Here is a 57,671-nt window from a genome sequence, read left to right as displayed (position 1 = left end):
CACTGATCAATGGCATGGCAAGGCGTAAGATCGCCAAAACCGGTAACGAGCCAGCGGTGACCAAGCGCCAGCAGAAGGTACGCATCGACGGTCGGGTCGCGCTCATCGACACCCCCGGCGTGCTATGGCCCAAGATTGAAGACCAGGCCAGCGCCTACCGTCTCGCCGCCAGTGGCGCGATTCGTGATACCGCGATTGAATACACCGACGTGGCGATCATCACCAGCGCGGAACTGGCGAGACGTTACCCGGATGCACTGACCGCCCGCTACAAGCTCAAGACGTTGCCCCGCTACGCGCCATCCAGCACCGATGAGGTCGATGCTGACGGCCCGCAAAAGCCTGATTTTCTGGCGATCGCAGGCTTTGACGGCCAGGCCATTCTCAAGGAAATAGCAGGCAAGCGTGGCGGACTGCGCCCCGGCGGCACGGTTGACCTGCACCGGGGCGCTGAAGTCTTGCTGCACGAACTGCGTGACGGCAAGCTGGGAAGGCTGACACTGGAAACCCCCGACGATATTCCACCGCCGCCGGTGCACAGCGACGAAGACAGCACCTCCCATTCCGACGCATAATGAGGCATCGACCGGCAATGCCGCGCGGCCACTGGACACTTTTTGGAAATCAAGGCTCATGGACACCCCCCAACCTCAAGAATCCCCCACGCTTAAAAAATCCCACAAGCTGAGTAACGTCTGCTACGACATTCGCGGCCCGGTGCTCGACCATGCCAAGCGGCTGGAAGAAGAAGGCCAGCGAATTCTCAAGCTCAATATCGGCAATCCTGCGCCGTTTGGCTTTGAGGCACCCGAAGAAATTCTTCAGGACGTCATGCGCAACCTGCCCACCGCTCAGGGTTACTGCGACTCCAAGGGGCTCTACTCGGCACGCAAGGCAATCATGCAGGAATGCCAGCGCAAGCAGATTCCCGGCGTCGGCATTGAGGACATTTACATTGGTAATGGCGTTTCCGAGCTGATCGTCATGGCCATGCAAGCACTCCTCAACGACGGCGACGAACTGCTGATCCCCGCCCCGGATTACCCGCTGTGGACCGCCGCGGCGCACCTTTCCGGGGGTCATGGGGTGCATTACATGTGCGACGAGCAGGCGGACTGGGCGCCGGACATGGCCGATATTCGCGCCAAGATCACCAGTCGCACCCGCGCGATTGTGCTGATCAACCCCAACAACCCTACCGGCGCGGTCTATCCGCCCGCCGTGGTGCGTGAAGTGCTGGATATCGCCAAGCAGCACAATCTGGTGGTGTTCTCCGATGAGATCTACGACAAGATTCTCTACGACGGTGTCGAACACACCGCCACCGGTGCGTTGGCAGATGACGATCAACTGGTCATCACCATGAACGGACTGTCGAAAAGCTACCGCTGCGCCGGGTTTCGCTCGGGCTGGATGACCATTTCAGGCACACTGGCCAAGCTCCACGCCCAGGATTTCATTCAGGGGCTGACCATGTTGGCCTCGATGCGTCTGTGCGCCAACGTGCCTGCCCAGCACGCCATTCAAACGGCCTTGGGCGGCTACCAGTCGATCAATGATCTCATCCTGCCTGGCGGACGTTTGTTGGCCCAGCGCGATATCACCGTGGAAAAACTCAATGCCATCCCTGGGGTATCGTGCGTAACACCCAAAGGGGCGCTGTATGCGTTTCCACGCCTAGATCCCAAGGTGTTCAACATCAAGGACGACCAGCAGATGGTGCTTGATCTGCTGCTGCAAGAGAAGATCCTGCTGGTACAGGGCACAGCGTTCAACTGGCCAGAGCCTGACCATGTTCGCATTGTCACGCTGCCATGGGCTGATCAGCTGGGCGATGCCCTGGACCGCTTTGCAAACTTCCTCGCCCGCTATCGGCAGTAAAAGATACGATATTTGGCGTGAGTACTTGAAACCCGGGCACACTGCACGTATCTAATCAAACCAGTACGGCTCGACAGCAATCGTTCTGCTCAACGCCGCCAAACTCAAGACGGTTATATCCTAGGGAGAATCCGCCACATGATGCGCATTTTGCTGTTTTTAGGTACCAACATAGCGGTGTTGTTGGTCGCCAGCCTGACATTACGACTGCTTGGGGTGGAAAGCTACCTCAACGCCCAGGGCATCAACTTCACCGGCTTGCTGATTTTCTGCTTTATCTTCGGCATGGCGGGGTCAATGATCTCGCTGTTCATCTCAAAGTGGATGGCCAAGCGCAGTACCGGTACGGTGATTATTGAAAACCCGTCGAACGACACTGAAAGGTGGCTGGTCGACACCGTCGCCGAACTGGCCCGCGAGGCTGGCATCAAGACGCCCGAAGTGGGTATCTTCCCGGCACAACAGTCCAATGCCTTCGCGACGGGCTGGAAAAAAGACGACGCCCTGGTAGCGGTTTCCGCCGGGCTTTTAAATCGCATGCGCCCGGATGAAGTCCGCGCTGTGCTGGCCCATGAGATCGGTCACGTTGCCAACGGCGACATGGTCACTCTGGCCCTGATTCAGGGGGTCGTGAATACCTTTGTAATGTTCTTTGCCCGCGTCGTGGCCCATCTCATCGACGGCTTCCTGAAAAGTCGCAGCGATGGTGAGGGCGGCCTGGGCTTTATGGGCTATTTCGCTGTCGTGATGGTCGCTGAAATCATCTTCGGTATCGCGGCCTCGGCCATCGTGGCGTGGTTCTCGCGCTTTCGCGAATACCGTGCCGACGAAGCAGGCGCACGCCTCGCAGGAACCAGCGCCATGGTCAATGCCTTGGCCCGCCTGAAAGGCGAAACCGAAATGCCCGACCAGATGCCCGATACCCTGCGTGCCATGGCCATCACTAAAGGCCAGACACGTTCGCTGGTCGAGAAACTGTTTGCCAGCCACCCGCCGCTGGATGATCGTATTCGCGCGCTTAAAGAAGCCGCTTATCGTCAGTAAACAGTCAAGGTAGGACACCTGAGAGGCCCGCTTTGAGCGGGCCTCTTTGCGTTGACAGACAGCATCTATGGTGATGTTTTTTATGCCAAGCTTACCCGGAACCCCGCAGCGCCGAGTGACTCAAACAACTCGTGGGCAGCGCCTTTCAACCGCACTTCGAGCGTGGCAAGCTCGCGGCGCAGCGGGTAGTGGGTGCGGCAATGGTCAAAGCCTTTTACCACCCCCAACTGGCGCACTTGGCGCTGAAGGGTGTCGTGATCGCGGCGCGTATCATATACCGCCCGAACGCACAGCCTGAGCGCATCCTCCACCGGCAGCGCCTGCTCGAGCGTCAGACTCTCAAGCGCTGGCGGCGGGCAGAGTTCGTCAACCCCCAACGAGCTCGACTGACCCAGATGGGCCGCCAACGCCTGGTGGATCATCCAACTACCGCGCAGCTTGCCGTCCAGGCTGTGGCCCGCAACATGGGGCGTCGCCAGGGTCGCTAGATCGTGCAGATTCGCGTCGATGGCCGGCTCCTGCTCCCATACATCGAGCACGGCGATGATATCGCCCTGGCCCGCCAGCCGGCTGCGTAACGCCAGACCATCCACACAATCGCCCCGCCCGGCGTTCAACAGCACGCTGCCCGGTGCCAGCTCATTGATTCGCTGTGCGTTGAGCAGATGATGGGTGGAATGAGGGCCGGACGTCACCAGCGGCGTATGCAGACAGAGCACATCACAGCGGGCGATGAGTTCGTCGATATCAGAAAAGCCATGGGCACCTTCCACCTCGGCCCTGGGTGGATCGCAGGCCAGCACCGATATTCCCAATGCTTTCAACCGTGCGAGCAGTCGGCTGCCCACATTACCCACGCCCACTACACCAACGCTGCGCTCACTTAGTGCCCAGCCCTCACGCTCGGCAATCGTCAGCAAGCTGCTGAGGACATAATCGACAACCGCCTCGGCGTTGCAGCCAGGCGCGCTGGCAAAGCCGATACCCTGCTCGTTCAGAAATGCCTGATCGATGTGGTCGGTGCCGATGGTACAAGTGCCGACAAACCCGACGCGGCTATTGGCAAGTAGTGCCTGATTCACCTGAGTCACCGAGCGGACAATCAACGCATCGGCATCAGCCACGTCGGCAGCGCTGATCTCGCGACCGGGCACGCGCGCAAGCGTGCCGAAGGCCCCAAAGCAAGCGTCGGCGGCTGGGATATTGGCGTCGATAACAACTTTCATAGGCGTTTGCTTATCCGGGCTTTACAATACGCCCGCAACGACGTTTGCTGCAGGCAGGTTTAAGGAGGCGTTACAGAGAATGCCAAGGAGAATGTTTTGATCGTACGCTGGGAAACCGACCATGACTACGTGCTGGTGCATATTCATCAGGACATGCTGGGTGACTGGATATTCAGCCGCGCCTGGGGACAGATCGGCACTCAGTTTGGTGGCCTGAAGCATCAGTTGGCCGATACCCTGGCCCAGGCCCATATGTGGCTGGAAGATGAAACCACCATCCAGGCCTCACGCGGGTTTCGCAAGGTACTCGAAGTGGCTGACAACTCTCCCGAAGGCCAGGAAGCCATGCGCCAGCTTTCACTGCTGGACACGATCTAACACCCCGATATGCTTAACGCCTCACCCCAGATAACGCCGCCCGTCGCGCTGGTGCCTGCCTTTCGGCGCTGGGACCTCGGGCTTCGTCCCATCGCTGAGGGCTGATTCATCAAGCCAGCCACGCGCCCGCAGCCAGTCGCATAGTCGCTCAAGCACATACCCAGCTTCCAGCTCGTTTCCCGCGTCGTCCGCCAACACGGGAATTCGCTCGCCGTAATATGCCAGCAGTGTTTCATCATCAGCCACCTCTATCCGCTGCCACGCAATGGGCTGCCGGGTTAGCGCTGCCACCTGCGCCTCCAGTTCAGCGCAAAGGTGGCAGCCCTGTGTGGTATATAGCGTTAGCCGAATCATGTTGCAGACCTGAATGACGTTACTCGCGGTGGCGTAATAGAAACACCTGATGTGCATTGCTGCGCCGCTGAAAATCCGGGTCAAAACTGCGCGCGGTCATATCCTCGACCACGTAGCGCTCGCCAAGCGACTCATCCAGCTTGAAACGCCGCTGGTTATTGGAGAACACCAGCACTCCGCCCGGCGCCAGTCGCGCCATGGCCAATTCTACCAAGCGCGGATGATCACGCTGAACGTCCAGCGTATCGCGCATCTTCTTCGAGTTGGAGAACGTCGGCGGGTCCATGAAAATCAGATCGAACTCGGCGTTGGCGGTTTCCAGCCAGCGGAAGCAGTCATCGCGCACCACTCGGTGCAGTCTGGGGTCGAGCTTGTTGAGCGTGAAGTTGTCCCGCGCCCACTCAAGATAGGTATTGGACATATCCACGCTGACGCTGTCGCTCGCGCCGCCAAGTGCCGCCTGCACAGTGGCGCTCGCGGTATAGCAGAACAGATTCAGAAAACGCTTGCCGCTGGCCATCTCGCCCAGCATGCGCCTTACGGGCCGGTGGTCAAGAAACAGCCCGGTATCCAGGTAATCGCGCAGATTGACCCATATCCGTGCATTGCCTTCGCGCACCTCGAAACGCTCGCCGCTAGCATCACGTTTTTGATACTGGGCATTGCCGGTTTGCCGCTCACGGCGTTTAACATGGATCTTGCTGGGGTCGACACCCAGTGCGTCGGGCATGACCTCCAGCGCATCGAACAGGCGCTTTTGTGCCTGGGCAGGATCCACCGAACGCGGCGCAGCGTACTCCTGGACGTGCACATGGTCACCATAGCGATCGACCGCCAGGGCGTACTCGGGCATATCCGCATCGTAAAGCCGGTAGCAGGTCTCACCGCTTTGCTTGAGCCACTTTTTCAGGCGCTTCTGGTTTTTGACCAGCCGGTTGGCAAACATCTGGGCGTTCTCGGACCCTTTGGGTGCGGCCTGCGCAACTGTCGATGGTGCACTGTCGCCCTCTTCTACCCGGCTGGTCTTGGGGTCAATGGTCATCAACAACAGCTTGGCATCCAGGGCGCCGTTTTTCAGCGCGTACTGTTTGTGTGCCCGCAGGCCAAGCCGATGCCCCAAATCCGGATTACCGGTAAACACGGCAAGGGTCCAGCCAGGAAACAACGCCTTGGCCTTTTCACCCAGTTGAGCATACAGCTGAACCAGTTCGGGCAGCTCGCCCAGACGCTCGCCGTAGGGCGGGTTGGTAATCATTAACCCCTGTTCGGCAGTCAACTCGGCAGGCCGCGTCAGCTGACCGAGGCGTTGGCCGTGCAGGTGGATCAGAGCGGGAATACCCGCGCGCATGGCGTTGGCCTTGGCAGCCGACAGTGCCGCCGGGCTTTCATCAAAGCCGGTCAATGACGTTTTACAACGTTTGCGACCAATCGACGCCCGAGCGTCAGCTTCTCGCTTAAGCTCTCGCCACTCGGTTTCATCGTGACCAGACCAGCCGTGAAATCCGAAACGTTCGCGGTGCAGGTTGGGTGCCTGGTCGGCCGCCATCAGGCCGGCCTCAATCAACAGCGTGCCCGCGCCGCACAGGGGATCCATCAACGGTTCACCCGCTTTGGCGCGTTCGGGCCAACCGGCACGCACCAGCAATGCCGCTGCAAGATTCTCTTTCAACGGTGCGTGCCCCACATCGCGCCGGTAGCCACGACGATGCAGGCTTTCTCCGGATAAATCGATTCCCAGCGTCGCATTGGCCCGGTGCAGATGGGCATAAAGGCGCAGATGCGGGGCCTTGGTATCCACCGTGGGGCGCTCCTGGCCGGCCAGCTGCAGTGCGTCCACCACGCCGTCCTTGACGGTCTGGGCGCCAAAGCGGGTGTGGCGAATGTGGTCGCTGCGGCCGTGGAAATCCACCGCCATCGTCCGCCCCGGGGCCAGGTGCCGCGTCCAGTCGATACCCGCCACCACAGTGCGTAACTGGTCGGCGGTTTCGATCATCGGCTCGCGAGCCAGGATCAGGATGATGCGATTTGCCAGCCGCGACCACAGGCAAACACGGTAGGCCGTGGACTGATCGGCAGCAAAGTACACGCCTGCCACGGTGGTTTTACCTGGGGTGGCGCCTAACGCAGTCAGTTCGTCGGCAAGCAGGCTTTCGATACCCTTGGGGCACGTTGCCAGCAGCTCTAGGGGGGCAATTTGGCTCGACTCGGTCATGGTAATGGCTGCGCGTAACCGCGCGATATTCCTATATATTGCAAATGAGTTTACGTCTTATGACAATTTGATGGTCGACAAGTGACCCCATCATGGTCTAACAATAAGAGAGTAGCTACTGAAAACGCATGCGTTGCCTGCCAGGGTCTTGAAGATTGTCTCAAGGAGTCGTCTCAAGGACCTATGGCGTTGACGAGCGAGCCGCCCGGTGGGTTCAGCACGTGAGTGCTAGACCACTTCGCCCAAACGGCAGTTCACTCTTGAAGTTAGCTCTCGAAATGATGGGGCGCGACATAGAGTTGGGTTTTCTATCTCGTCATTCCCCGTTATTTCATCTCAAAGGCTTTCATACAAAGAGGTTAGCCAATGAAACGACAAAAACGTGATCGCTTCCAGCGGGCTTATGTACACGGCTACAAAGCGGGCGTTACGGGTCGCTCCCGTGATGATTGCCCCAGTCAAGAGGTAAATTTACGCGAATACTGGATGAGCGGTTGGCGTGAAGGTCGCGGCGACCAGTGGGATGGCATGACCGGCGTTTCCGGTATCCATAAAAACCCCACTGTTATGACCTAACCCTTAACAACCCTAATCTCTATACATCGTTTTACTGAATACCCCTCAAGCCCGCTCCATCAAGCGGGCTTTTTATCGTTTTGTAGTGCTTCGGCACACTCGCTGACAAGCCTGGGGCCACGATAAATCAGTCCGGAATACAGCTGCACCAAGTCCGCGCCGGCGTCACGCTTGGTTCTGGCGGCCTCGCCGCTGTCGATACCGCCGACGCCGATAATCGGCATATCCGGCAAGTGGGCGCGCAGCAAACGGATGATACGGTTCGAGGCTTCAAACACCGGCTTGCCCGAAAGTCCACCTGCTTCGTCAGCCTGGGGGTCACCCGCCACCATTTCCCGCGAGATGGTGGTATTGGTGGCAATCACCCCGTCAAAGGCGTTGCGCTCGATACTAGCCGCCACCAATGCCACTTCTTCGTCAGTCATGTCCGGGGCAATTTTTACCAGCAATGGCACCTGTCGACCTTCCTGCTCGTCCAGAGCCTGACTGCGCGCCCGGATGGGGCCCAAAAGCGCATCCAACTGAGCGCCAAACTGCAGCGTACGCAGTCCTGGTGTGTTGGGTGAAGAAATATTCACGGTCACATAATCCGCCACCCCATGAACCGCTTCCAGGCAGGTCAGGTAGTCACCCAACGCATCGTCAACCGACGTGGTCAGGTTTTTGCCGATATTAATGCCCACGATACCGCCATAGTGACGCTGCTTTACTTGCGCGACCAGATGCGCAACGCCCCGGTTGTTAAACCCGAATCGGTTGATGATGGCTTCGTGCCCGGCAAGACGAAACAGGCGGGGCTTAGGGTTACCCGGCTGGGCCTGCGGGGTGACGGTGCCGACTTCTATAAACCCGAAGCCAATCTCTCCCAGGGCATCGAGGTGATCGGCGTTCTTGTCCAACCCCGCTGCCAGTCCCACCCGGTTGGCAAAACGCAGCCCCATCAACTCGACAGGGTCATCAACGGGCGGGCCCATCAACCGTTTAACGCCGCCTACGCGGTGCAGGGCATCCAGAGCGCCCAGCGCCATACCGTGGGAGGTCTCGGGGTCGATGCGGAAGAACAGCGAACGGGCAAGGGCGTACATGGAAAGTCTCTTGAAACGAGGAAGGCTTTAAAACGGGCGTCATTATAACCTAAAAAAGCGCGCCCGAGTGGGCGCGCTTGATACATCGGTGAAAGCGTCGAACTAGCTTTCGCTATCGCTTTCAGCGAGATCGACCAGTTCACGAATAGCCACCGCGAACAGCGCAAAACCGCCTTCGCTACCGCTACGCACCTCGTCGATCAAGCGACACCAGCGGTTGTGCAGACCCGCGTGCTGTTCCAGCCACTGGGCAACTCGCTCCTGGGTCTCGCGACTGCCCGCTTCCAGCTTGAGCACACTGGTGGTCAGCGCCAACTGCTGGCGGTCAATATCATCACGGAAGGTTTCCCGCGCCTGGGCCTGCCAGGCATCACGCACATCAAGCTGGGTAACCTGCTGAATCATCCAGGGAAGCTCCAGACGGCTACCAATCTCGTAGTACACCTCGGCGACCCGTTGAGGTTTCTCATTAGTGGCCCGGGCCGCCTGGATAATACCCAGCCCCGCATACAGGCTGGGGGCCGCTGCTACGGTTGAGGCTAACGCATCCGGCACGCCCGCTGACTGCAACTCTGCATAGCGTTGCTGCCATGCCGCCTGCTCTTCACCGCTTAACAGCTCACCAATCCCTTCCTGGAGTTGCGTCAGCCGCGGCCGGAAGTACTCGATGGTGTCCTGGGTCGAGAGCCCCATATGCTGGCGCAGGAACCAGCGCGTAGCGCGGCGGATCATGCGCATCACATCCAGCATCATCGCGTACTGAACGCGATTGGGTACCTGATTATCCAGCGCTTCCAACTGGGCCCACAGGGAAGGCAGATTAAAGCTGTCCCGGGCAACCACATAAGCCCGCGCGATGTCCGCTCGGCCAGCGCCCGTTGAATCCATCAGCCGGCGTACGAACACAACCCCCATGTGATCGACAAGATCGTTGGCCACCTGGGTGGCGACGATTTCACGCTTCAGACGGTGGTCATACATTTCCGACCGATAGCGTTCGGTCAGCACCGCCGGGAACAGGCGCTCGAGGTGATGGTGAATATACGGGTCATCGGGCACCTCTGAGGCGATCAGGTCGCCTTTCAGCGTGCTCTTGGCGTAAGAGATCAACACCGAGAGTTCCGGCAGGCGCATCCCCTGCTGCTGGCTTGAACGTTCTTTCAAGACGTCGTCGGTGGGCAGGAATTCAAGTTCCCGATCAATCTGCCCCGCCGACTCAAGTTCGCTGATAAAGCGCCGGTAAGGACCCATGCCCTGTTGGGAAAGAATCGCCGAAAGATCCAGCGCCTGGGTCTGACGGTAGTTATCCAGAATGACCAGATCGGACACCTCATCGGTCATCTCGGCCAGCAACTGATTGCGCTGCTTGTCGGTCATGTCACCGCGTTTGACCACTTCATCAATCAGTATCTTGATATTCACTTCGTGGTCGGAGCAGTTAACGCCCCCGGCGTTATCGATAAAGTCGGTATAAACCCGCACCCCTTTGGCAGCCGCTTCCATGCGGCCCAGTTGCGTCAGGCCAAGGTTACCGCCTTCGCCGACCACACGACAGTTAAGGTCGTTGCCGTTGATGCGCAGCGAATCGTTGGCTTTATCACCCACCTCTGCGTCGGTTTCTTCGGAGCCTTTCACGTAGGTACCGATGCCGCCGTTCCAGATCAAGTCGACCTTGGCGACCAGCATGACGCGGATCAACTCGTTGGGTGACAGCCGCGTCTCTTCAATGCCAAACACCGCCTGCATTTCAGGGGTAATGACGATCGATTTCGCGCTACGGCTGAAAATGCCGCCACCCTGGGAGATCAACGTCTGATCGTAATCTTCCCAACTGGAACGTGGCAGTTTGAACAAGCGCTGGCGTTCGGCAAAGGTAGCGGCCGGGTCCGGTGTGGGATCGACAAAAATGTGCAGATGGTTGAAAGCCCCCACCAGCTGGATCGTCTCGGACAACAGCATACCGTTGCCAAACACATCGCCTGCCATGTCACCGATGCCGATCACACTGAACTCATCACGCTGGGTGTCGATATCCAGGTTCTTAAAGTGACGCTTGACCGATTCCCAGGCCCCGCGTGCAGTGATCCCCATTTTCTTGTGATCATAGCCGTTGGCACCGCCAGACGCGAAGGCATCTCCCAGCCAGTGGCCGTATTCAAGCGAGATTTCGTTGGCAATATCCGAAAAGGTTGCCGTGCCCTTATCCGCGGCAACCACCAGGTAAGCGTCATCTTCATCGTGGCGAACCACGTGTTGTGGCGGCACGACATCGCCCATCACAAGATTATCGGTGACATCCAGCAACGCACGGATAAACAGCTGATAGCAGGCAATGCCTTCTTTTTGCTGGGTCTCGCGGTCGGCATTCTCCGGCATCCGCTTGCAGACGAAGCCGCCTTTCGCGCCGACAGGCACGATCACGGCGTTTTTGACCTGCTGTGCTTTCACAAGCCCGAGCACTTCAGTGCGGAAATCTTCGTGACGGTCGGACCAACGCAGCCCGCCCCGGGCTACCTTGCCGCCGCGCAGGTGCACCCCCTCGACCCGTGGCGAGCAAACAAAGATCTCAAACATCGGGCGCGGCTTGGGCATCCCGGTGACCTTGGAAGGCTCAAGCTTGTAGGCAATGTAGTCCTTGGCTCGGCCATTCTCGGTTTGCTGGTAGTAGTTGGTGCGCAACGTCGCCTGGATAAGCTCCATGAAGCGGCGCAGCAGTTGATCGTCATTAAGACTGGCAACCGCCTCAAGGTGCTCATTGATACGCGCTATGCAGTCGCTGGTGTCGTGCTCATCCAGACCTGGGTCGAAGCGCTGCTGGAAAAGCTCGACCAGCGTCTGGGTAATCACGGGATAGTTTGCCAGCGTGGTGGCGATATAATCCTGGGACATGCCAAAGCGAATCTGCTTCAGATAACGGGCATAGCCCCGGAGCATGGCCACTTCCCGCCAGTCCAGGCCTGCACCGATGATCAAGCGGTTGAATGCGTCGTTATCGGCTTCGCCCACCCAAATGCGCTTGAACGCTTCGCTGAACGTTTCGCGCATTTCCGACAGGCTCATTTCGGCGCCGCTGTGCTCCAGCTCAAAATCGTGGATCCAGTAGCGCTGCTGAGGGCTGTTGATATCATAGGGACGTTCACCAATGACCCGCAGGCCAAGGTTTTCCATCATCGGCAGCACATCCGACAGCGGAATCTGCGACGCCCGATGGAACAGCTTCAAATTCACGCCACCGCTCTGCTCTTCCAACGGCCGGTAGAGAGAAAGCGCCAGGTCGTTTTCGCTATCCAGCGTCAGCAGATGCTGGACGTCGAAGACCGCCGTACGCGCGGTAAAGTCTTCGCGATAGCTGGCAGAAAACGCCTCTTGGAATTGTTCCATGAGGTTATTGGCTTGCTCTTCGCCGAACCCCTCGATCATCGCCGCCTGCAAATCATCGCGCCAGCTGCGTGCCAGGCGCGCAACTTTATTTTCCAGGCGTTTCAGGTCGTATTGGCTGGGTGCATCACCATTGAAGCGCAAAATCAGTTGGATACGCGCGAGTACCGACTCCGACAGGTACGTGTTGAAGTCGCCGAAGCGGGCGTCCAACTCGTCGCAGAGCAGGTGTTGAATGCGTTGACGCAAATCAGTGGAAAACACGTCCCGCGGCACGAAGACCAGGCACGAATAGAACTTGCCGCTGACATCGGCGCGTATGAACAGCCGCACCTGACGGCGTTCGCGAATATCCAGAATGCCCAACGCCGTACTGGCCAGCGCCTCGGTGCTCATCTGGAACAGGTCATCGCGGGGATAAACTTCCAGCACCTGAAGCAACTGCTTGCCGTTATGCCCCTGCGGGTTGAACCCGGCGATATCCATGACGGCCTTGAGCTTGCGGCGCAGCAAGGGAATATTGCGCGGCGACTCGTTATACACCGTGGCAGTGAACAGGCCGAAGAAACGCCGCTCGCCAATGACATTGCCGTCGTCGTCGTAACGGTCGACAGTGATGTAATCGGGATAGGTGGGGCGATGAACCCGCGAGTGATGAGCGCTCTTGGCAAACGACAGCAACTGCGGCACCAACACGTAGTTATCGTCGTCGCCGATACCTTCTTCGGTACGGATCCGCTCGCAATAGCGGGGTTGATCCAGACGGAAAACCCCCAGCACGCTGTCAGGATCCCGGGTCAGCTCACCATCTTCGAGCAGGTACTCATCGTAGCCGAGAAAGGTAAAGTTATCCTTGAGCAGCCATTCCAGAAAGGCAATCGCCTCTTCATGGTCGTCAGGGTCGATTTGCGGCGGGCAGTTTTTCTCGATCTCCTGAATCGAACTGCGAATTTGCTCGCACATGGCATCAAAATCACCCACGGCGGTACGCACATCGCGCAGCACCTCGTGAAGATTGTGCTCGATTGTGCCCAACAGTTCCGGGTCGGTGTGGCGATCAACTTCGATCACCACCAGCGATTCGCGCGCCTCGGGTGCCTGGGCATCGCGGGGTGAACCAAGCGCTTGCAACTGATGCTGGGCATCACGGCTCACCGCTAACACCGCATTTTGAATGGCATGCACCGTTAAACCGCGACGATTGAGCTCGATCCGCACCGAGTCGACCAGGAACGGCATATCCTCGTGAAGCACCGCCACAAAGGTATGGGTCGACTGCCAGCCGTGCTCTTCGAAATCGGGGTTGAACACACGCACTTTGGGGCTTTGAGGATCGTGGTGCTGAAGGAATTGCCAAATCGACAGTGTCGCCCCGTAAAGGTCATCCAGGCGACGGTCAATCAGGTCTTCAACGGGCACCGTCGCGTAGAAGTGACGCGCGAAGGCATCAATGGCCTCGGCGCGGGTCGGCTCCAAGCGATCGTGCAGACGTTCCTGTAGCTGCTTCAACAAATCTTGCCGACTTTCTTCAATCGCAACGTAATGCATCCATCACCTCTACTGCCGGGGCCATCACCTGGCCAAAAAAACGAAGGACAATAGGCCTTTAGGCCATCATTCCAGTTAGCTTACGCTACCCGCAGGCATCGCCCTAGTCACCTACACGGTTGCTCATAGCGCATACCACTTACGCATCACCAGCATGGGTATCATCATGGTGATGAGCGCCGCGTAAGCCATACCCCACATTCACAATGGTCGGTAAACGGAAACTGGTCAAACAACGCAAAGCGTTCAATCTTGTGGGTTTGCATAAGCTGAGCCAGGTTGTCAGCAAGTGTTACCGGGTTGCATGAAATATAGACGATTTGGGCGTATTCGCTGATCTGCTGGCAACTTTGCTCATCAAGCCCGGCCCGTGGCGGGTCCACCAACACCGTCGAGAAGTCATATGTGTCTAGCGCCATTTCCGCTACACGTCGGCCGCTTTTGTCACCTTTCAGTGCCAGGGCGAAATCTTCAGCCGACATCCGCGTCACCTGAGCATTGGTCACGCCATTGGCAGCCAGATTGACGTTGGCACTGGCCACCGAGGTGCGCGAGATTTCGGTGGCCAGCACGCGGCGGAAGTTCTTTGCCAGGGCAATGGTAAAGTTACCGTTACCGCAGTATAGCTCGACTAAATCCTCTTGCTCGCGCCCCGCTGTCACGTCGCAGGCCCATCCCAGCATCGCCTGGCAGATATGCGCATTGGGTTGGGTAAAGCTGTTCTCGACCTGCTGGTAATGCAGCGTGCGGCCCTTCACTTCCAGGCGCTCCCAGACGTGATCCTGGGTAAGCACAAGGCGTTGCTTGCGCGAACGACCAATGATCATGATGCCCAGTTCTGCCTCTAACGCGCGTGCCTCGGCTTCCCAGTCATCGCCCAGCGGACGGTGATAGATCAGCGTCACCAGCGCCTCGCCGGAGAGTGTGGTTAAAAACTCGACCTGGAACAGTCGACGGCGCAGCTCATCGCTTGCCAGAAAGGCGTCGCGTAACCGCGGCATCAACCGGTTGATCGCCTCGCTGGCCACCGGGAACTGATCGAGCCGGATAACGCGCTTGCTCTTGGGATTCCCCGGGGTGACTTCGAACATGGCGTAGAAAAGATCATCGCCCTCATGCCAGATACGAAACTCACAGCGCTGGCGATAGTGGCTGGGCGGCGAGGCAAACACCTCCAGGGTCGGCGGCTCGAAGGACGCAAAAAGGCGTTCGACATAGGCCTGCTTGTCGGCGAGTTGCTCGGCATAGCGTTCGGGGTCAACGTCGGGAATAGCCAAAGCGGCTCCTTTTTATATTCGTAAACAATATTTGTGAACATCAAGGCGCAAGGGTTAAGGGCTGCGCGGGGTGAAAACCATAGCGTGACAGACCATCCGTTAAATGCGGGGCCGGAGCCGTGGTAAAGCAACGTCCGTCCGCCGCACTCGTTAACAGCGTCCCCGCCACCTGGCCGACGCGCCGGGCGATGGCATCGCCGGAATCGACCCAGTTGAGCGGCACAGGGGCAAGCTCGACCAACCAGGGTTTCAAGAGAGGGAAATGCGTGCAGCCCAGCACAATCGTATCCAACGCGGGGGCATGCGGCCCAGACGTAGGCGGGACGGGCGCGGTGAAATCTGGCTGAGCGGCCTGCCAGAGCGGCGCCATCGCTGCTTGGAGGCGCGCTTCATCGGGGGGATGACCTGCCAGCCAAGCTTCGGCTTCGCTCACCAGAGCATCTGCTGCGACCCTGGTCACCACGCAGTCGCTGGCAAAGCGGTCGATCAATGCCTGGGTGTAGGGACGACCGACGGTGGCCCTGGTGGCCAGCAGCGCGATATGGCGGGTCTGGCTGAGCGCCGCCGCCGGCTTGATCGCCGGTACCGTACCCACTACGGGAATCGTCAAATGCCAGCGCAGCCTTTCAAGGGCCAGGGTGCTGGCGGTATTGCAGGCGACGACCAGTACGCTGGGCTGGCAGGCCGCCACGGCCGCCAGGCAAACGGCCACAATGCGGTCGGCAAGCGTGGCGTCGTCACGCAGGCCATAAGGCAGCCATGCGTTGTCGCAGGCATAACAAAAACCGGCGTGGGGGTAGTGCTGTCGTAGCGCTGCCGCTACCGAAAGCCCGCCCACGCCGGAATCAAATATAAGAACAGGCCCCTGGCTCATCCTTTCACGCTACAGCCGATGCTTATGCCCACTATCGCCCCTGCCTATTGACCCAGTCTGCGTTTCATCAAGGCGCCTAGTTTAACACGCACGCGGTAGCTGATAAGCCATCGTCAGCCCGGTCAATAGACAAACTTACACGTTGGGCACATCGGCGCCGCGCAGCTCGGCATAAAGTTCCGGGTACGCCAGCTGCAGACGCTCAAGCGATTGTTGAGCCTCAGCCGGCAACGACTGGCGCAACGCTTCCATGTCATCTTCGCTGAAGTGCTTGTCGATTAACGGAAACAGCTCCTCACGCTCGTGACGCAAGTAGGCCCGATGGGCGTCCAGGTAGGCTTTCAAATCGTCGGCAAACCTATCCATCGGCAGCACGTTATCCATCAGAATCATATCGATATCATTGGATAGCTGCTGCAGACGAGGCGTCAGTTGCCGATAATCCTCGGCCATTTTCTCGGTGAGGGACGAGTATTCGGGCGCCACCTTACCCAGGCGTTCGACGCAGATCCGCTCCAACGGCACGGCAAAGCCGTCCATATAGGACAAGATGTAATCCACCACCTCGCGCATGAGTTGAAAGTTGGGACGTTCGCCCTGAGCCAGCGTCTTTTGCTTGAGCTGCAGGACGTGCAGCATCCTTGCCATGTTGGCATGATCCGAACGCAGTTGGTTTAACATTGGGCCGTCTCCTTTATCGTCTTACGCCAAAGGTAGTCTGAGCAGACATGCTTTACCATACACCTTAAGATAACAAACCCAACAGATGGGTCAGCGATAAACGGAGCTTCCATGGATCTTTTCAGCCGCGAAACCCCAGCCGACGATGCCCCATTAGCCTACCGGATGCGGCCGCGCCTGCTTAAAGACTTTATCGGCCAGCAAGCCCTCGTCGGCCCGGATAAACCGCTTCGACGCATGGCAGAGTCGGGGGTTGTCCGCTCGATGATTCTTTGGGGACCGCCGGGGGTCGGAAAAACCACGCTGGCGGAACTGCTCGCGCATGCGTCAAATGCCCATCTTGAGCAGCTCAGCGCTGTCATGGCAGGTGTGAAGGATATTCGTCTGGTTGTCGATCGCGCCCAACAGATCAACTCACCGACGATTTTATTTTTAGATGAAATTCACCGATTGAACAAGAGTCAGCAGGATGCCCTGCTTCCCCACGTGGAGTCCGGGCTTTTGACCCTGATTGGTGCAACGACCGAAAACCCGTCCTTTGAAGTCAACTCGGCACTGCTCTCCCGGGCACGGGTTTACGTCTTGAAATCGCTTACCCAAGACGAGTTGATCAGCGTGATGCGCCAGGCGCTGGAGGACCCCGAGCGCGGGTTGGGTAAGCGCGCCATCGAGGTGGAACCTTCAGTCTTGACCGCCCTGGCCCACGCCAGCGCCGGGGATGCCCGCCGCGCATTAGGCCTACTGGAAACCGCCTGCGACTTCACCCTGCACGAGGCAGGCCGCGAAAGGCTTCCCGAGAGTGTACTCAATGATGTGATTGGCCATCAGGCCAGCGCCTTCGACAAGCAGGGCGACGCCTATTATGACCTGCTCTCGGCGATCCACAAATCGGTGCGCTCATCGCGGCCCGATGCTGCTCTGCTGTATATGGCGCGCTTCATTCAGGGCGGCGGCGATCCACTTGATGTGGTGAGAAGGCTCAGCGCCATTGCCTCTGAGGACGTGGGCAACGCCGACCCTCGCGCGCTGCCACTGGTTATCGCCGCCTGGGATGCTTATCTACGCCTGGGCGACTACGAAGGCCAGCGGGCGATCGCCCACGCGGCCATACACCTCGCGGTGGCACCCAAAAGCAATCGCATTGACCAGGCCTGGAACAAAGCCCAGCAGTTCGTCCGCCAACAGCCCCAAGTTGAGGTGCCGACCTACCTGCGAAACGCGCCCACCAAGCTGATGGAGCAGCTCGGCCATGGCAAAGGCTACCGTTACGCTCACAATGAAAAAGACGGCTACCCGGCCGGCAGTGCTCACGACTGCTGGCCGGACGAGCTACCCAGACAGACGTTTTACCAACCCAGCGGATTCGGCCAGGAAAAGCGCTTTGCCGAGATCATGGCCTGGCGCGACGCACAAGACAAAGAGGCCGATCAGGCACCGGATGCCTGATCGGCCTCTATTCAGAAGTCAATGGAGGCTAGCGCTGGTCTTCGCGGATCACATCAATGCCGTCAGGGATGTCGAATTCGAAACGCTCGTCATCGATATAGCCATTGCGCTCGGCGTTGCTGAAGGTAATCGACGTGCGCTGGCCGGTGCTGTCGGTCATCCACAGCTCGGTGAGCATATCACCGTCAAAGACCATCTGTAGCTGCTCGAACAAGGTGTCTACCGAGGTAGGCACCAGGGTAAAGACGTCATCGCCGCTGTCTTGTTCATATTCGACATCGTAGCTTTCCGTCAGCTCACTGACCTGGCCTGAAAGCAACAGCGCGGGTGTGTGGGTAACGCGCTCATCCAGTGCCTGAACGGTCACTTGTTCAAGGTCAGGGTCGTAGAGATAGACATCGTCACCGTCGGATACCACGGTTTGCGTATAAGGGGCTTCGACTTCCCAGCGCAACAGGCCGGGGCGGGACAACCACATTTCGCCCCGCGCGTCCTGTAACCGCTCGCCGCTGCCATCAAGAATCCGTTGCTCGAACGAAGCCTGATAGCTTTGCAGCGGGTCGAGGCGTTCAGTCAATCGCTCTGCCGCCTCATTGGCCAAGGCCAACGGCGCTGTAAGTGTTAACCCCAGCGCGCTGGCAGCCAGTGCTAACGATGAAGGACGTCGAGTTTGCGTATCGCGCATGCGATCTCCCTAGGCAACCTTGCCAGATAAACATAACAGTGGATCAGCCGAACCACTCGATTAGCCATTAAGACGCTCGTCCGGCGCCCAAGTTTCACCGCTCGCCGGACTTTCACGCTTATTGCACGTTTGACGTGCGGGCTACTGGCCCACCGGTGGCGGCGCCAGGACTTCGCGGGCACCGTTGGTACCCATCGACGACACCACGCCCGCGCCCTCCATGGCTTCCACCAGGCGGGCCGCACGGTTATAGCCAATTTTAAAGCGCCGCTGCACGGCAGAAATCGACGCTTTGCGCGTTTGCGTCACGAACTGCACGGCTTCATCGTACAGCGCATCCTGCTCGGCATCGTCGCTGTCGCCACCCTCGGCTTCCAGGCCGGTCAATGCATCCGCTGATACGCCGCCCGACAGGATCTCCTCGATATACTCAGGCTCACCGCGGCGTTTCAAATCCTCGACGACGCGATGAACTTCATCGTCGTCGACAAAGGCCCCGTGGATGCGATTGGGCGGGCCTGACCCGGCAGGCAGGTAGAGCATGTCGCCATGCCCCAGCAGGCTCTCCGCGCCGCCCTGGTCCAGGATGGTGCGTGAATCGATCCGCGACGAGACCTGGAAGGCCATCCGCGAGGGGATATTGGCCTTGATCAGACCTGTGACCACGTCCACTGACGGGCGCTGGGTGGCGAGTATCAGATGGATGCCCGCCGCGCGGGCTTTCTGCGCCAGACGGGCGATGAGCTCTTCGACTTTTTTGCCCACAATCATGAACATGTCAGCAAATTCGTCGATCACCACCACGATGTAGGGCAGCTTCTCAAGTATCGGCGGCGTCTGGTGCATTTCCCAGGGTTGCGGCTCCCAAAGCGGATCCGCCACCTGGGCACCAGCGCGCTCGGCTTCGTCCAGACGGGCGTTGAAGCCCGCGATATTACGCACCCCCATGGCCGCCATCAGCTTATAGCGGCGCTCCATTTCGGCTACGCACCAGCGCAGGCTATTGGCCGCTTCTTTCATGTCGGTGACCACCGGCGCCAGCAAGTGAGGAATACCATCGTAGACCGATAGCTCCAGCATCTTGGGGTCGACCATGATCAGTTTCAGCTCATCCGGCGTGGCCTTGAGCAGCATCGAAATCAGCATCGCGTTGACGCCCACCGATTTGCCCGACCCGGTCGTACCGGCCACCAGCAAATGTGGCATTTTGCCAAGGTTGGCCACGACAGGGCCACCGCCGATATCCTGCCCCAAGGCCATGGTCAGCGGTGATTTTTCCTGTTGATAACGGTCGGAATCGATCACCTCGCGGAGCCGGATCATTGCCCGGTGAGGGTTGGGAATCTCGATACCCACCGTCGGGCGCCCGGGAATCACCTCGACCACGCGAACGCTCTTGACCATCAACGAACGCGCCAAATCCTTGGCCAGATTGCTGATCTTGGAAACTTTCACACCGGCAGCCGGCTTGATTTCAAAGCGCGTAATCACCGGCCCCGGCCAAGTATCGACCACCTCGGCCTTCACACCATACTCGCGCAGCCGCACTTCCAGAAGCTCGGCCATATCGGCGAGCTGCTGGTCGGTGTAGTTGGGCTGGTGAGGCTCCGCCGGCGTCAGCAGGCGCAAGCTCGGCACATCACCTTCAGGGTCAGGGATATGATCGAAGCTGGGACGCTGGTTCTGCAGATGCTCAACGGTCCACAGCGTCGGCCCATTATCGGATTCCTCTGCCTCGGCGGCGTCGTCCGGGCTGAAGGTCGGCTCACTACGCGCAGGGGCTGGTGTCGATACCGTTGGTTGTGACGCGAGCTCTTCATCATCATCGTCCCAAACCGGCTCGGGCACGACTTCAGGCACGCGCTCTTTGGTCCGTTCGGCTGTCAGCGGCCGAGGCTGTTCGGATGCCGGGGCGCCCGCCAATGGTGGCGACGCGGGTTCGTCATCGGCGGCTGACAGCGGCGAGTTAGATGACGGTTCAGCCTCAGCATCGCGGCGCGAGGCGTGCAACGGAAACGACTCGCTGGCCTCGTCCTCACTGGAGGACGGCGTCAATGGTTCGTCCAGGTGGCTCCCCTGGCGATCAGCCGAAGACTCAACGGTCGGCGTCTCACTCAGCGAGGGTGCCGTCGCAGCGGTTTCAGGCTTCATGGGCGTCTGTGTAGCGCTATCAGTTGAGCTCTCTTCAGTCGCTGACCGTGGTTGGGGTTCCGCCTTGAAAGCCGTGGCAGACGGCGTTCGCGCAGCGGCGGTCCAGGGAATCGACGTATCCGTCACGTTATCACGTTCCGTTGAGTCGTCTTCCGCCGAAGGCGCGGATACGGCGGGCTCACGGCGTTTCTTACCGACGCTGCTCTCAGTATCCTGCTCTGCCAATGGCGAGCGCTGCGCGGGCTCCGCCGCGGGCCGCGCTGCTGCGCGCTGCTTGGCGCGGGCACGCCGGGCCTCTCGACGCGCCTGACGGCGTGCTGACCACCAGCCCCCCAGGCGGCAGAGACGCCGGCCCACTTCGTCGGCAACCTGTAGCCACGACATCCCACTGAAGAGCGGAAAACCACTCAAGATAAGCGCGGCGGCAATCAGCCCCACGCCGCCACTGCTAACCAGCGGGCGTAATGCGCCGACCAGGCCTTCACCAAGAATTCCCCCCGAGGCATAAGGCAGCGGGCTTTCAGGGTTATAAAAATGCAGAGCACCAAGCATGGTGGTGCCGAACATCAACAGCATCAGGCCACCGGCGCGCACCGCCACGGCAACCGGGTCCAGCTCGAAGCGCACCTGTCGGGAACGCACCAGCCACCAGGCCAGATAGCCCACCATGCCAGGCCACCAAAGGGCGCTGGCACCCAGCAGCGAATAGAGCACATCGGCAAGCCATGCGCCTACCGGGCCCATCCAGTTGCTGACGGCGGTTTCCGGACCCTCGGACAACCAGCCAGGATCCGATGACGAATAGCTAAACAGTGCCAGTAATAAAAACGTACATACCGCCAACAACGCCACGACCACGCCATCCCGCGCAGCCCCTTGCAGGCGTAACCCAAACCGACGCGCTTTGTCCTTGGCGGCATTAACCCGCGCAGAAGACCCACTTTGGCGCGTGTTACGCTGTGTTCGCTTGTCGACCGCTTTATTCACTTTCAAGCGACTCTCCCTTTTGCACCCATTGGCGCCGTTAATCCACTTGCGAGTTTGTATCATACCGAGCATCCTGCTGCCGTCACAGGGCCTCTCGATGCGGACTTGTTACTGTCGTTACCGACCGGAGCACTCAATGTTACCTTGGCTATCTTCGCCAATGCCTCACTTCCCTGCCGTCACCTCGGCGTTGGACTCGCCTAACGGCCTGCTCGCGGCAGGCGGCGAATTAACCCCCGGCTGGCTGGTGGAGGCCTATCGGCGCGGCATCTTCCCCTGGTTCAGCGACAACGACCCCATCCTGTGGTGGAGCCCCGATCCCCGCATGATACTCCTACCGGAACACTTTAAGCAGCGCCGCAGCTTAACAAAAAAGCTGCGTAATGCGGGCTTTGAGATTACCGTCGATCAACATTTCGAGCAGGTGATCGACGCCTGTGCCGCCCCCAGGGGCGACGAACCGGGCACCTGGATCACCGATGACATGGTTCATGCCTACTGTCAGCTTCAGGCCAATGGCATCGCCCACAGCATTGAAGTGCACCAGCATCAACGCCTGGTAGGTGGTCTTTACGGTATTGCCATGGGCCCGATGTTTTTCGGCGAGTCCATGTTTTCCCAGGTTCCGGATGCCTCCAAGGTGGCCCTGGCTCATCTCGCCAGTGCCATGCGCGAACGCGGCGGCAAGCTCATCGACTGTCAGATGCATACGCCCCACCTGGCAAGCCTGGGCGCAACAACAGTCGCCCGGGCGACATTCATCAGCTATCTTGAGAAGTGGTTGCCAGAGACTGATTTTAGTTTCTCAGCCTCACCGGAGAGTGTGCCCGTCGTACCGCCCTCTCCGTGGTTGGCCGCCATTGGACGCTAGTTTTCCAGCCATGTTGACAGGCTAGCGGCGACAACGTTAACCCCATCAGGAGGCAAATTGTGAGCAGCAACGCTCCCCGTCGGCTCGTTCGCGACCTGCGCTTCTTTTTGACAGTGCCGCATGCCTGTAGCTACCTGCCCGACCAGGAAGCCACCACGCTGTTTCTGGACCCTCAGGAATCGCCCATGCCTGGCGTTTACGACTCGCTTTCATTGCTCGGGTTTCGGCGCAGCGGTCGCCATTTATACCGTCCGCACTGCGAAGGCTGTAACGCCTGCCGCTCCGTGCGCGTGCCTGTGGCGCATTTTGCACCGAATCGTACCCAGCGGCGAATCAGCCGGCGCAATGAGGACATCACCACGCACATTACCCCGGCGTACTTTGATACACGCCACTACGCGCTCTACGCCGACTATATCAATCATCGCCACGCCGATGGCGATATGTACCCTCCCAGCCGCGAACAGTACCGGACGTTTTTGACCCTGGACGAGCCCTATGCGCAATTGATGGAGCTTTACCTGGGGGACAGGCTGATTGGCGTGGCCGCCTTCGATGAGCTTGAACACGGCCTCTCGGCCATCTATACCTTCTTTAGCGTCGATGAAAGCCTCGACAAGCGCTCGCTGGGCACCCTGGCCATTTTACGGCTTATCGAATTGACCCATGACAAGGGGCTACCCCACCTGTACCTCGGTTACTGGATAGAAGCGTGCCGAAAAATGCGTTACAAGCAGAATTTTACGCCGCTTGAGGTACTTGATGGTCGCCAATGGCGAGAATTAATTCGGTAATTAGCCACGCTTTTTTGCCTTGACGGCAGCCTTGCGGCACAATATAGCGCTATCCGAGGTGGTGGCTAAAAACACTGCCCAATGCCCAGTCGTTTTGAGCATACCCATTACGTTAAATTAAGTGAGGAATTGCCTATATGGCACGCGAAGATCATATTGAAATGGATGGCGTTATTGTCGATACCCTACCCAACACCATGTTCCGTGTTGAGCTGGAAAACGGTCACGTCGTCACAGCGCATATCTCCGGAAAAATGCGTAAAAACTACATCCGCATCCTGACCGGCGATAAAGTCAAGGTTGAGCTGACGCCTTACGATCTGTCCAAAGGCCGTATCGTCTACCGTTCGCGCTAAGGCGCCCAGCAGGTGTCACAGCACCCTGCCCGTCACCCAGCTTTGATGCCCGCTCGACCCAAACAACAACGCCCCGTCAATGACAGGGCGCTGCGTTGTTTGTCTCAACCTGCGCGCCCGCTAGGGCGCATCGGCCATTTCCGACTCGGTGGATAAGCGCAGCTCGCCTTCTTCCAGGCTGACGTGCACGATACCCCCCTGATCGGCAAGCTCGCCAAACAGGATCATCTCTGCCAGCGGCTTTTTGAGTTTCTCCTGAATCAGCCGTGCCATCGGGCGCGCGCCCATGTCCGGGTCGTACCCCAGTTCCGCCAGCCAATCGCGGGCCATATCGTCGACTTCCAGTTGAACACGCTTCTCATCCAGCTGCGCTTGCAGCTCGATCAGGAACTTGTCGACCACGTTGCGCACAACTGACGTTGGCAGCGAATGGAACTGAATGATGCCGTCCAGACGGTTGCGGAACTCTGGCGAGAAGGTGCGACGAATGACTTCCATTGCATCGGTCGAGTGATCCTGGCTTTGGAACCCGATCGAGCGCCGTGCCGCCTGCTCTGCCCCGGCGTTGGAGGTCATGATCAGGATGACGTGGCGGAAGTCGGCTTCGCGGCCGTTGTTATCGGTCAGGCGACCGTGGTCCATCACCTGCAGCAGCAGGTTGAAGACTTCCGGGTGCGCTTTCTCGATTTCATCCAGCAGCAGTACGCAGTGGGGCTGTTTAGTCACCGCCTCGGTCAACAGGCCACCCTGGTCGTAGCCCACATACCCCGGGGGTGCCCCGATCAGCCGGGACACGGTGTGCCGTTCCATGTACTCCGACATATCAAAGCGCACAAGCTCGATCCCCATGATATGCGAGAGCTGCTTGGCCACCTCGGTTTTACCCACCCCGGTCGGACCGGCGAACAGGAAGCTGCCTACCGGCTTGTCAGGCGACTTCAGTCCGGCGCGAGACAGCTTGATGGCGGCGGACAGGGTATCGATGGCCTCATCCTGTCCAAACACCAGCATTTTCAGGTCGCGGTCAAGCTTTTCAAGCAGCTTGCGATCCGAACTGGACACGCTCTTCGGCGGAATCCGGGCAATCGACGCAACCACTGCCTCAACCTGTTCCACATCAATGGTATCGACACGCACCTCTTCCGGCAGTAGGCGCTGGTGCGCCCCGGCTTCATCAATCACGTCGATGGCCTTGTCCGGAAGGTAGCGATCATTGATGTAACGGTCTGCCAGGCGGGCCGCGCTTTCAAGCGCCCCATCGGTGTACTTGAGAGCATGGTGCTCCTCGAACCGTGACCGCAGCCCCTGCAGAATCTTGATGGTGTCTTCCACCGACGGTGCCATGACGTCGACTTTCTGGAAGCGGCGCGCCAAGGCACGATCTTTCTCGAAGATACCGCGGTATTCCTGGAAAGTGGTCGAACCAATGCAGCGCAACTCGCCCGAGGAAAGCAACGGCTTGAGCAGATTGGATGCATCCATCACACCGCCCGACGCAGCCCCTGCGCCGATCACGGTGTGGATCTCGTCGATGAACAGAACGGCATTGGGCTGTTTGCGTAACTCAGCCAGCAGGCTCTTCAGCCGCTTCTCGAAGTCGCCGCGGTATTTGGTACCTGCCAGCAACGCGCCCATATCCAGCGAGTACACCACGGCATCAGCAATCACTTCCGGGACATCTTCTTCGACGATACGCTTGGCCAGGCCTTCGGCAACCGCCGTTTTACCCACGCCGGCTTCGCCTACCAGTAGCGGGTTATTCTTACGGCGCCGTGCCAGAATCTGCACCACGCGTTCGAGTTCGTGGTCGCGGCCGATCAGGGGATCGATCTTGCCCAGACGCGCTTGCTCGTTGAGGTTGGTGGCGTAGCCAGTAAGCGGATGAGCAGCCCCTTCGGTGCTGCCTTCCTCGGCCTCTTCACCTTCCTGCTGGGAAGGCGATGGCGAGGGGCCGTGACCCGACACTTTCGAAATGCCATGCGCGATGTAATTGACTGCATCCACCCGAGCCACATTCTGCTGCTTGAGGAAGTAGACGGCCTGACTTTCCTGCTCGGAAAAGATTGCCACCAGCACATTGGCACCGGTCACTTCACTTTTCCCGGAGGACTGCACGTGGAACACGGCCCGCTGCAGTACTCGCTGAAAGCCTAAGGTGGGCTGGGTTTCGCGGTCGCCCTGGCCTTCAGGAATCAGCGGCGTGGTCGAATTGATGAAGTCCTGCAAATCGGACCGCAGCTTGTCGAGGTTTGCCCCACAGGCCTTCAACACATCCATCGCCGAGGCGTTGTCCAACAGCGCCAGCAGTAGATGCTCGACGGTCATGAACTCGTGGCGCTTGGAGCGTGCCACGGTAAAGGCCGTGTTCAGGGTCAGTTCAAGTTCTTTGCTCAGCATGGCAGTCCCCTTTTCGCTACATCCTAGGGCATAGTGCCAACTAGGCTTGCGTCGGATCAGTTTAATCGACCGGCACCTTCAACATCGGGTACAAATCGTACAGTTGCAAGCCCACCTACCGATTTTTTTCAACGTTCTCAATCGGCGGCTTCAATATCGCTCATTAAAGGATGCTCGCACTCCTGGGCGTATTCGTTCACTTGGTAACTTTTGGTTTCAGCAATGTCTCGGGTGAACACCCCGCAGGTCGCCTTGCCCTGGGTGTGCACCGCCAACATCACCTGAACGGCTTTTTCACTATCCATGTTAAAGAAGCCTTGCAGCACTTCGATAACAAACTCCATCGGCGTGAAGTCGTCGTTATGTAGCACCACCTTGAAAAGTGGCGGCTGAGCCAACTCAGGCTCGGCAGACTGCACCGTCAGGTCGTCGTCATAATCAGGCATATCGGGGCGTGTCATGCCCGCTTCAAGCGAAGTCGCGCCCGGGTATGAACTGTTAGTGTGGGACATAAGCAGCAAGGTTTTTCATCTCTCGGCTGACGGGCAACATCGTAAATACATGGTGTGCTATGTATAAGACGTGCGCAATCAGCAAGGGTTCATGGAAATATCAAAATTATCACACTAGGCCGGACAAAAAACCCCCGCCCGACGAGCGGGCGAGGGCTTTACGCAACGGCGGCCTGATGCGTCAGTCGGCTGCGACCATCGACAGGGCGTTGTTCAGCGTCTCGCTGGGACGCATGGCCTGACTTGCCAGCTCACCGCTGGGGCGGAAGTAGCCGTCAATATCCACTGGCTGGCCCTGAACGCTATTGAGCTCGTCGACGATAGTCGCCTCATTGGCTTTCAGCGTTTCCGCCAGACGCGCAAACAGCGTTTTCATCTCGGCATCATCATCCTGAGCGGCCAGTGCCTCTGCCCAGTATAGCGCCAGGTAGAAGTGGCTGCCGCGGTTATCCAGCTCGCCCACCTTACGCGACGGTGACTTGTTGCTGTCCAGGAACTTGCCATTGGCCTCGTCCAGGGCATTGGCCAGCAGCGTGGCACGGGCATTGCTGAAGGTGCTGCCCAGGTGCTCAAGCGACGCCGCCAGGGCCAGGAACTCGCCCAGCGAATCCCAGCGCAAGTGGTTCTCTTCAAGGAACTGCTGAACGTGCTTGGGTGCCGAGCCGCCCGCACCGGTTTCGAACAGTCCACCACCATTCATCAGCGGTACGATGGACAGCATCTTGGCGCTGGTACCCAGCTCCATGATCGGGAACAGGTCGGTCAGATAGTCACGCAGCACGTTACCAGTGACCGAGATCGTGTCCTCGCCTTTACGGATACGCTCAAGGGATACTTTCATCGCCTCGACCGGTGGCAGAATGCGAATATCCAGGCCACTGGTGTCATGGTCCTTGAGGTAGGTTTCGACTTTCTCGATCAGTTGAGCATCGTGGGCACGGTTGCCGTCGAGCCAGAAAATCGCCGGCGCACCGCTCTCCCGGGCACGGGTGACCGCCAGCTTGACCCAATCCTGGATCGGCGCGTCCTTGGTCTGACACATACGCCAGATATCACCCGCCTCGACCTCGTGGCGGAACAGCGTGTGACCGTTTTCGTCAGCGACCACCACGGTGCCATCAGCAGGGATCTGGAAGGTCTTGTCGTGAGAGCCGTACTCTTCAGCTTTCTGGGCCATCAGGCCAACATTAGGCACGCTGCCCATGGTAGTCGGATCGAAAGCGCCATTTTTCTTGCAATCCTCGATGACTGCCTGATAGATGGTCGCGTAGCAACGGTCCGGGATCACTGCCTTGGCATCCTGAAGCTCGTCATTGGCGTTCCACATCTTGCCCGAATCACGGATCATGGCAGGCATCGAAGCATCGATGATCACGTCGCTGGGCACGTGAAGGTTCGTAATGCCCTTGTGCGAGTTGACCATCGCCATGGGCGGACGCTCTTTATAAAGCGCCTCGATATCGGCCTTGATGGCCTCCTGCTGTTCGCCGGGCAGCTTTTCGATTGAACTATAAAGATCACCAATACCGCTGTTGGGGTTGAAGCCCGCAAGCGTCAGGCCCTCGGCGTGCTTTTCAAGGACATCTTTATAGAACTCTTCTACCACCATACCGAACATGATCGGGTCAGAGACCTTCATCATGGTCGCTTTTAAATGCAGCGAGAACAGCACGTCGTTTTTCTTGGCGTCCTTGATCTGGCTGTCGATAAAGTTGCGCAGACGGCGGCTGCTCATGCAGGCCGCGTCGATGACCTCGCCTTCCTGCACGGCCAGGCCTTCTTTCAATACGGTGTGGGTGCCGTCTTTCTGAGCCAGGTCAATCTTGAGCTTGGTGGCGTGCTTGATCACCGTGGACTGCTCGCTTTCGTAGAAGTCGCCCTCGCTCATATGGGCCACATGGGATTTGGAGTCGGCGCTCCACTCCCCCATGCGATGCGGATACTTGCGTGCATAGCTCTTGACCGACTTGGGCGCGCGGCGGTCAGAGTTACCCTCACGCAGAACCGGGTTGACCGCACTGCCCTTGGCCTTGTCGTAACGCGCCTTGATGGAAGCTTCCTCATCGCTTTTCGGCTCGTCGGGATAATTCGGTAGCGGATACCCCTGGCCTTGAAGCTCTTTGATGGTGGCTTTCAACTGCGGGCCTGAGGCGCTGATATTGGGCAGCTTGATGATATTGGCTTCAGGTGTGGTCGCCAGCTGTCCAAGCTCGGCCAGGTCGTCGCTGACGCGTTGCTCTTCGCTCAACAGGTCAGGAAACTGGGACAGTATGCGCGCGGCAAGCGAGATATCGCGCGTCTCAACGATAATGCCCGCCGAGTCGGTAAAGGCATCAATAATCGGTAACAACGAATAGGTCGCGAGCGCAGGCGCCTCGTCGGTGAGCGTATAAATGATCTTCGGCGTATCGGACATTTTTGCGTTAACCTCTTTTTTCTGTCGCTGTGATTATTAATTCGTAAGCTAAGCGGTTCATTAAGCAAGCAACCCTACCGCGAAGCGTGCGGAGCCTTTTAGGTGGCTCCTTTTTTTCACAAGGTGATTGATCGGTGGTGGTGACGACCCCAGCGGCCACGCAGGAGTATACCAGCGCTGAACGTTAACCGCATGAGCGATTGTCGACAAATCAAGGCCGGGCCCAAACCACGATGAGCAACCTCTACCTATTGCATAAACCTTACCGCATGCTCTCCCAGTTCACCGACCCTCAGGGCCGTGCCACTCTTGCGGATATCATCGAAGTCCCCGGCGTTTACGCGGCCGGGCGGCTCGACTACGACTCCGAGGGCCTGCTGCTGCTCAGCGATGACGGCAACCTTATCCATCGCATTGCCCACCCGCGTCACAAACAACCCAAAACCTATTGGGTCCAGGTCGAAGGTCGCATGGACGATGCCGCGCTAGCGGCCCTGAAAAACGGCGTGACATTAAAAGATGGACCCACGCTGCCCGCCAAGGTTCGTCGCATGGAAACGCCCAACATCGCGCCGCGCGAGCCAGCCATAGATCCCAAACGTCACCCATCCACCAGCTGGCTGGAGCTGACCATCAGCGAAGGCCGCAATCGTCAGGTAAGACGCATGACCGCCCATGTCGGCTTCCCCACGCTGCGCCTCATTCGCGCCGCTATTGGCGCCTGGCAGCTTGGCGAACTGGCGCCCGGCGAGTGGCGCCGGGAAACCCTTCATGCGCCTCGAAGCACATCCCGGCCCAAGCCGTCCAGCCAGCGCAAACGGCCCACTTCAGGACGCAGGCGGTCATGACGAACACACTTCACAGTACCTGCGCCTGCGTCATCCAGCGGGGCGCACGTTTCCTGATGGTCGAGGAAGCCCGCGGCGGCACGGCCACGGTATTCAACCAACCAGCCGGACACATTGAGCCGGGCGAAGGCCCCATGGCCGCTATTTTACGCGAGGTCGCCGAAGAAACCGCCTGGCAGGTCACGCTGACCGGCTATCTGGGGCTCTATATTTTCCATACCCCCCAGGGGAAAACCTTTCACAGTCATGGGTTCATCGCCACGCCCACGACGTTCCTCGCCACACCGCTGGACATCGATATCACCGCGACCCACTGGCTGACGCTTGCCGAAATTCAGGCGCTCAATAGCGCGGGTCGACTGCGTAGCCCGCTGGTGATCACCCGCATCGAAGACGCCATGCAAGGTAACGGCTACCCCTTGAACGTTATCCGCGAGTGAACCACTCGAAGCGCCATGGCTCCATCGTGTATAATCACCGCCTGATTGCACACTCAACCGAGGATGGCGATGACATCCATCACTGGCACCACGATGCCTAAAAGCACGCCCGATACACCTCCCACCGGCAAGGTGATTGTCGGCATGTCCGGCGGCGTTGACTCCTCCGTCTCAGCCTTGCTGCTGTTGCAACAAGGCTACGAGGTCGAAGGCCTGTTCATGAAGAATTGGGACGAAGACGACGGCACGGAGTACTGCACGGCGAAGGAAGACCTCGCTGACGCCGAGGCGGTGTGCGAGAAGCTGGGCATCAAGCTGCACACGGCCAACTTTGCCGCCGAATACTGGGATAACGTTTTCGAGCACTTTCTGGCCGAGTACAAAGCGGGCCGCACGCCCAATCCGGACATCCTTTGCAACCGGGAAATCAAGTTCAAGGTCTTTCTCGAATACGCAGAGATGCTTGGCGCGGACAAAATCGCCACCGGTCATTACGTTCGTCAAGGGGTACGAGAAGGTCGCCCGCGCCTGCTGAAAGGCCTGGACGCCAACAAGGACCAGAGCTACTTCCTGCACGCCGTGCCTGAAGCCGCCATCGCCCGCACGCTGTTTCCGGTAGGTGAGCTCGAGAAGCCCGCCGTTCGCGCGCTGGCCGAGCAGCACGACCTGGTGACTGCCAAGAAGAAAGACTCCACAGGCATCTGCTTTATCGGCGAACGGCGCTTCAGTGATTTCCTGAAGCAGTACCTGCCTGCCCAGCCCGGCACCATCGAAACCCCCGACGGCGACGTGATTGGCGAGCACATGGGGTTGATGTACTACACCCTGGGCCAACGTCAGGGGCTGGGTATCGGCGGCCTGGCCAACTACTCTGAAGACCCGTGGTATGTCGCTGAAAAAGACCTGGATCGCAACGTGCTGGTGGCCGTGCAAGGCAAGCACCACTCGCTGCTCTACAGCGATGCCCTGGTCACCGAGGCGATGGACTGGGTCGCCGGTGAGCCACCGGTGACCCAGGGACGTTTCAAGGCCAAAACCCGCTACCGCCAGAGCGACCGCGGCTGCGATATCATCACCAGGCCCGATGGCAGTGTCGAGGTGCATTTCGATGAGCCTCAACGCGCCGTTACCCCAGGCCAGTCGCTGGTTCTTTACGACGGCGATATCTGCCTGGGCGGCGGCGTGATTCACTCCACATGGAAGGCAACCGAGGCAGCCGCATGAACCCAACGCCGATACACCGCGCGCCGGAAAACCCGACCGCGCGCCAAGCCCTTGCGCTAGCGGGGGTCTTTCAGGCCGCCAGTCTGGTGGACGAACTGGCCCGCACCGGCCAGGTTGAAACGCGCGCCTGGGAAACGCTGATCGAAGCCACCAGCAACCCCAACCCGGAAAGCTTTGAGGCGATCTACGGCGGCCACCCCAACAACCTGCGCCAGGGGCTCGACACCCTCGAGATGCTGGTCGGCCGGGAACAGGCCAACCCGGTGGTACTGCGCTATGGCTTCTCACTGCTATTGCTCATGAACAAGCTGCGCACCAACCGCAAGATGATGGATACCCTGGGGCAAAAAATGAACCATATTCAGGACCAGGCGGAACACTTCGGCGCCACCCATGAAAACGTGGTCGCCAGCCTGGGCGAAGCCTATCAGGAAACCATCTCGACATTTAAAACCCGCATTGTCGTTCAGGGCGACCCGTCGCTGCTGCAGACCCGTATGATGCCCGAGCGCGTACGTGCCTGCTTGATGGCCGGTATTCGCTTCGCGCTGCTGTGGCACCAGCAAGGCGGTCGCCGCTGGAAACTGATGTTCCAGCGCAAGGCCCTGCGTCGCGCGCTGGATGACTTGAAATAACGCCTTTTACGCTTAACTGCTTTCACCTCTGGAAACCAAGCCATGCAACTTTCTGCCTTGACTGCACTCTCCCCCGTTGACGGCCGCTACGCCAGTAAAGCCGCCGCCCTGCGCGAACATTTCAGCGAATTCGGCCTGATTCGCGCCCGTGTCATTGTGGAAGTTCGCTGGCTGCAGCGGCTCGCCGAGCATAACCAGATCGTCGAGGTGCCGCCGCTTTCCGCCCAGGCAACGGCGTTTCTTGAAGCCTTGATCCGTGATTTTTCCGTGGCCGACGCCGAGCGCATCAAGGATATCGAGCGTACGACCAACCACGACGTCAAGGCGGTGGAATATTTTCTCAAGGAGAAGATTACCGGCAACAGCGAGCTGCATGCGGTCACCGAGTTCATTCACTTTGCCTGCACCTCCGAAGATATCAACAACCTTTCCTACGGCGTGATGCTGGCCGATGGCCTCCAGGCACTGCTGCCGGTCATGCATAACGTGGCCGACGACATCGCCGCACTGGCCATTGCCCATGCCGGGCAGCCGATGCTGTCGCGCACCCACGGGCAAACGGCCAGCCCCACAACGCTTGGCAAGGAAATGGCCAACGTGGCCTACCGCCTCAAGCGCCAGCTCAAGCAGGTAGAAGGCGTCGAGATCCTGGGTAAAATCAATGGCGCGGTAGGCAACTACAACGCCCATCTGGCGACCTACCCCGAGATCGACTGGGAAGCCAACGCGCGTACCTTCGTGGAAGGCCTGGGGCTGAGCTTCAACCCCTACACCACCCAGATCGAACCCCACGACTACATCGCCGAGCTGTTCGATGCCATATGCCGCTTCAATACCATCCTGATCGACTTCGACCGCGACGTCTGGGGCTATATCTCGCTGGGCTACTTCAAACAGCGCACCGTGGAAGGCGAAATTGGCTCGTCGACCATGCCCCACAAGGTCAACCCCATCGACTTTGAGAACTCTGAAGGCAACCTTGGCCTGGCCAATGCCGTGCTCGGCCACCTGGCGCAAAAGCTGCCGATCTCGCGCTGGCAGCGCGATTTGACCGACTCCACCGTATTGCGCAACCTGGGTGTTGGCCTGGCTTATGGCTTGATTGGCTACCACGCCAGCCTCAAGGGCATCAGCAAGCTGGAAGCCAACCCGGAGCGTTTGACTCAGGATCTGGACAACAGCTGGGAAGTGCTCGCCGAGCCGATTCAAACCGTCATGCGTCGCTTCGGGATTGAAAAGCCCTACGAGAAACTCAAGGAACTGACCCGAGGCAAACGCATCGATCAGGCAGGCTTTGCCGCCTTCATTGACACGCTTGCGCTACCCGACGACGCCAAAGCCGAACTGAAGGCGATGTCACCCGCCACCTACATCGGCGATGCAAAAGCCCAGGCCGAAGCAATTCGCCAACGGCTTGATGCACTATAATTAAGTTTTACTCTAGTTAAGGTCTACCCTGATTAGGTTGGAACCACGGCTCTACTGCCACGTTCGTTTAGGATACCACCATGCAACCTTCTGATAAGCCACTGACCCTGCTCGGCGATTTGACCCCGGCGGAATTTCTGGCGAGCTACTGGCAACAAAAGCCGCTATTGATTCGCGGGGCGATACCCGACTACATCAGCCCCATCGAACCCGATGAGCTGGCAGGGCTTGCCTGCGAGCCGGGCATCGAAGCCCGTCTGGTAGAAGAAAAAGGCCCGGACGGCGCATGGCAGGTGTCCCACGGGCCTTTCGACGAAGCCACCTTCGAGCGGCTGCCGGAGCGCAACTGGAGCCTGCTGGTACAGGCCGTGGATCACTACCTGCCCTCGGTGGCTGCCCTGCTGGATGAGTTCGACTTTCTGCCCCGCTGGCGTTTGGACGACATCATGGTCAGCTACGCGCCGCCCGGCGGCAGCGTCGGTCCCCACGTCGACCAGTACGACGTTTTCCTGTTTCAAGCCAGTGGCCAGCGCCGTTGGCAACTGGGCGGCCCGACCAGTGATGACGCGCCGATTGTGCAGGGCATTGACCTACGCATTCTGGAAACCTTCGAGATTGAAGAAGACTCCGACTGGGTACTGGAGCCCGGCGACATGCTTTACTTGCCGCCGGGCTGGGCTCACCACGGGGTTAGCCAGACCGACGACTGCATCACCATGTCGGTGGGTTTCAGGGCGCCATCGGCGGATGAAGCGGTCACCTCCTACGCCGATTACCGGGGCGAACAGCTACCCGCCTCGCTGCGCTACAGCGACGCCGGTCGGGCCCCTGCGACCCACAGTGGCGAGCTGGACGATGTCTCGGTGGAGCGCATGCGCCAACTGATCCTGTCGACACTGGATAATCCCCAGCAAATCGCTCAGTGGTTCGGCCGTGCAATGACCCAGCCCAAGTACGTCGACCAAGTGGTCCCGTTGGATACGCCGATGGACGAATCAAGTCTTGTCGCTCAGCTACAGGAAGATGGTCCACTCTATCATATGCCTGGCTCGCGCTTTGCCTGGCGCACCGAGAATGGCACCACCACGCTGTTCGTCGACGGTGAAGGCTACACCTGCACAGAAGCGCTTGCTCAGCGGCTGGCGTCAACGGCACCGCTGCATGAAGACGTGCTGGAACTACCAGGTGCCAAAGCGCTCATCACCCAGCTTGTCAAAGCGGGCAGCCTGAGCTGGCTGCAGGACGACGATGACGACGAGGAATAGCATGCCCCGCGACAGCCTACCGGTCACCGTTCAGGAAGGCGACTGGCAAGCCTTGGGCGACATCGCAAGCCTCATTCGACGCGTGGTGTTCATTGACGAGCAACAGGTGCCCCAGGACGAGGAATGGGACGGCCAGGACCCCGCCTGCCATCATTTCCTGGCCTATCTGGACGGCAACCCGGTGGGCACTGCACGACTCCTGCCTGATGGCCATATTGGCCGCGTGGCGGTGCTTGCCGAAGCACGCGGAACCGGCATCGGTGGCCAGTTGATGGCCGCCGCTATCGCCACCGCCCAGCGTGTCGGCCACCCTCAAGTCGCACTGAGCTCACAGCTCCATGCGCTGGCCTTTTACGAACGGCTCGGCTTCGTCGCCCATGGCGAGACCTTCATGGATGCCGGTATCCCTCACCGCGAGATGACGCTGACCTTCGACGACAATTAATGACTGATTGCCGTTTACCGCGTGATTGATTACTGACTCCCCCCTTTGCGGCCCCAAGCGCGGGCCGCTGCAAAGTCAGCTAAGTTGAGCCGCTCACAGCAAGTTTTCTATTCGGTGCTCTGAGAGAAAGAGCAAGGCGTTGAAGAAATGACTGTTGTCAGTAGGCTGATCATATGACGCGATGGTCACCATTTTTCTATTTTCCTAAACAAACTTGCCAAATGGTCGATAGAGATCATGATTCAAATTTGTTCGTCGACGACTTCGGACTTAGATAAACTAAAACATTGAAATAAATGTAAATTTTACGTGCATTGAGCTCCTTGTCAGCCAAGCGGAATACACGCTTGAAGAAACGATGCCGCAAAACGCAAAACTGCCGGCACCGTCTAAACGCAAAGCATCAGAATGGAAACGCCAAGAAATAATCAATGAAGATACCCAACCAAGCAGAGAGCTACTCGACATCATCGATCATCCTGGAAGATACATTTCAAGGCATCCGTCAACTAGCCAAAAACGAACAGCTTGCCGAATTAATTTTTTCTGAAAGCCAAAATGCCATCATGATCACCGATCGATGTAACCGGATCATCGATGTTAATGCCGCCTTCGAAAGAATAACAGGTTATACGCGACGTGAAGTTCTACACCATAACCCGAATTTTCTTTCTTCTGGGCGGCACACGCGCGCATTCTATCGTGATATGTGGCAATCGCTGGTTGAGCAGGGAAAATGGCGGGGGGAGTTGGTCAACCGACGCAAGGATGGCGAATTACTCCCCGAGCTTTTATCACTATTCTTGCTACGCGATGGCAAGGGCGATATCACCCATCACGTTGCCATTTTTTCTGACCTTACCCGGCTTAAAAAACATGCAGAGGAACTTCACCTTGCAAGCCATTTTGATGCACTGACGCTGTTACCTAACCGGCATCAGATGCTCCGCCGAATTCGCGAAGCCATATCAGAGGCCAGCCCCCAGACCACATTTGCTGTTTGCGTACTAGACCTTGATAACTTCCAACAACTGAACAGGCAGCTAGGCCACCGGGCAGCTGATAACGTGCTAATAGCCATCGCAGAAAAACTACGCGAAAGGGTCGGTACACAAGGCGATGTAGCCCGCATAGGTGGCGATGAATTTGCACTACTGCTCCATGATGTTGATAGCGGCGACGACCAATTGCAGCAAATGACGGAAAGCTTTTTGCTGGAAGGCTTCACTGCCACCCCGCTGGTGATAAAAGCAAGCATGGGGGTTACATTGTTTCCGCTCGATAATGCCGACCCAGACACCTTGTTACGCCATGCTGATCAGGCCATGTATCAAGCAAAACTGCAGGGTGGTAATACTTTCGCTTTTTTTGATCCTGACCATGAGCAAAAGCTGAAAGATCAGCAGGCCGTGCGAGAAGATATTACGCATGCCATCAAAGCGGGGGAATTCGAGTTGCATTTCCAGCCGCAAGTCGACACGCAATCGCAACGGCTTCTTGGTGCTGAAGCGTTGATTCGGTGGCACCATCCCAAACGCGGTCTTGTAATGCCCGACCAGTTTTTGCCTCAGATTAGCGGTACCGAGATTGAGCTCGCACTTGATACCTGGGTACTCAATGCCGCGCTTGACCAGCTCTCGAAATGGCACGCAGACGGACTGATGATCAGCGTCAGTATCAACGCCACTCCACAGTCGATAGTCCGTGAAAGTTTCTATAAAACTCTCTTACAAGCATTGACAGCACACCCCAGCCTGGCACCTCAGTTTATCTGTATTGAAGTACTGGAGTCGGTAGCACTGGACGATTTATCGGCTGCGACAAGTATGCTCAATCGCTTGCGTGAAATCGGTTTGCAAGTGGCGTTAGACGACTTCGGTACCGGGTACTCGTCACTATCCTATCTTCGCAACCTGCCCGTTGATCTGGTGAAGATCGATAGGTCATTCGTAATGACAATGCTCGAAAGCGCCCAGGATCTTGCCATTGTTGAAAGCGTCACCTATCTGGCAAAACGTTTCGGCAAAGGCGTGGTGGCCGAAGGCGTTGAAAGCTGCGCCCATATCGACAAGCTGAAGCTTATAGGCTGCGACGTTGTGCAGGGTTATGGCGTAGCAAAGCCCATGCCTGCAGAGGAGTTGTTCGCCTGGTCGCAAACAGCGGGCCTTCCTTCGGGCTTAATGAAAAATCTTCCATTAACATAATCTTTTGATATTCATAATGGATGAGCAATGCTTTTGCCTTAAAAGCTTACCGGTGACGACCCCGCTTTCCCGCTAATCACGAAATTCCACTACACAGACCCCAGCGTTGTCGCCAGGCTGTAGTCAAGCTACAACGCTGCCTGCCCCCAAGTGTCAATTGTTGCCCTCCGCCCCTTCAGGGATAGTGTCTTTACTGCAGTGCCGCAAGGACTGCCCGGAAAACCCGCTTACGACGTTCTATTAAGAGACTTATTTCTTAAAGACACGCCAAGCGAATTGAACGATGCTGAAAGCGACTTCGCAGGTGCAGCATAAGACACTGCTTACATGCGCATCGCCATCATAACCCCGGAGGGATTAGCTCATGACTGGACTTCTCGAAGAGATCAAGGCACTGGCCCAACTACGCGAAGCACAAGGCGGCAAGTGGGATAACATCAAACCCGAATACGCCGCGCGTATGCGTGCCCAGAACCGCTTCCACACCGGTCTGGATATCGCCCGGTATACCGCCAAGATCATGCGCGACGACATGGCCGCCTACGATGCCGACACCAGCAAGTACACTCAGTCACTGGGTTGCTGGCACGGCTTTATCGGCCAGCAGAAAATGCTGTCCATCAAAAAGCATTTCGGCACCACCAAGCGCAGCTACCTCTACCTGTCAGGCTGGATGGTCGCCGCGCTGCGTTCAGAGTTTGGCCCGCTGCCTGACCAGTCCATGCATGAAAAGACCTCGGTCGCCAACCTGATCGAAGAGCTCTACACTTTTCTCAAGCAGGCCGATGCGTGGGAGCTTAACCACCTGTTCCGCGCCCTGGACGACGCCAAAGAGGCTGGCGACAAGTCCAAGGAGCAGGAACTGATCAGCCAGATCGACAACCACGAAACCCACGTGGTGCCGATCATCGCTGACATCGACGCCGGTTTTGGTAACGCGGAAGCCACTTACCTGCTGGCCAAGAAATTCATCGAAGCGGGTGCCTGCTGTATCCAGTTGGAAAACCAGGTATCCGACGAGAAGCAGTGCGGCCACCAGGACGGCAAGGTCACCGTACCCCATGAAGACTTTATCGCCAAAATCAACGCCGTACGCTACGCCTTCCTGGAACTGGGGGTTGATGATGGCGTGATCGTGGCACGTACCGACTCGCTGGGGGCGGGGCTAACCCAGAAGATCGCCGTGACCACCGAGCCGGGCGATCTGGGCGACCAGTACAACAGTTTCCTCGACGGCGACGTGATCGAAAACGCCAGCGACATCAACAATGGCGACGTGGTCATCAAGCAGAACGGCAAGTTGGTCAAGCCCAAGCGGCTCGCCTCCGGCCTCTACCAGTTCAAACCGGGTACCGGTGAAGACCGCGTGGTGCTCGACTGCATCACCAGCCTGCAAAACGGCGCTGACCTGCTGTGGATCGAGACCGAAAAACCCCACGTCGGCCAGATCGCCGCCATGGTCAATCGTATCCGCGAAGTCTGCCCGGATGCCAAGCTGGTCTACAACAACTCACCGTCGTTCAACTGGACACTCAACTTCCGTCAGCAAGTATTCGATGCCTGGGAAAAAGAAGGCAAGGACGTCTCGGCCTACGAGCGCGATAAGCTGATGGGTATCGAGTACGACAACACCGAACTTGGCCAACTGGCCGACGAGTGGACACGTAACTTCCAGCGCGACAGCGCACGCGAGGCGGGTATCTTCCATCACCTGATCACCCTGCCCACCTACCATACGGCGGCGCTGTCCACCGACAACCTGGCCAAGGGCTACTTTGGCGACGACGGCATGCTGGCCTACGTCAAGAAAGTCCAGCGCGAAGAAATCCGCCAGGGCATTGCCACCGTCAAGCACCAGGACATGGCAGGCTCCAACATCGGCGATGACCACAAGGAGTTCTTCCAGGGTGAAGCCGCGCTGAAAGCAGGCGGCAAAGACAACACCATGAACCAGTTCGGCTGACACCGGCCGCCAGGCGCTAATCTAGTGACCCAAAGCCTGGAAAGATTTCCACTTTCCGGGCTTTTTTATACCCACCTGCATGCTTTGCACACTCTTTTCTTAATCAACCACTACACTGTTTTTCATAATCATTTTGCACTATTAGCTTGCATCATTGTCTTATATTACTACTTTACATAGTCAGCATTTCAAACGACCGCTTATCAACATCAGCATTTTTAGGTATGTTGTTAACGAACGCTGTTCTATAATATGGTCGAAAGTTCTCGTTGCAGACGGGATCACTAAGACAACCACCCGGAGGTGTCCATGAAACGTTTACTCCCTATCGCCGCTCTCAGCGTTCTCACGCTTGCTGGCTGCGCCAACACAGCGGGCTACTCGGGCGATGTATATAGCGGTAACCAGGCCAAGACCACGCAAAATGTAAGGATTGGCACCATTGCCGCGGTGCGCCCGGTACAAATTCAGGCGGATAGCCGCACCGGCGGCCTGCTCGGCGGTGGTGGCGGTGCCATTATCGGCGGTCTGCTGGGTAACCAGATCGGTGGCGGTTCCGGGCGTCAACTGGCCACCGTTGCCGGCGCGCTGGGTGGTTCTATTGCCGGTACCGCTGCTGAAGACCGCGCCAATCGCATTGACGCCCTGGAAATGGAAATCCGCCTGGAAGACGGTACCGACGTAGTGGTCGTACAGCGCGCCGACCGCCAGTTCCAGCCGGGCCAGAAAGTTCGCCTGATTGGCAACGGGGCCAATGCAAGCGTCGCCCCTTACTGATGGTTAGTTGATATAAATAGCTAATCGCTGCACAAAAAAGCCCCGCCAGCGCTGACGGGGCTTTTTTTCGTTGTGTTGATGCTTGGGGTGTTTAGTGAGGCGCTTTGCTCGATGCCCAACCGATCAATTTGTACACCACTGCGGCGATGATGCCCAACAGAATAGCTACCAGCAGGATCTCCACCGGACGCACCAATGTGGTCGCCCCCAGTACGGCAAGGGCACCCACCCAAAGCCAGCGGTTATCGCCATGAGTCTTCAATGGCCGGGGCAACATTTTATCCAACCCGGCACTCACGGTTTGCCAGCGCTGATTGACAAAATAGCCAATCAGCACAAGGGCGATTAACCAGATGATAAATATGGTCATGTCATGCTCCGTAGAAGGTGCGGCGAAAAAAGTGTCCGGCTAGGGTAGCCCTGCTAAATCCTGGGCGCAATACTGCATAAAGGCAAGACGGCAGAAAATCCCCTCTACCCCCTGACAATCCTGTGTTCACGCGTTACCATGTTAGGGACATGCACTCACCGAAAGGTTATTTAATGCAAATTGCGCAAAACTCGGTTGTCGCGTTCCACTACACCCTGACCAACGATTCAGGTGAAGTGCTAGACAGTTCCGAAGGCCGCGAGCCCCTCACCTACCTCCATGGTTCAGGCAACATCATTCCTGGCCTGGAAAAAGAGCTGGAAGGACACGCGGCTGGCGAAAAGCTGAACGTCCAGGTTGCCCCGGAAGAGGGTTACGGCGAGATTCAGGAACAACTGATGCAGGAAGTTCCGCGCGATGCGTTCCAGGGCGTTGAAAGCGTCGAGCCGGGCATGCAGTTCCAGGCGCAGACCCAAGGCGGCCCACTGATGGTCACCGTGAAGAAAGTCGAAGGCGACACTGTCGTTGTCGACGGCAACCATCCGCTAGCCGGTCAGCACCTCAACTTTGACGTTGAAATCGCCGAAGTACGCGAAGCCAGCGAAGAAGAAGTTGAGCACGGCCATGTACACGGCGAAGGTGGCGAAGAGCAGCACTAAGCTCTTCCCCCTGGCTGTTTCCCAGCCGACGCGTGACATGCGAAAAGGCGACCCAAGCGGTCGCCTTTTTTATGCTCATTCTTCAGGAATCAGCACCAGGCGCCCGTGGCGGACGCTGCGTGACGAGGTGACTTCAGCGGCGAACTGTTTCAACTGGTCGCTTTGACCCTTGAGCAACGCGACTTCCATGCAGCTTTGCTCATTCAGGTGGACGTGCAGCGTCGAAAGGGTGAGTTCATGATGGGCGTGGGAATGGCGCGTCAGCCGTTTGGACAACTCCCTGGCGGCATGGTCATAGACATACACCAGTGCGCCCATGCACGGCGCCTGTGGCGCGGCTTCCTCGCGTACCTGCTGAAGCCCGCTACGGGTTAAATCGCGAATCGCCTCGGAACGGTTCTGGTAACCGCGTTCCTGGATCAGCGCATCCACATCTGCCAACAACTCTTCATCAAGCGTGACCGTTACGCGTTGCATCGGTTTCCCCCTCCAAAAAATTGACCCCCGGCTGCCAGTATGATGATATTAAAAAAACATCATACCCGTCCCCCTCAGGAAACGGCCATGGCGCTCGACTCAAGAACGATTCTACTCGGCTTGGCGCTAAGTTGCGTCACGCTGGCGAATGCCGCCGAACCCAAAGACCAACTTGTGATGGCCATCGGCGGTGAGCCCGAACAGGGGTTCGACCCGTTACTTGGCTGGGGGCAGTATGGCAACCCGCTATTTCAGTCGACGCTGCTCGCTCGAGGCATCGACCTTGCCCCTCAGCCGCAGGTCGCCACCCACTGGTCGCTCTCTGACGATCGCCTCACCTGGACGCTGACGCTACGCGACGACGTACGTTTTGCCGATGGCACCCGGCTGACCGCTGACGATGTCGCCTTTACCTTCAATGCCGCTGCCAAGGCCGGCGGGAGAGCCGACCTGAGCGTGCTGCAAAACGCCGAGGCCGTCGATTCTCAAACCGTCACTCTCACCCTGCGCGAGCCGCGCATCACCTTTATCGACCAGTTGATGACCTTAGGGATTGTCCCCAGTGCCGCGCGCGAAAACGGTTACGACGATGACTACGGCCGTGCCCCGCTGGGTTCCGGCCCCTATCAGCTGGTGGAATGGCAGGAAGGCGAGCAGTTGATCGTCGAACGTAACCCATACTTTTATGGCCCCACCCCGCCGTTTGAGCGGCTAGTGTTATTGTTCACCGGTGAGGATACCACCCTTAACGCCTTACGCGCAGGCGACGTCGACCTGGCTACCCTGCCCCCGGCGCTTGCCGGCGAGATCCCACCAGACATGCAGCGCGTGGTGATGGAAAGCGTCGACAACCGCGGCATTCTGTTTCCCATGCAGCATGATGAAGGCAAAACCGCCGACAATGGCGCACCGATTGGCAACGATGTCACCGCCGATATTGCCATCCGCCAGGCAATCAACCTGGCGCTGGACCGCGACACCCTGGTGGACATAGCGCTTGAAGGCTTCGGCCGCCCGGCGTTCGGCCCTGCCGACGGGATGCCATGGAGCGACCCCGACGAAACCCTGGCGGCCCCTGACCTTGAGCAGGCCATTCAGCGCCTGGAAGACGCTGGTTGGCAGCAGCGCGACGGCGGCCTGCGCAAAAAAGACGGTCAAACCGCCCGTTTCCGGCTGACTTATCCCGCAGGCGACACCACCCGGCAACGGCTGGCCGAAATAAGCGCGCAAATGGTCCGCCCCCTGGGCATCGAGATGCAACCCACTGCCCGCCACTGGGATGAGATACAGCGCAAAGCGATCCATCAGGACGCCGTTGTAATGGGCTTTGGCAGCCACAGTCCCCAAGAGATCTATTACCTGTTCCATAGCGCGCATAGCGGCAACGGCTTTTACAACAGCGGCGTTTACACCAACCCCAGCGTGGACGATCACCTCGACAACGCCCAGCGAGCCGCCAGCGCCGAACAGGCCAATCGCCACTGGCGCAATGCCCAATGGGACGGCGAAACCGGCTATGGCGTGCGCGGCGACGCAACCTGGGCATGGATGGTCAACCTGGAACACATCTACGCCGCCGACAGCTGCCTTGATCTCGGCACGCTGGGGATTGCCCCTCACGGCCACGGTTGGCCGATTACCGCCAACCTGCTCGACTGGCGCTGGACGTGCAACTGATCGCGATCACCGCCGCTCGTCTGCTGCGCCTTGCGCTGGTACTGGTGTGCGTCGCGGTCGTGTCGTTTAGCTTGATAATGCTGTCACCCATTGACCCGATTGACGCCTACCTGGGACCTCAAATGGCCCAGGTAAGCCCGGAACAGCGCCACCTGATCGCCGAGCGCTGGGGGTTCGACGAGCCGCCGGTGGTTCAGTTTGGCCACTGGCTGGGCCAGCTACTTCAGGGCGACCTGGGCGTTAGCCATGTGTATAACCAGCCGGTAAGCGAGGTCATCGGCCAGCGCTTTCAACGCTCCATCATGTTGCTGGGCAGCGCCTGGTTGCTCACCACACTGATTGGCTTTGCCCTCGGGGTGATCGCCGGGGCAAAAGAAGGCAGCTTGCTGGATAGAATCATTAGCACCTACGCCTACTTGACGGCCTCGACGCCCGCTTTCTGGCTGGCCATGTTACTGCTGCTGTTATTTTCGGTTTACCTTGGCTGGACGCCGGTATGTTGCGCAGGCCCCACCGGCACTCTAAGCCAGGACGTCAGCCTGGCCACCCGGCTCCACCATCTGGTCCTGCCCGTAGCGACACTCGCGCTGATCGGCATCGCCAATATTACCCTGCACAGCCGCGCGCGTATGCTCGCGCTGATGAACTCCAACATCGCCACCCACGCTTTTGCACAAGGCGCCAGCCGCTGGGATATCGCCTGGCGGCACGGTATCCGCCATGCCAGCCTCCCCGCGCTGACGCTTTCACTGGCCTCGCTGGGGGAGCTGTTTGGTGGCTCAATACTCATCGAACAGGTGTTTGCCTACCCCGGCCTGGGCCAGGCAACGGTCGCCGCCGGGCTGCGCAGCGATGTGCCGCTGCTGCTGGGCATTGCGCTGTTTACCGCGCTGTTCGTCAGCGTGGGCAACTTGCTTGCCGATACTCTCCACGCGATGATTGACCCGCGCTTGCAGAAGGTGACGCCATGAGCAGAGCGCAACCCAGGCGCGATGCGTTCTGGATCGGTACCGCCATCGCCATACTGCTCGTCGCGCTACTCAGCAGTCGCTGGCTGCTCGGCGACACGCCAGGCCAGATGCACTTTGACGCCCGCCTCGCCCCTCCCAGCCTGGACCACTGGCTCGGCACCGATGCGCTGGGCCGCGACCTATGGGCGCGCACCCTGGCAGGCCTTAGCCTCAGCATCGGGGTCGGCAGCCTGGCAGCGCTGTTCGGCACGCTCATCGCGCTGGGCATGGCCATGCTGGCCATGCTGGGGCCACGCTGGGACGCGCTAGTCGCCCTGGTGATCGATACGTTGCTCAGTGTGCCACACCTGATTCTGTTACTGCTGATTGCCTTTGCGCTCGGCGGCGGGACCCAGGCGGTGATTATTGCCGTGGCGGTGACCCATTGGCCTCGCTTGGCGAGATTACTGCGCGCCGAGCTACTTCAGCTTCGCCATGCCCCGTATATCGTCATGTCCAGGGCGCTCGGCAAGTCACGACGCTTTGTGATGGCCTACCACTATCTGCCCCATGCGCTACCCCAATGTGTGGTCGGCGCCTTGCTACTGTTTCCCCACGCCATTTTGCACGAAGCCGCGCTGACCTTTTTAGGCGTCGGGCTGGACCCCAGCCAACCCGCCATTGGGCTTCTGCTCGCTGATGCCATGCGCTACTTGAGCAGCGGCGCCTGGTGGCTCGGGGTATTTCCCGGGCTTGGGCTGTTGCTGGTGGTACTCAGTCTTGAGCGCCTTTCCAGCCACTGGCGTCATGCGCTTTAGGCACTGTAAGGAGAGTTGACATGCTGTCCATTGAACACCTGACCCTACAATTGCCGTATTACACCAGCTGGTGGCGACGCCGCTGGGCCGAGGTATTGAGCGACGTTTCACTCGAGCTTCACCCCGGCGAGGTGCATGCCGTGGTGGGCGCTTCGGGAGCGGGCAAGAGCCTGCTCGCCCATGCACTGCTGGGTCTGCTGCCCGAGCCCAAACACCAAACCGGCCGCCTGACCTTCCAGAACCGGGCGCTTACCGCTGCGCGTCAGCGCCAGCTAAGAGGTCGTGAACTGGCCTTGATCCCCCAGTCGCTCGATGCACTCGACCCTCTGGTCCGCAGTCAGCGTCAGGTCAGTTGGGCGGCAAGCCGCGCAGGGCACGCCAGGTCTGATGCATGGCAGGCAGCCGGGCAAGCGCTCACTCACTACCAGTTGGATGAACGTGGCAGGCAGGCCTTTCCCCATGAACTGTCCGGCGGCATGGCACGGCGGGTACTCACCGCCATGGCCCATGTGAGCCACGCGCAGTTGATCATCGCCGACGAACCCAGCGTCGGCCTCGACCCGCAGCAGCGCAACCGGGTGCTTGACGCTTTGGCGGCACTAGCCCTCGAAGGCAAGTCAGTGTTGCTGATTACCCACGATCTGCGCCACGCCCTGCCCATTGCCCAGCAAGTCACCCTCATGAACCAAGGGCGATGTATCGAAACCGCATGCGCCAGCGCCTTCCGGGGCGACGGTGACACCTTGGCCACCGGCTACGCCAGGGCGCTGTGGCAGGCGCTGCCGGACAACCATTTTGGCGTGCTCACAACCACACAGGCCCAGAACGTTGCTTAGCGCCTATCGCTTACTTCATGCGTTTGCCGACCAGACGGCCGTGCTGGATAACGTGTCCCTATCACTTGAGGCGGGCGAGTGGGTAGGGCTTAACGGCCTTTCCGGGGCGGGCAAGTCTACCCTTGGCCAACTGCTGGCGGGGCATCTCACACCCCAGGCGGGAGTGATAAAGGTGGACGGCGCAGCGCCGCCACGAAGCGGCTTGCAACCCGTGCAATGGCTGCCCCAGTCGCCGGAGCTTTCGGTCAATCCACGCTGGCGGGTCAAGCGCATTCTGGAAGAAGCCTGGACACCCTCGACAGCGTTGCGTGAAGCCTTCGGGATCGAACCCGGCTGGTTGAACCGCTACCCCAGCGCGCTATCCGGCGGCGAACTGCAGCGCGTCTGCGTACTGCGCGCCCTGGCCCCCGGGGTGCGCTATCTGATAGCGGATGAAATATCCAGCATGCTCGATCCCCTCACCCAGCTTGCCCTTTGGCAAGCACTGCGCCAGGTGGCCGATGAGCGTCGGCTTGGCGTGCTGGTCATCAGCCACGACGCGGCCCTGCTTGAACGCCTCTGCCCAAGACGATTGACGCTCAGCGAGGGGCGGCTGAGCCCGCCTGCGCGGCACGGCGCTCAAAGCGCCTGAGCCCCAGCGCCACAACCAGCGTCACGCCAAGCAGCAGCCACGATCCCAGCGCCACGCCCTGCCAGCCCGCCCACTGCCAGAACGGCTCCAGCCAGAAACCGCCCAGGCTGGCCCCCACGTAGTAGAACACCAGATACAACGCCGAAGCGCTGCCCCGAGCGCCCTGGGCATGGCGACCCACCCAGCTTGAGGCCAGCGAATGGGCCAGGAAAAACCCAAAGGCGTTGATGGTCAGCCCAAGGATAATCAGCAAAAGGGAATTCGCCAGCGTGATCGCCGTGCCCAGCATCAGGATCGCCACGCCCATGCTCATGCAGGTCGCCGGTGAGAAGCGCTGGGCCAGCCGCCCTGAAAGCGTCGACCCGACGGTACCGCCCAGGTAGGTCAGAAACACCAGCCCCAGGCTGCTCGCCGCCAATTGATAAGGCGACTCCGCCAGGCGGAACGTAATATAACTGTACTGGTTGATGAAGATCAGGAAGTTGATGCCGCCCAGCGCATAGGCGGCGAGCAGGACCGGATTGCGCAAGTGCCCGGCCAGATCACCCAGTGCGACGCGCAACTGAAAGCGCTGCGGACGAAACGCCTGACTGTTGGGCAACAGCCGCCAGAATACCGCACAGCCCACCAGCGTCAGCACACCCACAGTTAAAAACGCCGCCGAGGGCCCGCCGATATCCGCCGCCACGCCACCGACCACACGCCCGCTGATGCCGCCCAGCGAATTGGCGCCGATGTACAGCCCCACCGCGCTGAGTAGCGCGGGTTTATCGAACTCGTCACCCATCCAGGCGATCGCCACCGCGGGCAGGCCACCCAATACAAAGCCCTGCACCAACCGCAGCGCCAACAGGGTTTCAAAAGTGGGCGCAAAGGCCAGCGCCAGCGAACAACCACCGGCCAGCAAGAGCGTAATGCGCATAATACTTTCGCGGCCGATCGCGTCGGAAAGTGGCCCGAATACCAGCAGTGCCAGAGCCAGCGACAACGTCGATACCGACATCAGCAGACTAACCACCAGGGTAGACACGCCGTAGGTCTCTTTTAGCCCCGGCAGCAACGGCTGCGGGGCATAAAGATTGATGAACACCAGAAAGGAGCCCAGGCAGAGGGCAAAGGTCGCGCGCCACCAGGCACGGGTGTTGGCTTCGATCATGTGATGCTCAACGGTGAGAAAGGTCCGCTACATCGACCGAGAGGCGTTGAGCGGCAACGCGTCCTTGAGCTTGGCCAGGTGTGACGGCGCCAGCGGCCGCCGCGATTGCCAGTAGTAGCGTTTCCAGTAGACATTATCCAGGCTGGAGATAATTACCCCCTGCGAGGTAGAGGCGTGCAGGAAATGCCCGTCGCCAACGTAAATGCCTACATGGTTATACGCTCCCGGCGGGCGGAAGAACACCAGATCGCCCGCCTGTAATTCCTGGCGGTCGATCGGGCGTCCCTCATGGACTTGCCCACGGGTGGAGCGTGGCAGCTCCAGCTCAAAGGTATCGCGGAAGATGTTGCGTACCAGCGCCGAGCAGTCGATGCCACGCTGGTTGGTGCCACCAAGTCGATATGGCGTGCCTACCCACTGCTCATGCTGGGCCAGCAGTGCCTCGCGCACCTGCTCGGTTGGCGAGGCCTGCCAATTCCCGAAGGCATCGTATTGCCCATCGAAGGGCGACATCTGCGTCTTCCAATCGTCAGGCAGGCCCGGCATCGAGCGGGCAAAATAATCATCGGGCGTATCGTCACGCGGCACGCTGGTCGCACAGCCACTCAGCACAACGACCATACAGCCAGCCATCGCAAGAGGCGCATGGCGTTCACGTAATCGACCAGAATAAAGATTGATAAAACGAGCAGCGGTAACAGCAATAGTTGGCAACGCAACCATGCGCGATCCCTCGTCAATAATTGAATAAAAACACCAGTGGCCAGACCTATTCTTGGCTGAGCTAATACTGGTTAACCATGACTATAAGCCAAAATACCTACGTTAAGCGAGTCTCAATGCAAGGTACGTTGATCGCCGGGCAACGTATCGATGTGCAGCGGCGCAAAATGACGCGGCTTGTTGCCGGGAAAATCCAGGCTCGCCCAAGGCCCCGCCAGTATCGGTGCCGCGCACAGCCAGGCGACCAACGCCTGCCGAAAACTGGCCAGAAAGCTCTCCCGCTCGGGGGTTTCCCCCATGAAGAACGAGAAACCAGCGTACATGCCAGCCGCGTAATCCTGCCAGCCCGAGTAGTGATCCGCCGCCAGCTGATAGGCGCGCCCCAGCACATCGGCAAAGGACGTGGATGATAACCAGCCCAATTGGCGACCGGCAATGGCCAGGTCGACTATCTGGGCAATGTCCCAGGCCGCCATGTCGATCTCGTTGCACCCATCCTCGTTATCGCGCACGCGGCGCAGCCTAAGCAGGTGATGGCGATCCTCCTCCGCACAATCACCGGACTCCAGAATGGCAATCTCGGCTTCCAGGCGCTGAGTATTGAGTGTGTAAGGCTCGTAATTGATTTGGTATTCCTGGCGGTCACCCGCCTCCAGCATGGACGCCAGAAAGGTCTGCATATCGTCGGCGCTGGCCAGGTGATAATGGCTTTCCACCCACTCACGAATCTCCGCGCACTCGCGGGGACTTTCCTGCTGGGGCTCACTCCATACCGCACTGTTCAGCGGTCCAACCAGGGACATCGCGGTAAACTGGCTGAGCGTCGGTCGCTCGCTGGGCTCGCGCCAGGCATCGGCGCGCCAGTCCAGCCAGTGGAACAGACTGCCCGGATCTTCCAGATGCCAGGCAATTTCATTGCACAGCGAGGCGTGCTCGCTCTCCGGCAGGCAGTGCTCCCAGGCCAGCCACGCCTCCAGCATGCGCTTAGCATTGGGATAAAAGCGGCACAAACAGCTGCGCAGCGAGCGCGCGTAATCCAACAGCGCTTCCGTCTCGAGCAGTTCGCTATTGAGGGCCATATGCAGGTAGAAGGCAAACTTCTCGGCCATGTGGATTGTGGCGGCATGACGACTGACGCCTTTCAGCGCCTGGCGCTGGGCGTTAACCGGGAAGTCCGGCTGACCAAACAGCGTCGCGGAAGGCGGCATGACACCGTGGGCCGCATCGGCAGCGAGCTGATTCAGATGATGCGCCTGAGCGGGCAGCCAGTAGCGCGCCATGGCCGCCGCACCCTCATCGGCATGCAACCCTAAGGACCCATCCAGGTACTCTCCTGCCTCGACGCGCTGCGCTTCGCTCAGCGGGGCGCCGGGATTGGCCAGCCGCAGCATGGCATCCGGCTCGCGCACGCCCGCCATGGCCAGCAACCAGCGGTGTGGCGTATTGCGCCATTGGCCAAGCATTTCGCGCGAGGCAGCCTGGGTCTCGGCGTCCAGCAGGTCGTCAACGGCGACCTGCCAAGGGCTGAACGAGCCGCTCAGCAACAGCGTCTCGCGTTCAGACGGCGTCATGTCGCGCCGGTCAATGCCATCAAACAAGCTCTGGCCTCGTCGGTAGGCAACAATCACCGCCCGCCAGTCGTGGTAGCGGCGCTGCATCAGTTCGGCGGCGTGCGCCGCAAAGGCATCAGCCTCGGCCTGACTCAACCAGCCGCTACAGGCGCCCGCCCAGGCCAGCTCGACCAGCCGCAACCAATCCCAGGCGGCCCACTCCAGGGGCTCGCCCTGGTTGACAAAGCGGCACAGCACGCTGGCGTGGTGCGAATCGGGCTGGGCATTGCGTTGCCACTCCTGGCGCTGGGCCGCGTCCATGGCAAGCAGGTCGCGCGCTTCAACATCCCAGCGCTGGCGTTCACCCTGGGCACCCAGCCATAACAGCCCGGTCAGCAGCTCGTCGCGGCTGTCGATGTCCCAAGCGGTACCTAACCAGTTGACCGCATCAGGCCAATCCGCCTTGCTTGCCGGGTAATTCAGCAGCGGGCGAAACAGCGCACACAGCCGCCAGGGCTGAGCGCCAGGCGACGTAGGCCACAGGGCGACTTCACCGTGCTCGCGCAACGCCGTCTCAAACATTTCCCAGGTGATCCCCGCGCCCTCGGCTTCCGAATCCGCCAGCACCTGACAGGCATCAATAAAACGGTCATCGGCCCCGGAGGCCCAGCCACGCACGCCCAGGGAGCGGCGCACATCGCCCAGCCAACTGCGCAGGTCGCGGTACTCACGATGAATACGCTGCATCACGCAGCAGGCCCAGTCGCTGGCCTGCTCGGGGCTTATCCACCCCGCTGCACCGGCCAACGCCGCCCATTCAAGCGCTGCCAGCAGTTGATCCGCCTCGCCTGCCGGCGCATGCAGCGCAACCCACCATTGCTCGGCCAGTTCACCCCGATGGGCAATCCCCTGGCCCAGCAAACGCTGCTCTGCCGCCCCCGCATCCACCGATAAGGGATGCGGCGTAAAATGCCAATCGCACAGCACCAACTGCTGCGCCCACCAAGCATGTAACGCGTCACCCAAGAGACACCTCGACAAAAAACACCCACTGCCCGCAGGCAAGCTTAAAGCCGCTTAGTGTAACGGAAACAGCTCCAAAGGCCGATAGATGTTGAAGGCGGGTTTTCAAAGCCAAGTGCAGGCGGGGTTTGTAGGAGCACAACTTGTTGCGCGATCAGCAAGCATCCCGGCACCGAAGGTTATCGCCCGACGAAGTCGGGCGCTGGCCTACAAGGGCTTTACGAGCGAAGGTTAAGGACTGGGTATAACACCTCCTACGGCGCTGGACGCATACCGCTAGCCGATAGCGACCTGATAGGCATGGGCGACCTTCAGCACGGTTGCCTCATCCCAGCGTCTCCCCACCAGTTGCATACCGACAGGGAGGCCTTCTGAAAAGCCGACCGGCACGCTCATTGCCGGGTGCCCGCTCACATCAAACGGGGCGGTGTTGTGCAGATTGCCAAGCGCACCGGCGAGTGTGCTGGTGAGGTGTTTATCTGCCGGCCTGCTGACCGCTTTCATGGCGGTGGTGGGCATGATCAGCAGGTCATATTCCTGCAGGGCCTTGTCATAATCGCGAGCTAGCCGCCGACCGATATTCTGGGCCTTACCGTAGTAGTGGCGATTATACTGCTCGGACATGTAATGCCCGGCAAGCACCGTCATCTTCACAGTGTCGCTGAAGTCATGGCCACGGGCGCGGCGAGCCCGTCCGTAAAAGTCCATCAGTTGCGTACTGTAATGGCCGCGCCAGTTGGTGCCGTAACCATCGCCCCTGACCATCAGCTCGGTCGCACCCTCAAAGGCGATCGCACTCCACAACGCCAGCCCGTCGCTGTGCATGGGGACTGAGACCTCCGAGGCACGCGCCCCGGCTTTTTCCAGTATGCTGACGGCCTCTCTCACAGCGGCGTCCACGTCCGGTTCACTGACACCGGCAATGCCAAACCCTTCACGCAGGATGCCAATACGCAAACCTGCAAGGTCTTCGCTAAGCGATTCGGTATATTTCGCCGTGCGTACATCGTACTGGCGCGGATCCAACCCATCCGAGCCAGCCAGCACTTCCAGCATGCGCGCGCAATCTTCCGCAGTGCGCGCCATGGGGCCCACATGATCGATTGTCAGCTCAATCGGAAAGATCCCCGTGTAAGGCACCAGGCCATGGGTGCCTTTGATGCCGTAACAGCCACTCCACGAGGCGGGCAGCCGAATGGAACCGCCCTGGTCGCCCCCAAGCGCCATATCCACTTCACCATTAGTCACCACCACGGCGCTGCCGTTGGAGGAGGCCCCGGCCAGCCGGTCATGATCGTGCGGATTTACCGGCTGAGGCTCGGGATAGCCGGTACAGCCGCCACCGTCAAAACAGAACGCAGGTACGGCCGTCTTGCCGATGATATGCGCGCCAGCGTCGAGCAGCCGTGTGACCACGGTGGCGTCTTCCCGGGGCACAAAACCTTCCATGATCGGCGAACCATTCATCATGGGAATGCCTGCCAGCGCGATATTGTCCTTTAACGCCACTGTTCGACCGGCTAACGGTCCTTCCTTGGCCCCAGGCACCGAACACTTCCACGCCCAGCCATTGAGCGGGTTGTCGTCACCTACCGGGCGATAACCCAATTCTGACCGAGGGTAGTTGACCGGCAGTGATTCATCCGCCAGTTCATCCAGGCGATCATAAATGGCCATTGAGCCCACAACGGCGGACTGGAACTCGCTCAGTTCATCAAAGGAAAGGTCAAAACCGTAATAATCGGAAATGGCCGCCAAGGTATCAATGCCGGGTCGCTTCACGCTCATGGTCAACTCTCCTATAAACAGACGGTTGCCTGAAAAGGCATCTAGTAAGGGAGGAACAAACTACCTCTCCAACAAGCTGTGGTAATGGTGTGGCAGGCGCATCGCCACCAGGTCCTTGCGGCGCACAGCGCTGTTCGGGTAAGCCGACTCCAGGTTGCTCGTGTCGATGGCAAGCTGAATGCAGCCCCTGGCGCTGGTCATCAGCGCCTCCTGGCGAGGGAAATGGAACGTATCCGGTCCGAATATACCGCTTAATCCGGGTAAACCCGACTCGGGCATATGCACATTGGCGAAGGCGAAATAGCAGTTGTTCTCGCCACCACGCACCCGGTAATGGTGCCAATGGTGTTCGTCCGGGCCGGTAGAAATAGGGGCTGGCTGACGAATGCCTGTACCGGGATGCGCACTATGAAAAGGCCCGGGTAAGGCGGCAGGGCAAGCGATCACATCACACCCTCGCAGCGCCAGAATACGCCCCGCCTCGGGAAAATCGGCATCATGGCCGATCAGCATTCCCACGCGACCTAAGGGTAAATCGCCGCTAACCCAACGTTCGCCTGGTGTTGCCCATTCTCGATCAACCTCGGTTAAATGAATCTTGCGATACACCTCCATAACGCCCTGCGCCCCCACAAGAGCGGCCGCATTATAGAGATGCCCATCCTCCTGCTCCGCGAAACCCACCACGTAGTACTGTTGACGATCCTCGGCGAGTCGACAGAGTGCGCTGAAAGCAGGGTGCTCCGATGAAATAGGATTGATCGCGCCAGCGTTCAGTCCCGTCAGGGCTAACTCGGGCAGAACCACCAGCTCGGCATGCTCTGCTTCGGCGATCAGCGCCATACATTGGGAAAGATTATCGTCGAGATTGTTCGAAGGGGAGAATTGAGCAACCGCAATGGTACTTGCCTTGCCCTTGGGCAGTGGCTGATGACCATAAAGCCTGAAAAAGTCCAACGGGTTCCAGGCGTAAGTTTGATGAAGTAACTCATGATAGAGATCTGGCCGACGCTCATTGGCTAACGGCCCTGTTACTCGGTCGGTATCAATCTCGCCCAGCACGACTCCATCGCCGTCATCCCTGCTCGCCTGGACATGTCCATCCGGGTCAATCACGCAGCTGCCGCCACTGAATTGAACACCCCGTTCAAGCCCCCAGCGGTTACTCTCGATAAGGTAGCAGCCATTTTCCCTGGCACGACTAATCCAATATGGGGCAGGCGCGCGCTCGGCAAGCCAATTACTCAGATGACAGATGACATCGGCGCCCTGCAACGCCACCAGACGTGAGGTTTCAAGAAAATGAATATCCATGCAGATGAGCAGCGCAATCCGCCCAAGCGACGTCTCAAACACCTGATGGCCCGTATCCCCAGAGGCCGCCCACTTTGGCTCGGCAATGTAAGGGTGGCTTTTACGATGCTTACCCAGATACCCCTCTGGGCCCACTAGAACCGCGGTGTTGTAGTAAAGGCCGTTGGCAGGCTCCACTTCCGGCAGCCCGATAACGATATAGCAGTCAAGCTTCGCCGCCAAAGCGGCGAAGCATTCGGTTGAAGGCCCAGGTACCGGTTCTACATAGGGCGTCACTTCCTCCCTGTCATACCAGCAGTAACCGGTAAGGCCCATTTCCGGCGTGATGATCAGCCGCGCCCCCGACGCAGCCGCCTCTTCCACCAACCGTTTCAGCGCATCGATATTGCGCTCTTTGGCTAACATTTCAGGCTCAAACTGCACCGTGGCGGCAAGGTATTTCATTGTTACCTCCCCGCTCGCTAGCGTGCTTGTCCAACGATGGACTTAAGGATGGAAGCACCTAACGTATACTTTGGATCCACCATATTGCCCAACCGCACACGCCCTGCCTGGGTGAGCAGCATGTAAGCCTCGATCTCATCGAAATCGAACTCTGCCGCCAGCCAGCGAACCAGCTCTCGGTAGGCAATGCGCGAGGCATCTTCCATCGGCCGTGCGGAACCAATGGTCATATAGAACTGCTCGTTTTCCAGGCGCGGCCACTTGAACGTCCAATCCTTAATCAAGTCGACCTGTACGGTTGTCACGGTAGGGTGCTCAATCGCCACGCCGCACAATTCACCATCGCCCTGGGCTGCATGACAGTCCCCCAGATAAAGGTAGGCACCTTTGGTATGCACCGGCAGATAGATGACTGCTCCAGGCGCCACATCGGGTAAGTCCATATTGCCGCCGTAATAATCGGGAACCAGCGAGCTAATCGACTCTATCTCTGGCGAGACCCCAATGGTGCCAATAAATGGCTGATACGGCAGGGTTATTTTATCGGTCCACTTCACGCCGGTTTCCGCGTCAACGTCTACCTTCTTAACCCGCTCCGGCAGTGGTTCATTGAGTAGCGCGGTGTCACCGGTCGCCACCAAACCACCAAATTCGGTAATCAGCGCCGTCGTACCGCAAGGCTGCGGGCCACGGGGTTTCATGTCGCGGATATACACCGCCAGGCAGTCACCCTTCTCGGCCCCTTCTACGTAGATCGGCCCGTTTTGCGGATTAAGGTAAGGCAGATTAAGCAATTCGCTTGGCTTGTCGCTTTCCGAGCGCAGTTTGCCTTCGAAAGCATCATGGGTTTCCGCACTGACGATATCCCCCGGCTGAATATGCAGCACGGGCTTGGGGTTGGGCCCAAGCGTATAGTGATACTGACCTTGAACCGCCTCTGTCAGTTGGTGGGTAGTACCCGGCTTACCGCTGGCGACGGCGCGACGCGCCATGATGGAATGATCAAACCAATTCATTGTTCTACTCCTTTTTATGTACTGTTTAGGTACTTTTAGCTGCTTTCAGTCATCGCTCCAGGAACTGCAGACCGGAGCTTGCGTCATGGTGAAATGAACCTACGCTTCGCATGCCCACCTTGGGGTCACGCCCTACCCTCAAACCGCCAGAATGCGACGCATCGCGTCACGGTCACGGAGTTGTTCCCTAGCCAGCTCGTGGGTGATTTGCCCCTTGTCCATGACGTAGCAGCGCTGCGCCATGGTCATGATCATGTCCAGATTCTGCTCGACGAGCAGAATCGTGACGCCCAGCTCACGGTTGAGCTTGAGAATGTTGCGCGAAATGTCCTTGACGATATTCGGCTGGATACCTTCCGAGGGTTCATCGAGCAGCATCAGCTTCGGCTTGCCCACCATGGCCCGGCCGATCGCCAGCTGTTGCTGCTGTCCACCACTGAAGGTGCCCGCCCGCTGATTGGCCCGCTCGCGCAGGATAGGAAAGAACTCGTAGACCCGCTCATAGTCGACGCCCTCTCCTGGCTGCTGGAGCATCTCGCCAACCTTAAGGTTTTCCCAGACGGTCATGCGCGAGAAGACCTCGCGCCCCTGCGGGATATAGCCAATACCCAAGCGCGCACGCTGGTTGGATTCGAGCGTACTGATATCCTCACCATCGAAGCGGATAATGCCCTGTCGATGCCTGAGAAGACCGATCAGCGTCTTCATCAAGGTCGTCTTGCCGACGCCATTCCGGCCGATGACGGCCACCACCTCTCCCCGGCCAACACTCAAGCTGACCTCTTGCAGAACAGAGGTTGTCCCATAGCCAGACGTGACGCCCTCCACGCTCAGCAGATCTGTATTATTCGTCGTCATCGGCTGTCCCCAGGTAAATACGTGCGACCTCTTCGTTAGCCTCGATATCGTTGATCGTGCCTTCCGCGAAGATCTCACCGAAGTTCAGTACGCTGACCTTATGGGCAATCTGGCGTACGAATTCCATATCGTGCTCGACCGCCAGAATGGACATCCCCTGGCGATTGAGGGCTTGGATCATCTCGCCCGTGCGCGCCGTTTCTTCCGGCGTCATACCCGCCGTCGGCTCGTCGAGCAGCAGCAAACGTGGTCCAGTACTCACCGCCATGCCGATCTCAAGCCACTGCTGCTCGCCGTGGGAGAGCTCACCCGCAAGCTCGCCTGCCTTGTCGGTGAGCCTTACAAAGGCAAGGGCTTTGTCGATCGCCGCTGTCATTGAATCGCCATGCAGATGGTTCTGAACCGCGATCTGCATGTTTTGCCAAACGGACAGCTCAGCGAAGATACCCGGCACCTGAAACTTGACGGCGATGCCCTGTTTCACGCGTTCAAAGGAACGAAACTTGGTGATGTCCTTCTCCGAGAAGAATATCTTTCCGGCGCTGGGTCGATGCTCACCAAGCACAAGCTTGAAAAACGTGCTCTTCCCCGCACCATTGGGGCCAATCAAACAGCGGATTTCACCGATCTCCATCGAAAAGTTCACATCCTGGGCAACTTTCACGCCGTCGAAATGTTTATATAAATGTTCGGTTCGCAGTAGGGTCACGACATACCCTCCTTACGCTTACGCAGGCGGACAAAGAGCCTGGCCAACCCCGGGATTAAGCCTTCCGGCAAATAGACCACGATGACGACCAATAGCAGTCCCATGATGACGAAGGCGTAGTAGCTGCCGTAGATCGTCAGATTCTGGAATATGCCCAGCACCACCAAGGTGCCTACCAGCGTCGCGGTAAGATCTTTGCGTCCACCCACTGCCACCCAGATAATGGGCAAGGCAGCAGCCGCCAAATCCATGTTGGAGGGGCTGATGTACTGCCCCCAGGCGGTATAGAGCACGCCGGACAGCCCCGCCAGCCC

At 58.9% G+C, this 57,671-nt stretch carries 49 protein-coding genes (2 of these 49 only partly in view); 25 read left to right on the top strand and 24 right to left on the bottom strand.

Annotated features, from left to right (window positions below; genetic code table 11):
• From ylqF to htpX, 3 genes are all read left to right on the top strand, one after another.
• Positions 1-575: the 3' portion of a ribosome biogenesis GTPase YlqF gene (gene ylqF, locus QC816_RS02905; protein WP_085917778.1), read on the top strand. Its footprint begins 379 nt before the window's first position; 575 of the gene's 954 nt are visible here — the last part of the coding sequence; its start codon lies off the left edge, out of view; its stop codon occupies positions 573-575.
• Between the two features lie 58 nt (positions 576-633).
• Positions 634-1,881 carry a pyridoxal phosphate-dependent aminotransferase gene (locus QC816_RS02900; RefSeq protein ID WP_085917777.1) on the top strand — a complete coding sequence of 416 codons (1,248 nt, stop codon included), beginning with the start codon at positions 634-636 and terminating at the stop codon, positions 1,879-1,881.
• A gap of 138 nt (positions 1,882-2,019) precedes the next feature.
• Entirely contained in the window at positions 2,020-2,925 is a 906-nt protein-coding gene (gene htpX / locus QC816_RS02895) for a protease HtpX (RefSeq protein ID WP_085917776.1), read from the top strand.
• A gap of 80 nt (positions 2,926-3,005) precedes the next feature.
• Here the strand turns inward: htpX and pdxB are convergent, their stop codons facing one another.
• On the bottom strand, positions 3,006-4,151 hold the full coding sequence (gene pdxB, locus QC816_RS02890; protein WP_309780895.1) for a 4-phosphoerythronate dehydrogenase PdxB: 1,146 nt from the start codon (positions 4,149-4,151) through the stop codon (positions 3,006-3,008).
• Between the two features lie 96 nt (positions 4,152-4,247).
• Here pdxB and QC816_RS02885 point away from each other — a divergent pair, with 96 nt between their 5' ends.
• Positions 4,248-4,529: a hypothetical protein gene (locus QC816_RS02885; RefSeq protein WP_085917774.1), complete on the top strand. Its 282-nt coding sequence runs from the start codon at positions 4,248-4,250 to the stop codon at positions 4,527-4,529.
• A gap of 21 nt (positions 4,530-4,550) precedes the next feature.
• On the opposite strand, the gene QC816_RS02880 is transcribed toward QC816_RS02885, so the two are convergent.
• Complete coding sequence (locus tag QC816_RS02880; protein WP_309780894.1) at positions 4,551-4,883, bottom strand: glutaredoxin family protein; 333 nt, start codon at positions 4,881-4,883, stop codon at positions 4,551-4,553.
• A gap of 19 nt (positions 4,884-4,902) precedes the next feature.
• On the bottom strand, positions 4,903-7,095 hold the full coding sequence (rlmKL, locus tag QC816_RS02875) for a bifunctional 23S rRNA (guanine(2069)-N(7))-methyltransferase RlmK/23S rRNA (guanine(2445)-N(2))-methyltransferase RlmL (protein WP_199283668.1): 2,193 nt from the start codon (positions 7,093-7,095) through the stop codon (positions 4,903-4,905).
• A 366-nt stretch (positions 7,096-7,461) separates the two neighbouring features.
• On the opposite strand from rlmKL, the gene rmf reads away from it, so the two are divergent.
• Entirely contained in the window at positions 7,462-7,671 is a 210-nt protein-coding gene (rmf, locus tag QC816_RS02870) for a ribosome modulation factor (RefSeq protein ID WP_066317995.1), read from the top strand.
• Positions 7,672-7,730: 59 nt separating this feature from the next.
• Here rmf and QC816_RS02865 read toward each other — a convergent pair whose 3' ends face one another.
• The 5 genes from QC816_RS02865 to QC816_RS02845 form a co-directional block, all read right to left on the bottom strand.
• Entirely contained in the window at positions 7,731-8,756 is a 1,026-nt protein-coding gene (locus QC816_RS02865; protein ID WP_309780893.1) for a quinone-dependent dihydroorotate dehydrogenase, read from the bottom strand.
• A gap of 102 nt (positions 8,757-8,858) precedes the next feature.
• Positions 8,859-13,682 carry an NAD-glutamate dehydrogenase gene (locus tag QC816_RS02860; protein ID WP_309780892.1) on the bottom strand — a complete coding sequence of 1,608 codons (4,824 nt, stop codon included), beginning with the start codon at positions 13,680-13,682 and terminating at the stop codon, positions 8,859-8,861.
• Between the two features lie 164 nt (positions 13,683-13,846).
• Positions 13,847-14,959, bottom strand: a complete 1,113-nt coding sequence (trmA, locus tag QC816_RS02855; protein WP_309780891.1) for a tRNA (uridine(54)-C5)-methyltransferase TrmA — start codon at positions 14,957-14,959, stop codon at positions 13,847-13,849.
• 40 nt (positions 14,960-14,999) lie between these two features.
• Positions 15,000-15,833, bottom strand: a complete 834-nt coding sequence (locus QC816_RS02850; protein WP_309780890.1) for a glutamate racemase — start codon at positions 15,831-15,833, stop codon at positions 15,000-15,002.
• Between the two features lie 135 nt (positions 15,834-15,968).
• Positions 15,969-16,514, bottom strand: a complete 546-nt coding sequence (locus QC816_RS02845; protein ID WP_066318002.1) for a hemerythrin domain-containing protein — start codon at positions 16,512-16,514, stop codon at positions 15,969-15,971.
• Between the two features lie 111 nt (positions 16,515-16,625).
• Between QC816_RS02845 and QC816_RS02840 the strand changes: the two genes are divergently transcribed.
• Positions 16,626-17,960 (top strand): replication-associated recombination protein A, encoded by a 1,335-nt coding sequence (locus tag QC816_RS02840; protein WP_085917767.1) that lies wholly within the window; start codon positions 16,626-16,628, stop codon positions 17,958-17,960.
• A 28-nt stretch (positions 17,961-17,988) separates the two neighbouring features.
• Here QC816_RS02840 and lolA read toward each other — a convergent pair whose 3' ends face one another.
• Positions 17,989-18,645: an outer membrane lipoprotein periplasmic chaperone LolA gene (gene lolA, locus QC816_RS02835; RefSeq protein WP_199283671.1), complete on the bottom strand. Its 657-nt coding sequence runs from the start codon at positions 18,643-18,645 to the stop codon at positions 17,989-17,991.
• A 141-nt stretch (positions 18,646-18,786) separates the two neighbouring features.
• On the bottom strand, positions 18,787-21,789 hold the full coding sequence (locus QC816_RS02830; protein ID WP_309780889.1) for a DNA translocase FtsK: 3,003 nt from the start codon (positions 21,787-21,789) through the stop codon (positions 18,787-18,789).
• A gap of 130 nt (positions 21,790-21,919) precedes the next feature.
• On the opposite strand from QC816_RS02830, the gene aat reads away from it, so the two are divergent.
• The 3 genes from aat to infA all read left to right on the top strand — a co-directional run bounded on the left by aat (position 21,920) and on the right by infA (position 23,804).
• Entirely contained in the window at positions 21,920-22,654 is a 735-nt protein-coding gene (gene aat / locus QC816_RS02825; protein WP_199283673.1) for a leucyl/phenylalanyl-tRNA--protein transferase, read from the top strand.
• 59 nt (positions 22,655-22,713) lie between these two features.
• Positions 22,714-23,448, top strand: a complete 735-nt coding sequence (locus tag QC816_RS02820; RefSeq protein WP_199283674.1) for an arginyltransferase — start codon at positions 22,714-22,716, stop codon at positions 23,446-23,448.
• 137 nt (positions 23,449-23,585) lie between these two features.
• Positions 23,586-23,804 carry a translation initiation factor IF-1 gene (gene infA / locus QC816_RS02815; RefSeq protein ID WP_066318014.1) on the top strand — a complete coding sequence of 73 codons (219 nt, stop codon included), beginning with the start codon at positions 23,586-23,588 and terminating at the stop codon, positions 23,802-23,804.
• Positions 23,805-23,924: 120 nt separating this feature from the next.
• On the opposite strand, the gene clpA is transcribed toward infA, so the two are convergent.
• The 3 genes from clpA to QC816_RS02800 all read right to left on the bottom strand — a co-directional run bounded on the left by clpA (position 23,925) and on the right by QC816_RS02800 (position 29,129).
• Positions 23,925-26,201, bottom strand: coding sequence for an ATP-dependent Clp protease ATP-binding subunit ClpA (gene clpA / locus QC816_RS02810; RefSeq protein ID WP_085917762.1), 2,277 nt, complete (start codon positions 26,199-26,201; stop codon positions 23,925-23,927).
• Positions 26,202-26,338: 137 nt separating this feature from the next.
• The gene (clpS, locus tag QC816_RS02805; protein WP_085917897.1) at positions 26,339-26,647 is read right to left on the bottom strand and encodes an ATP-dependent Clp protease adapter ClpS; all 309 of its coding nucleotides are present in this window, start codon (positions 26,645-26,647) and stop codon (positions 26,339-26,341) included.
• A 247-nt stretch (positions 26,648-26,894) separates the two neighbouring features.
• Positions 26,895-29,129 carry an NADP-dependent isocitrate dehydrogenase gene (locus QC816_RS02800; protein WP_309780887.1) on the bottom strand — a complete coding sequence of 745 codons (2,235 nt, stop codon included), beginning with the start codon at positions 29,127-29,129 and terminating at the stop codon, positions 26,895-26,897.
• A 233-nt stretch (positions 29,130-29,362) separates the two neighbouring features.
• Here QC816_RS02800 and QC816_RS02795 point away from each other — a divergent pair, with 233 nt between their 5' ends.
• The 10 genes from QC816_RS02795 (at position 29,363) to QC816_RS02750 (ending at position 40,358) form a co-directional block, all read left to right on the top strand.
• Entirely contained in the window at positions 29,363-29,977 is a 615-nt protein-coding gene (locus tag QC816_RS02795; RefSeq protein WP_199283676.1) for a pseudouridine synthase, read from the top strand.
• Positions 29,974-30,417 (top strand): NUDIX domain-containing protein, encoded by a 444-nt coding sequence (locus tag QC816_RS02790; protein WP_085917760.1) that lies wholly within the window; start codon positions 29,974-29,976, stop codon positions 30,415-30,417. The genes QC816_RS02795 and QC816_RS02790 overlap by 4 nt, the downstream gene beginning before the upstream one ends.
• A gap of 69 nt (positions 30,418-30,486) precedes the next feature.
• Positions 30,487-31,641, top strand: a complete 1,155-nt coding sequence (mnmA, locus tag QC816_RS02785; protein WP_199283677.1) for a tRNA 2-thiouridine(34) synthase MnmA — start codon at positions 30,487-30,489, stop codon at positions 31,639-31,641.
• Positions 31,638-32,276, top strand: a complete 639-nt coding sequence (gene hflD, locus QC816_RS02780) for a high frequency lysogenization protein HflD (protein WP_199283678.1) — start codon at positions 31,638-31,640, stop codon at positions 32,274-32,276. Before mnmA ends, hflD begins: the two co-directional genes overlap by 4 nt.
• Before the next feature lie 42 nt (positions 32,277-32,318).
• Positions 32,319-33,704, top strand: coding sequence for an adenylosuccinate lyase (purB, locus tag QC816_RS02775; protein WP_264823424.1), 1,386 nt, complete (start codon positions 32,319-32,321; stop codon positions 33,702-33,704).
• 80 nt (positions 33,705-33,784) lie between these two features.
• Positions 33,785-34,969, top strand: coding sequence for a JmjC domain-containing protein (locus tag QC816_RS02770; RefSeq protein ID WP_309780885.1), 1,185 nt, complete (start codon positions 33,785-33,787; stop codon positions 34,967-34,969).
• Position 34,970: 1 nt separating this feature from the next.
• Positions 34,971-35,414: a GNAT family N-acetyltransferase gene (locus tag QC816_RS02765; RefSeq protein WP_309780883.1), complete on the top strand. Its 444-nt coding sequence runs from the start codon at positions 34,971-34,973 to the stop codon at positions 35,412-35,414.
• A gap of 431 nt (positions 35,415-35,845) precedes the next feature.
• Positions 35,846-37,618 carry a putative bifunctional diguanylate cyclase/phosphodiesterase gene (locus QC816_RS02760; protein ID WP_309780882.1) on the top strand — a complete coding sequence of 591 codons (1,773 nt, stop codon included), beginning with the start codon at positions 35,846-35,848 and terminating at the stop codon, positions 37,616-37,618.
• 364 nt (positions 37,619-37,982) lie between these two features.
• Positions 37,983-39,581, top strand: a complete 1,599-nt coding sequence (locus tag QC816_RS02755) for an isocitrate lyase (RefSeq protein WP_085917755.1) — start codon at positions 37,983-37,985, stop codon at positions 39,579-39,581.
• Between the two features lie 309 nt (positions 39,582-39,890).
• Entirely contained in the window at positions 39,891-40,358 is a 468-nt protein-coding gene (locus tag QC816_RS02750; RefSeq protein ID WP_066318047.1) for an outer membrane lipoprotein, read from the top strand.
• 91 nt (positions 40,359-40,449) lie between these two features.
• Here QC816_RS02750 and QC816_RS02745 read toward each other — a convergent pair whose 3' ends face one another.
• Positions 40,450-40,728, bottom strand: coding sequence for a hypothetical protein (locus QC816_RS02745; protein WP_085917754.1), 279 nt, complete (start codon positions 40,726-40,728; stop codon positions 40,450-40,452).
• Positions 40,729-40,901: 173 nt separating this feature from the next.
• On the opposite strand from QC816_RS02745, the gene QC816_RS02740 reads away from it, so the two are divergent.
• Positions 40,902-41,387, top strand: coding sequence for an FKBP-type peptidyl-prolyl cis-trans isomerase (locus tag QC816_RS02740; protein WP_085917753.1), 486 nt, complete (start codon positions 40,902-40,904; stop codon positions 41,385-41,387).
• Between the two features lie 75 nt (positions 41,388-41,462).
• On the opposite strand, the gene nikR is transcribed toward QC816_RS02740, so the two are convergent.
• Positions 41,463-41,864, bottom strand: coding sequence for a nickel-responsive transcriptional regulator NikR (gene nikR, locus QC816_RS02735; protein WP_309780878.1), 402 nt, complete (start codon positions 41,862-41,864; stop codon positions 41,463-41,465).
• An 87-nt stretch (positions 41,865-41,951) separates the two neighbouring features.
• Here nikR and QC816_RS02730 point away from each other — a divergent pair, with 87 nt between their 5' ends.
• Genes QC816_RS02730 through QC816_RS02710 form a run of 5 tightly spaced genes read left to right on the top strand, consistent with a single transcriptional unit; the run spans position 41,952 to position 46,776 of the window.
• Complete coding sequence (locus QC816_RS02730) at positions 41,952-43,541, top strand: ABC transporter substrate-binding protein (RefSeq protein ID WP_309780875.1); 1,590 nt, start codon at positions 41,952-41,954, stop codon at positions 43,539-43,541.
• Positions 43,532-44,512 carry an ABC transporter permease gene (locus tag QC816_RS02725; protein ID WP_199283684.1) on the top strand — a complete coding sequence of 327 codons (981 nt, stop codon included), beginning with the start codon at positions 43,532-43,534 and terminating at the stop codon, positions 44,510-44,512. The genes QC816_RS02730 and QC816_RS02725 overlap by 10 nt, the downstream gene beginning before the upstream one ends.
• Positions 44,509-45,309, top strand: a complete 801-nt coding sequence (locus QC816_RS02720) for an ABC transporter permease (protein WP_199283685.1) — start codon at positions 44,509-44,511, stop codon at positions 45,307-45,309. Before QC816_RS02725 ends, QC816_RS02720 begins: the two co-directional genes overlap by 4 nt.
• 20 nt (positions 45,310-45,329) lie before the next feature.
• Positions 45,330-46,145 (top strand): ATP-binding cassette domain-containing protein, encoded by an 816-nt coding sequence (locus QC816_RS02715; RefSeq protein WP_085917750.1) that lies wholly within the window; start codon positions 45,330-45,332, stop codon positions 46,143-46,145.
• Positions 46,138-46,776 (top strand): ABC transporter ATP-binding protein, encoded by a 639-nt coding sequence (locus tag QC816_RS02710; protein ID WP_309780871.1) that lies wholly within the window; start codon positions 46,138-46,140, stop codon positions 46,774-46,776. Before QC816_RS02715 ends, QC816_RS02710 begins: the two co-directional genes overlap by 8 nt.
• On the opposite strand, the gene QC816_RS02705 is transcribed toward QC816_RS02710, so the two are convergent.
• The 9 genes from QC816_RS02705 to QC816_RS02665 form a co-directional block, all read right to left on the bottom strand.
• Positions 46,724-47,932: an MFS transporter gene (locus QC816_RS02705; protein ID WP_085917748.1), complete on the bottom strand. Its 1,209-nt coding sequence runs from the start codon at positions 47,930-47,932 to the stop codon at positions 46,724-46,726. The genes QC816_RS02710 and QC816_RS02705 overlap by 53 nt on opposite strands.
• Positions 47,933-47,959: 27 nt before the next feature.
• Positions 47,960-48,655 (bottom strand): C40 family peptidase, encoded by a 696-nt coding sequence (locus QC816_RS02700; RefSeq protein WP_199283688.1) that lies wholly within the window; start codon positions 48,653-48,655, stop codon positions 47,960-47,962.
• Between the two features lie 113 nt (positions 48,656-48,768).
• Positions 48,769-51,231 carry a DUF1266 domain-containing protein gene (locus QC816_RS02695; RefSeq protein WP_268902405.1) on the bottom strand — a complete coding sequence of 821 codons (2,463 nt, stop codon included), beginning with the start codon at positions 51,229-51,231 and terminating at the stop codon, positions 48,769-48,771.
• A 273-nt stretch (positions 51,232-51,504) separates the two neighbouring features.
• Positions 51,505-53,016 carry an amidase gene (locus tag QC816_RS02690; RefSeq protein WP_309780867.1) on the bottom strand — a complete coding sequence of 504 codons (1,512 nt, stop codon included), beginning with the start codon at positions 53,014-53,016 and terminating at the stop codon, positions 51,505-51,507.
• Between the two features lie 60 nt (positions 53,017-53,076).
• Entirely contained in the window at positions 53,077-54,774 is a 1,698-nt protein-coding gene (locus QC816_RS02685; RefSeq protein WP_085917744.1) for a nitrilase-related carbon-nitrogen hydrolase, read from the bottom strand.
• Positions 54,775-54,791: 17 nt separating this feature from the next.
• Complete coding sequence (locus tag QC816_RS02680; protein ID WP_085917743.1) at positions 54,792-55,790, bottom strand: acetamidase/formamidase family protein; 999 nt, start codon at positions 55,788-55,790, stop codon at positions 54,792-54,794.
• Between the two features lie 138 nt (positions 55,791-55,928).
• Positions 55,929-56,648 carry an urea ABC transporter ATP-binding subunit UrtE gene (gene urtE, locus QC816_RS02675; RefSeq protein ID WP_309780864.1) on the bottom strand — a complete coding sequence of 240 codons (720 nt, stop codon included), beginning with the start codon at positions 56,646-56,648 and terminating at the stop codon, positions 55,929-55,931.
• Complete coding sequence (locus QC816_RS02670) at positions 56,635-57,357, bottom strand: ABC transporter ATP-binding protein (protein WP_085917741.1); 723 nt, start codon at positions 57,355-57,357, stop codon at positions 56,635-56,637. The genes urtE and QC816_RS02670 overlap by 14 nt, the downstream gene beginning before the upstream one ends.
• Positions 57,354-57,671: the final stretch of an ABC transporter permease subunit gene (locus QC816_RS02665; RefSeq protein ID WP_217807976.1), read on the bottom strand. 786 nt of this gene lie beyond the right edge of the window; the window shows 318 of its 1,104 coding nt (coding positions 787-1,104); the start codon falls outside the window, past its right edge; its stop codon occupies positions 57,354-57,356. Before QC816_RS02665 ends, QC816_RS02670 begins: the two co-directional genes overlap by 4 nt.

This window comes from Vreelandella janggokensis, from assembly GCF_031451615.1.
GTDB classification, from domain to species: Bacteria; Pseudomonadota; Gammaproteobacteria; order Pseudomonadales; family Halomonadaceae; genus Vreelandella; species Vreelandella janggokensis.
This window is presented reverse-complemented; position numbering and strand designations above follow the sequence as displayed.

Coding starts and splice junctions, on each gene's coding strand:
- QC816_RS02845 (WP_066318002.1), bottom strand. CDS start 16,514: ATGTTAAACCAACTGCGTTCGGATCATGCCAACATGGCAAGGATGCTG.
- purB (WP_264823424.1), top strand. CDS start 32,319: ATGCAACTTTCTGCCTTGACTGCACTCTCCCCCGTTGACGGCCGCTAC.
- lolA (WP_199283671.1), bottom strand. CDS start 18,645: ATGCGCGATACGCAAACTCGACGTCCTTCATCGTTAGCACTGGCTGCC.
- clpA (WP_085917762.1), bottom strand. CDS start 26,201: ATGCTGAGCAAAGAACTTGAACTGACCCTGAACACGGCCTTTACCGTG.
- QC816_RS02790 (WP_085917760.1), top strand. CDS start 29,974: ATGACGAACACACTTCACAGTACCTGCGCCTGCGTCATCCAGCGGGGC.
- QC816_RS02765 (WP_309780883.1), top strand. CDS start 34,971: ATGCCCCGCGACAGCCTACCGGTCACCGTTCAGGAAGGCGACTGGCAA.
- QC816_RS02860 (WP_309780892.1), bottom strand. CDS start 13,682: ATGCATTACGTTGCGATTGAAGAAAGTCGGCAAGATTTGTTGAAGCAG.
- QC816_RS02795 (WP_199283676.1), top strand. CDS start 29,363: ATGAGCAACCTCTACCTATTGCATAAACCTTACCGCATGCTCTCCCAG.
- QC816_RS02770 (WP_309780885.1), top strand. CDS start 33,785: ATGCAACCTTCTGATAAGCCACTGACCCTGCTCGGCGATTTGACCCCG.
- htpX (WP_085917776.1), top strand. CDS start 2,020: ATGATGCGCATTTTGCTGTTTTTAGGTACCAACATAGCGGTGTTGTTG.
- urtE (WP_309780864.1), bottom strand. CDS start 56,648: ATGACGACGAATAATACAGATCTGCTGAGCGTGGAGGGCGTCACGTCT.
- QC816_RS02730 (WP_309780875.1), top strand. CDS start 41,952: ATGGCGCTCGACTCAAGAACGATTCTACTCGGCTTGGCGCTAAGTTGC.
- QC816_RS02705 (WP_085917748.1), bottom strand. CDS start 47,932: ATGATCGAAGCCAACACCCGTGCCTGGTGGCGCGCGACCTTTGCCCTC.
- QC816_RS02880 (WP_309780894.1), bottom strand. CDS start 4,883: ATGATTCGGCTAACGCTATATACCACACAGGGCTGCCACCTTTGCGCT.
- QC816_RS02680 (WP_085917743.1), bottom strand. CDS start 55,790: ATGAATTGGTTTGATCATTCCATCATGGCGCGTCGCGCCGTCGCCAGC.
- QC816_RS02685 (WP_085917744.1), bottom strand. CDS start 54,774: ATGAAATACCTTGCCGCCACGGTGCAGTTTGAGCCTGAAATGTTAGCC.
- hflD (WP_199283678.1), top strand. CDS start 31,638: ATGAACCCAACGCCGATACACCGCGCGCCGGAAAACCCGACCGCGCGC.
- QC816_RS02900 (WP_085917777.1), top strand. CDS start 634: ATGGACACCCCCCAACCTCAAGAATCCCCCACGCTTAAAAAATCCCAC.
- QC816_RS02865 (WP_309780893.1), bottom strand. CDS start 8,756: ATGTACGCCCTTGCCCGTTCGCTGTTCTTCCGCATCGACCCCGAGACC.
- QC816_RS02755 (WP_085917755.1), top strand. CDS start 37,983: ATGACTGGACTTCTCGAAGAGATCAAGGCACTGGCCCAACTACGCGAA.
- QC816_RS02745 (WP_085917754.1), bottom strand. CDS start 40,728: ATGACCATATTTATCATCTGGTTAATCGCCCTTGTGCTGATTGGCTAT.
- rlmKL (WP_199283668.1), bottom strand. CDS start 7,095: ATGACCGAGTCGAGCCAAATTGCCCCCCTAGAGCTGCTGGCAACGTGC.
- QC816_RS02850 (WP_309780890.1), bottom strand. CDS start 15,833: ATGAGCCAGGGGCCTGTTCTTATATTTGATTCCGGCGTGGGCGGGCTT.
- mnmA (WP_199283677.1), top strand. CDS start 30,487: ATGACATCCATCACTGGCACCACGATGCCTAAAAGCACGCCCGATACA.
- QC816_RS02740 (WP_085917753.1), top strand. CDS start 40,902: ATGCAAATTGCGCAAAACTCGGTTGTCGCGTTCCACTACACCCTGACC.
- QC816_RS02760 (WP_309780882.1), top strand. CDS start 35,846: ATGAAGATACCCAACCAAGCAGAGAGCTACTCGACATCATCGATCATC.
- nikR (WP_309780878.1), bottom strand. CDS start 41,864: ATGCAACGCGTAACGGTCACGCTTGATGAAGAGTTGTTGGCAGATGTG.
- QC816_RS02715 (WP_085917750.1), top strand. CDS start 45,330: ATGCTGTCCATTGAACACCTGACCCTACAATTGCCGTATTACACCAGC.
- clpS (WP_085917897.1), bottom strand. CDS start 26,647: ATGCCTGATTATGACGACGACCTGACGGTGCAGTCTGCCGAGCCTGAG.
- pdxB (WP_309780895.1), bottom strand. CDS start 4,151: ATGAAAGTTGTTATCGACGCCAATATCCCAGCCGCCGACGCTTGCTTT.
- QC816_RS02720 (WP_199283685.1), top strand. CDS start 44,509: ATGAGCAGAGCGCAACCCAGGCGCGATGCGTTCTGGATCGGTACCGCC.
- aat (WP_199283673.1), top strand. CDS start 21,920: ATGTTACCTTGGCTATCTTCGCCAATGCCTCACTTCCCTGCCGTCACC.
- QC816_RS02750 (WP_066318047.1), top strand. CDS start 39,891: ATGAAACGTTTACTCCCTATCGCCGCTCTCAGCGTTCTCACGCTTGCT.
- infA (WP_066318014.1), top strand. CDS start 23,586: ATGGCACGCGAAGATCATATTGAAATGGATGGCGTTATTGTCGATACC.
- QC816_RS02700 (WP_199283688.1), bottom strand. CDS start 48,655: ATGGTTGCGTTGCCAACTATTGCTGTTACCGCTGCTCGTTTTATCAAT.
- QC816_RS02690 (WP_309780867.1), bottom strand. CDS start 53,016: ATGAGCGTGAAGCGACCCGGCATTGATACCTTGGCGGCCATTTCCGAT.
- QC816_RS02840 (WP_085917767.1), top strand. CDS start 16,626: ATGGATCTTTTCAGCCGCGAAACCCCAGCCGACGATGCCCCATTAGCC.
- QC816_RS02800 (WP_309780887.1), bottom strand. CDS start 29,129: ATGTCCGATACGCCGAAGATCATTTATACGCTCACCGACGAGGCGCCT.
- rmf (WP_066317995.1), top strand. CDS start 7,462: ATGAAACGACAAAAACGTGATCGCTTCCAGCGGGCTTATGTACACGGC.